Below are 57671 nucleotides of genomic sequence, written 5' to 3' on the forward strand. Positions count from 1 at the left end.
CTGCTTCGAGATCCCCCGCACCATGGTGCGTGGCATCTCGAAGCAGGGCGGCACGATCCTCGGCACCTCGCGCACGAACCCGTTCGAAAACGGCGGCGGCCCGCAGGTCATCAAGGGCCACATGGACCGCCTGGGCATCGACGCGATGATCGCGATCGGCGGCGAGGGAACGCTCGCGGCCGCGAAGCGCCTCACGGACGCCGGGATCAGGATCGTCGGCGTGCCCAAGACCATCGACAACGACCTCGACGCCACCGACTACACGTTCGGCTTCGACACAGCCGTGGAGATCGCGACCGAGGCCATAGACCGGCTCCGCACCACCGGCGAGTCCCATCACCGCTGCATGGTCGCCGAGGTCATGGGCCGCCACGTCGGCTGGATCGCCCTCCACTCGGGCATGGCTTCCGGCGCGCACGCGATCCTCATCCCTGAACAGCGCGTGAGCATCGACCAGATCGTCGAATGGGTCAAACTGGCCCACGACCGCGGCCGTGCCCCGCTCGTCGTCGTCGCCGAGGGCTTCACAACCGACACAATGGCCGAAGCCCACTCGGAGCGCGGCCTGGACACGTTCGGCCGCCCCCGCCTCGGCGGCATCGGCGAGCAGCTCGCCCCGGAGATCGAGGCCCGCACCGGCATCGAGACCCGCGCCACCGTCCTCGGCCACATCCAGCGCGGCGGCGTGCCGACTGCCTTCGACCGGGTCCTCGCGACTCGGCTTGGCATGGCAGCAATCGACTCGGTCGTCGAGGGCCGTTGGGGCACGATGGTCTCGCTCAACGGCACAGACATCGTCCACGTCGGCTTCGAGGCCGCCCTCGGTCGGCTCAAGACCGTTCCCCAGGACCGGTACGACGAGGCCCGGGTCCTCTTCGGCTAGGGCCGGCTTGAACGAGACTTTCCACGAGAGCAGCCGGGGGATCGTCCGGCTGGCTTGGGCACGTCGCCTCGGCCTGCCGGACCTTTCGTTCTCGGACGACGGCGGCCGCCTCCTGGGGTTCCGGGACAGCGCGCGCGAACTCATCGCCGTCGAACTCTTCGGGCAGCTCGCGCTCTCCGGGCCGACTGCCCTGGTCAACGAAGCTGCAGACCTGGCCGACGACGACCTGCTCGGCGGCGGCGCCCTCCTCCGAGTCGCCGGGCCGGGCGCTCACGCGCTCAGCACGGCCGTGCTCGGCTTCGCCGACGATCTCCCCCTCTTCCAGCCCGAGACCGAGCCCGAGGTCTCGCGAGGGAATCCGCAGGCCGTCGAGCTCGAGACCCGCTGCCCGCCGGACGACGTCAGCTCGGCGGGAATCGAGCGGCGGGATCACAGGTTCACGCTCATGCTCGACGGCGAACCGGTGGCGTGCGCGGCCTACTCGGTGATCGAGGGTCTCCTCGCAGACCTCGGCGTCCTCGTGGCGCCCGGCTTCCGGGGACGCGGCCTTGGTGCGTTCATGGTGCGCCTCGTCGCCCACGAAGCGCTCGCGGAGGGATTCCTCGTGCAGGTCGAGGCGCAGGCCCAGAACGCTGGAGCGTTGCGGCTGGCGGACACGGTCGGGGTCGCGCCCTCCGCCCGGGTCGCCTCGGTCAAGCTACGGACCCGCTGACTGCTCGCTACGGCATCCGACTCGGTACCTCACGGCAGAGTCTGCGAGCCTCAGTGGCCGAAGGTGTTCGGATCGGCGGCCGTTGGCCCCGTGCCATCGAGCGAGTTGAGGCTCCGGATCTCCTCCGCGCTGAGATCGAAGTCGAACACCGCGAGGTTCGCCTCGAGCCGCTCACGCGAGGCCGACTTCGGGATGGCGACAAGCCCCTGCTGGGTGTGCCACCGCAGGACGGCCTGGGCTGGCGACACCCCGTGAGCCTCGGCAACCGAGACCACCGCCGGTTCGGAGAGCAGTTCCTGGCCCCGCCCGATCGGGCTGTACGACTCGGTCACGATCGCGTGTGCTTGATGGTAGGCACGAGCGTTGTCCTGGACCCAGTACGGGCTCAACTGGATCTGGTTGACATCCGGTCCCACACCAGTCGCCTCGATAATCGCGTCGAGGTGCTCTGGCGTGAAGTTCGAGACCCCGATCGAGTGGACTTTCCCCTGATCGCGCAAGGCCACGAGGCCCTCCCAAGCCTGGACGAACGTGCCCTGATCAGGATTGGGCCAATGCACAAGGAACAAGTCGAGGTACTCGAGGCCCAGTCGCCGCACGGCGTGCTCCCACGCTTCTCGCACCCCCTCGACGCTGTGCCACGCGCGGTTGAACTTCGTGGTGACGAAAACGTCCTCGCGAGCAACGCCCGAGCGCCGGATCCCCTCGCCGACGCCTTCTTCATTGCCGTAGTTCTCCGCAGTATCGACGTGCCGGTAGCCGAGCTCGAACGCGGTGGCGACGACGTCCGCCGCCTCCGCGTTGTCGAGCGGCCAGGTCCCGAGGCCGAGCTGCGGGATGGAGTGTCCGGAAGCGAGCTGGATGCTGGGTGCCGAAGAAGTCATGGGGCCAGCCTAGGGTCGGTCGGCCTCCACAGGCGAGGGTGGCTCGGTACCCGTGCGCTGCGCGTCGGCCGGGGCGCCCCATGAAGGCTGACGGACCTTCGCGAAGAAGAACGCCACGATGAACCCGATCGCAATCACGGCCGCGGGGAGCAGGATCGACTCAGCCATCGCCGTCGTAAAGCCGCCTTGGATGAAGGACGGAAGCGGACCGGATGCCAGGCTGCTCGTGCTCGCCGCGGCACCACCCGGCCGTGCGGGGAGGTCGGCCGCGAGGCGCGACTCCATGAGCGTCGCGATCGCCGCGCTGCCGAGCACGCCGCCGATCTGCCGGGTCGTGTTGTAGATGCCTGAGCCGGCGCCGGCCAGCTGGGGAGGAAGATTCCGCGTCGCGAGTGTCGCAAGGGGACCCCAGATGCCCGCGTTGGCCACGCCGAGAATGGCACCCGGGATGAGCAGCATCCAGATCGGCTGATCCGGGGTCAGCAGGACGGAGTACAGGACGAGGGCGACGACGAACAGGAGCATCCCAGCGATATTCATCACCTTCGCATGGCCCCGGTCCACGAGCTTGCCCGCGAAGGGTGCGAGACCACCGGAGAGGACGGCCATCGGGATCATCATGAGCGCCGACTGCGTGGGGCTCATCCCACGGACGAGCTGGTAGTAGAAGATCGTCGGAAGTCCGAACGAGGTCACCGTGAAGCCCACTGTCGTGATGCCCAGATTCGCGAGCGAGAAGTTGCGGTCGCGGAAGAGTCCGAGCGGCACGAGCGGCTCCGCCTTGTTGACTGCCTGCCACACGACGAACAGCACCATGATGACGATTCCGGCAATGATCAATCCCCACACCGTGATAGGACCGGTGATCGTCCCCCACGAGTAGGTCTGGCCTTCCTGAATGCCGAACACGATGAGGAACATCGCAATACCGCTCAGCGCGACGCCCAGCCAGTCGAAGCGGTGCGCGTGCGTCTTGAGCGTCGGCACGAGGCGCCACGCGAGGATGAAGCCCACGATCCCCACGGGGACGTTGATGAAGAACACCCACTCCCAGCCGAGACCATCGACGAGAAGGCCGCCGAGGATCGGGCCGACAAGCATGGCGACGCCCGCCGTCGAACCCCACACGCTCATTGCCGCACCGCGGCGCTCCGGCGGGAAGATTCGCGTGATGACCGCCATGGTCTGCGGAGTCATGAGGCCAGCGCCGATGCCCTGTACGACTCGAGCGGTGATGAGCGATGCGATGCTGCCCGAGAGGCCGCACCAGAGCGAGGCGAGCGTGAACACCACGAGGCCCGCGAGATACACGTTCTTGGGCCCGAGTCGATCGCCGAGCCGCCCAGTGATGAGCAGAGGCACGACGTACGAGAGCAGGTAGGCGCTCGTGACCCAGATGACCTCATTGATGTCCGCACCGATGCCCCGCATGATCGCCGGGTTGGCGACCGAAACGATGGTCGTGTCGATGAGGATCATGAAGAACCCGATGACGAGGGACCACAGGGCCGCCCAGGGGCGTTCGACTTTTTCCACCGGACTAGGGTCTCACTTCCTGAGGACAGCTTCAGTCCGCAGGAGTCCGCCTCGAGGTATTAGGAGACGAACCTCACACGTTGAAGCGTTGAATGAGCTCGTCCCGGCCGAACATCTGCGCGGCCTGACGGGCGGAGGGAGTTCCGGCGTCGGGATCGGCTCCGAACTCGAGAAGGGCGTCGACGACGTCGGCATACCCCTTGAAGACCGCCCCCGCGAGCGGTGTCTGCCCGCGATCGTTGGGGGTCTGGACGTCGGCGCCGTGCTCGCCGAGGAGGCGAACGGTGCCTGCGTGGCCGTGATATGCGGCCAGCATGATGAGCGTGTCCCCCGATTGGTTGGCGAGCGACGACGGCGCCCCGGCCTCGAGATAGGCGCGCAGCGTTGGCTCGTCCCCACTCCTTGCTGCATCGAAGAGGCGCGTGGCCAGCTCGATGACGTCGGCGTCCGGCTGGCTCGGGGCCGGCCTGCTGTCGGCTGGCTGGCCTGCGTTGTCGGTCACGTTTCCTCCTGGCATCATGGCTGGCCGCGCAGCAGGCCGGCGGGCCGCTGCACGACCTGACCCGCATCCGGAGCAACGATGAGCTCCTGGGCAGCCGCATACTCCTCGCCCTCCGCCTCGCCGCGGACAACGAGCGTTGCGGAGGGGTCCGTGCTGCGCTTGACGATTGCGAGGGCGATCGGGCCCATCTCGTAGTGAAGGGCCGCCGAGGTGACGCGCCCGACCTGCTTCTCGGCGCCGTCGTCCGCCCGCTGGAGAACCGGACTCCCAACGGCAGGGAGCGTGTGCGCGGAACCGTCCAGCTGGAGCATGACGAGCCGCCGCGGGGGGTGCCCGAGGTTGTGGACTCGCGCGATCGTCTCCTGACCCTTGTAGCAGCCCTTGGACAGGTGCACCGCCGTGCGCAGCAGGTCCAGCTCGTGCGGAATGACCTTGTCGTCACTCTCGAAGCCCATGCGCGGACGCCATGCGGCAATGCGAAGCGCCTCAGCGGCCATGGAACCCGCGAGGCCCGTGCCCGCGGCATCAAGCAAGGCGGCCGCGACGCCGAGCTGGTCGGCCGGAACGAGGTGCTCGAACCACGGGCGTTCGAGGCCCGGGTGCTGTTGCTCCGGCACGGGCGCGTAGCTGTACCCGCCCGGTGCGATGTGGGGCCACGGGTCTTCCCACACGGGGCCGACGCCCACGATTTCGGCTAGCACCTCGAGGCGGCGGGTCGCGCCCAGAACGCCCCACTCGTCGCTCACGTTGGCGACCTCGACACGGAGCATGAACCGCATCGAGTCGAGCCATGCGGCGAGGCCCTCGGCCTCGGCGGCCTCCACGAGGAGCCAAGCCCTCTCGCCGTCGTCCACGATCCGCGCGTCGTACTCGATCCTGCCCTGGACGCTCAGGAGGAGCAGTTCCGCCGACTGGCCCGGGACCAGCGCCGAGACCTGCTGGGAGGAGAGGGTTGTGAGCCATGTGAGCCGGTCGGGGCCAGCAACAGTGACGACGCCCCGGAACGAGAGGTCGACGACGGCGCTCCCCTCGGCGAGCAGGCGCTGCTCGCGTACAGGGTCACCGTAGTGGGCGGCCACACCCGCGTCAGCGCCGGACGCGGCGACGGCGCCCGGCCGTCCGAGGAGGGGAGAAACGAAACTCATGACAGTCACAACGTCCAGACGTTCGGTTTCAGTCCGCGAGGACCGAAGTTCTCATTCGGTGGGCTGCTGCGGCGTCTCCGGCGTTGCCACGCGGTGAAGGATTGCCGAGGCATGCGGGCCAAGAGGCGAGCCTCCCGAGGCGACATCCCAACGCCAGAACAGGTCGCCGTTGACTAGTCCGAGGAGGCGCGTCGCGGCGGAGTAGTCATGGCTGTGAGCGCCGCGCATGACGGCGTCCGTGCTGAGATGGATCTGGGGACCCTTGATCTGGCCATAGTAGAGCTCGGCGATGCTCCCCGGGTGGAGGATCGTGACGGCGATGTCGAAGCCCCCATCCGCGTTCCGGAGCCGCTCGACCTCGTCCGCGGACTTGTAGGCCGGGACGATGTCCGGGGGCGTGAGACCGGGGCCTCCGTCGGCGTCTTGCAGCGGGCGGTCCAGCTGCCAGTAGCCGGTCTCGACGGAGAGGGGGCGCAGCTTTGCGCCGTTCTCATCGCAGAGCCAGCTCTCGGCCTTGTACTCGAGGTACGGAAAGCCGTTCTGTGCAAACGTGACGTGCTGCCCGAAGTGCTCGTCACCCGCCTCACCCGCGCCGAGACGCCCGCGACCCTCCCACTCCCCGATGAGCCACGACAGTGGGACGAGCTCGGGGGTGAGTCCGGTTGGGATCTCGATGGGCATTAGTGGTCTCCGCGAGGGTCAGCGCTGGCCGCGGAACAGCCCGAGGATCGCGTACACAGCGAACCAGGCCATCGAGATCCCGGCGATCACAAGCAGGACGAGGAAGAGGATTTCCCAGGCAAGAACAGACATAGCGCCATCGTAACGCCTCCCAAAGAGGGTGCTCGTCGCATGACGGCTCAATAGATGAGGAGCTTGTCGATGAAATAGGCGAGCGATCCGACGGCAAGCACCGGACCGAGGGCGAGCGCGACGAGGCCCGGGCGCGGCATCGGCCGCAGGCGTGTCCGGTTGAGGCGCCGTACCGCCGCGAGGACCGCTCCGATGAGGACGCCTGCAGCTGTGGCTGGAATCACGGTCACGCCCGTGAGCACGAGCGCGGCGAGGGGCGCGGCGAGCCCTGCGAAGATGATGGCGAGAGGCGCAACGATCGTGTCCGGCCAGTTGATCGCACCGACCAGAAGCGCGACCGTCGTGCTGATGCCCGCGACGAGAAGCATCGAGCCCATGCCCGTGAAGCGCGCGGTCGCGATCCAGCCTGCCCCAAGGGCGCACAGCAGGACGCCGGAGCTCGCCCCGAGTGTCGATTCCAGACGGTGGGACTGCCCGGTTCCGCGGATCAGCTGGACGACGATGACGGCCATGATCCCCAAGGCGATGACGGACGGTGTCCACGAAAGGTACTCCGGGCCGCTCGCCGCCGCGGCGGCGACTCCCGAGACTGCGCCCGAAAGCGCAAGAATGACACCGTTGGTCCGCTTGGCGGGAATGCCGAGGAAGAACGGCCATCCGAGCCCTGCTCCTGCGGAGAGGACGACGGCGACCGCAGCCTGCGTGAATGGGCCGCCGAGGCTCGACACGACGAGTGCGAGCGTGCCCGCCACGCCTATGCCCGCGGCCGCCGCGCCTCCGATCCACGTCTTCACACAGCCATCCTTCCATAGCGCTCCACGTATACTCGTTCAAATAGGAACGACCTGCCCGACGGTGTGCAGCCTGCTCTTCGGGAGGAACCATGTCGCACATCCTGCTGCTGACCAATAGCCGAGGCTCTTCGGTCGAGGTCCTCCCTGCCCTCGAGCTCCTGAACCATCAGGTGCACATCCTCGCGGCCGAGCCGACTGCCCTGCTCGACGCGGATCCGGCCGACGTGATCTTCCTCGACGCGCGCAAAGACCTTGTGGGCGCCCGCTCGCTCACCCAGCTCCTCAAGGCCACGGGACTGAGCGCCCCTCTCCTTCTCATCCTCACCGAAGGCGGGATGGCGGCCATCTCGTCGGCATGGGCGGTCGACGACATCGTCCTCGAGTCGGCCGGTCCTGCCGAGATCGAGGCACGCATTCGCCTCGCCATGTCACGCTCGGCCCGCGTCGACGAGCCCGAGACCGAGATCAGGGCGGCCGGCGTCGTCATCGACGAGGCGAGCTACACCGCCCGCGTCAACGGGGAGGCGCTCAACCTCACGTTCAAGGAGTTCGAGCTGCTCAAGTACCTCGCACAGCATCCGGGCCGCGTCTTCACCCGCCAGCAGCTCCTCACGGAGGTATGGGGATACGACTACTACGGGGGCACCCGAACGGTCGATGTGCACGTTCGGCGACTCCGCGCCAAGCTCGGGCCCGATCACGAGGGCCTCATCGGCACCGTTCGAAACGTGGGCTACCGGCTCACTCTCACGCGGCTCAACGAGGACGAGCTGAGCGACGCCTAGGCGGGCACAGCCAACCTTGCCCCCGGGACCACGAAAGGCCCTGCACGAATCCGTGCAGGGCCTTTCGGCTTGTGGAGGACATACGGGTCGAACGTATCAAGGCCACCCCACTGGTGGATCCCCCGCGACCGCCTTTCAGCGGCGAGCCACCACTCTACACAGACGCCGCGACTGGCGCCAAACGGCCCACGCCTCCCCCGCATTCGCTAGCCTTGCTGCATGACGAGCGCAAACCCCCAGGACTGGCCCGCCACCGTCGTCGAGGGACGCGTCCCCCGTGCCCTGTGGAGCGAGGTCGAGGCGCTCCTTGCCGCCGCAGAGGATTCCGACGGCACGCCGTCGCTTTCCGAGCAGACGATCGTGCTCCAGCGCTCGCCCGAGACGAGATCGGAGGAGATCCTGACTGTCGCGGTGCACGCGCTCGACGACACGTCGGAGTCAGAGGCGCCACAGGACCTTGCCGGGGTAGCTGCGATTGCGTTCCAACCCGACGGCACGGGAGTCGTCGAGCTCGCCGTCCATCCGAACTACCGCAACCAGGGTGTGGGTGTACGGCTCGTCGAAGCGATCCGGGAACTGCGGGGACCCGCTGGCCAGGAAGGCCTCACTGCCTGGTCCCATGGGAACCACGAGGCGGCTGCTGAGCTCGCGGCGCTCTACGGGTACGTTCCCCTGCGCGAGTTGTGGCGAATGGTCATGGTGCGCCACGCCGAGGGGCCGACGCCTAGCCTTCCCGAGGGCGTTGCCCTGAGGAACTTTGTGCCCGGGCAGGACGAGGAAGCGTGGCTCGAGGCCAACAGGGCTGCCTTCGCCCACCACCCCGAGCAGGGCGCGCTTCGCCGAAGCGATCTCGAGGCCCGCATGGCCGAGCCGTGGTTCGACCCTGCCGGCTTCTTCCTCGCGGTCGACGGCGATGACCGGATCCTCGGGTTCCACTGGACCAAGGTGCATCCCGCCCACGGCGAGCACAAGCCGATCGGAGAGGTCTACGTCGTCGGCGTCGACCCGTCAGCGCAAGGGCGGGGCCTGGGCCTCGCCCTGACCCGGACGGGGATCGACTACCTCCACTCCCAAGGGCTCAAGACGATCATGCTCTACGTCGACGCTGACAACGCGGCTGCCGTGGCCCTCTACCGCAAGCTGGGCTTCACGCTCTGGGACAAGGACGTGCTCTACGGGCCTCCCCAGCCTGCCCGCGCCTGAGCCGACGGCCGGTCGCGGCGGGTCGATCAGGCCACAGCCCTTGTAGGCTGGTTTCCGAACGGACAAGAGCTCCTGCGGAGGAACAGTGACTGAAGCCCAGAACGAGAGCACTGCAGCACTGGCGCCGCAGAATCCTGACCTCGCCGCCGTCGGGACGACCCGTACTGCCGTACGGCCCAGCGGCGCTGCGCCCGTCTTCGGTTCGTCAGAGGTCCCAGCCTCTCGGGCGACAGAGGACCGGATCGACATCCCCCAGTTCCAGCCAAGCCCCTCCCCCGCTGGGGAGATCGGCCCAGACCGCTTCCTGGACAGGGAACTGAGCTGGCTCGCGTTCAACGCGCGCGTCCTCGAGCTCGCAGAGGACCCCGAGCTGTTCCTGCTCGAGCGCGTGAACTTCCTCTCGATCTTCGCCTCGAATCTCGACGAGTTCTTCATGGTCCGCGTCGCCGGTCTCAAGCGACGCATCGCGACCGGCCTCGCCGTCCCCTCTGCCTCGGGGCTTAGCCCGCACGAGGTCCTCGATCAGATCTCGGTCGCAGCGCACGAACTGCAGGAGCGCCACTGCCGCGTCTTCAACGACCAGATTCGCCCCGCCCTCTCCGAAGCCGGCATCCAGCTCGTCTCGTGGGACGATCTGGGCGAGGCCGAGCACGAGCGCCTGAGCACCCTGTTCTCCGAGCAGGTCTTCCCGATCCTGACGCCCCTCGCTGTCGACCCGGCCCACCCGTTCCCCTACATTTCGGGCCTCTCGCTCAATCTCGCCGTCGTCGTCCGCAATCCTGTGAGCGACAAGGACCTCTTCGCGCGCCTCAAGGTGCCGGACCAGCTTCCGCGGCTCATCTCCATAGACGGCCCGCGGGCCGGGAGCGTCGCCGGGCGGCTCGCACGTTTCATCCCCCTCGAAGACCTCATTGCGGTTCATCTCGACCAGCTCTTCCCGGGGATGGAGGTTGTGGAGCACCACACGTTCCGCGTGACCCGCAACGAGGACCTCGAGGTCGAAGAGGACGACGCCGAGAACCTCCTCCAGGCGCTCGAGAAGGAGCTCCTGCGGCGGCGGTTCGGTCCGCCAGTTCGCCTCGAGGTCACAACGGACATCAATCCGAACATCCGGGCCCTTCTGGTCCGGGAGCTCGGCGTGGACGAGGCCGAGGTGTACTCCCTCCCGGGGCCGCTCGATCTCCGTGGCCTCTCGGTGATCAGCGCGATCGACAGGCCCGAGCTCCACTACCCGAAGCAGCTCGCCCACACCTCGCGCTTCCTCAACGAGTCCGAGACGTCGAAGGCCGCGAACGTCTTCGCGGCCATGCGCCGCCGGGATATCCTCCTGCACCACCCGTACGACTCCTTCTCGACCTCGGTCCAGGCGTTCTTGGAGCAGGCCGCGGCGGATCCGAAGGTTCAGGCCATCAAGCAGACCCTGTACCGCACCTCGGGCGACTCGCCGATCGTGGACGCGCTCATCGACGCGGCCGAGGCCGGCAAACAGGTGCTGGCCCTCGTCGAGATCAAGGCCCGGTTCGACGAGCAGGCGAACATCTCGTGGGCGCGGAAGCTCGAGCAGGCCGGAGTGCACGTGGTCTACGGCATCGTGGGGCTCAAGACCCACTGCAAGCTTTCGCTCGTGGTCCGGCAGGAGAACGACGGCCTCCGCCGCTACTGCCACATCGGCACCGGCAACTACCACCCGAGAACGGCCCGGTATTACGAGGACCTCGGGCTCCTCACGTGCGACGAGCAGGTCGGCGAGGACCTTTCCAAACTCTTCAATCAGCTTTCCGGCTACGCTCCCAAGTCCACGTTCAAGCGCCTCCTCGTCGCACCGCGCTCGGTGCGCTCGGGGCTGATCGACCGCATCGAGACGGAGATCAGGAACGCTCGGGCGGGCCTCCGGGCGCGCGTCGTCATCAAGGTCAACTCGATGGTCGACGAGGCCATCATCGACTCGCTCTACCGCGCCTCCCAGGCGGGAGTGAAGGTCGACATCATCGTTCGCGGCATCTGCTCGCTGCGGCCCGGCGTGCCGGGGCTGAGCGAGAACATCACGGTCCGCTCCATCCTCGGCCGGTTCCTCGAGCACTCGCGCGTGTTCGCGTTCGCGAATGGGGGGAGCCCCGTCGTCTACATCGGCTCGGCGGACATGATGCACCGCAACCTCGACCGGCGGGTGGAGGCCCTCGTCCAGCTCCGGAACCGCGAGGACATCAACGAGCTGATTGCCCTCTTGGACCGCTACCTCGACGACAGCACATCAAGCTGGCACCTCGACCGGACCGGCACCTGGACCCGGCACCACATCGATGCGGAGGGCCCTCCCCTTCAGGACATCCAGTCGTGGCTGCTCGCGTCCCGCGCCCGCCAGCGGTCCTCGTCCCTGCGGTGACGATGGCGGATCAACCGCGCATTGCCGACGAAGGCCAGGTCCTGGGCGAGCCCGTCTCGGTCTACGCGGCCGGAGCCCTCCCGTGGCGTATCCGCTCGGGCGAGCTGGAGGTGCTCCTGATCCACCGCCCGCGCTATGACGACTGGTCTTGGCCTAAGGGCAAGCAGGACCGCGGCGAGACGATGCCCGAGTGCGCGATCCGGGAGGTGCGCGAGGAGATCGGCCTCGAGGAACCGCTCGGCGTCCCACTCCCGGCCACGAGCTACCACGTCACGGCCGGGTTGAAGATCGTCCACTACTGGGCGCTCAAAGTGCCGCCGAGCGCCGTCATCCGCCCTGACGGCACCGAGGTCGATTCGGTGCACTGGTGCGGCGTCGAGGAGGCGGCGACGCTCCTGACGAACCCCACAGACGTCCTGCCCCTGCGCTGGCTCGCGGAATGCCACCGGCGCGGCGAGCTCGACACGTTGCCGCTCATCCTTCTTCGGCACGCCAAGGCGAAGCCGCGGGGCTCGTGGACCAAGGCCGAGGGCGATCGGACCTTGGCTGCATCAGGCGTCCGGCAGGCCGCGGCCCTTGCAAGGCTCCTCGCTGCCTGGCGGCCCAAGCGGGTCGTCACGAGCCCGTGGCGTCGCTGCGTCGACACCGTCCAGCCGTACATCGCAGCCTCGAAGGGCACCGTCAAGGTCCGCCTCAACGAGAAGCTCACCGAGGCGGCGTACAAGCGGAAGCCGGAGAAGGCCGCGGCGATCGTGGGAAAGCTCTTCGACAAGCGGTCGAGCGCCCTCATCTGCACCCACCGGCCCGTGCTGCCTGCCCTGCTCGGGGCCTTCGCCGAGCGGTGCGAGCCGGGCATCGAGAGCGAGCTCCCCGCGGAGGACCCCTACCTCGCGCCCGGCGAGATGCTCGTGTTCCACGTGACCGTCGAGGGCACGCCGCAGGTCGTGGCGGTCGAGCAGGTCAAGCCGTTCGAAGACTGATCTTCGGTATCGCGACGTTACCCTAGATGCATGCCCACCCCGACGCGCATTGCCACGCCCTACGAGGACCTCTTGCGCGACGTCCTCGATCACGGAACCCACAAGTCAGACCGCACCGGAACCGGGACCCGCAGCGTCTTCGGGCGCCAGATCCGCTTCGACCTCGCCGAAGGCTTCCCGCTCGTGACCACCAAGCGAGTCCATTTCAAGTCGATCGCCGTTGAGCTCCTCTGGTTCCTGCGCGGCGACTCGAACGTGCGTTGGCTGCAGGAGCAAGGCGTCACCATCTGGGACGAGTGGGCGGACGACGACGGCGAACTCGGCCCGGTCTATGGCGTCCAGTGGCGCTCGTGGCCCACCCCGGACGGCCAGCACATCGACCAGATCGCCTCCGTCATGGAGTCGCTGCGCAGCAACCCGGATTCGAGGCGGCACATCGTCTCGGCGTGGAACGTCGCCGAGATCTCGAAGATGGCCCTTCCGCCGTGCCACGCGTTCTTCCAGTTCTACGTAGAGCCCGGCAGCGGTGGGGAGCCGGGCAAGCTCTCGTGCCAGCTCTACCAGCGCAGCGCGGACATGTTCCTCGGCGTCCCGTTCAACATCGCCTCGTACGCCCTGCTCACCCACATGGTGGCGCATCAGCTCGGCCTCGGCGTGGGCGACTTCGTCTGGACGGGCGGCGACTGCCACATTTACGACACGCATCTCGAGCAGGTCCAGGAGCAGCTCTCCCGCGAGCCGTATCCGTACCCGAAACTGAGCCTTGTGCGGAAGCCCGAGAGCATCTTCGACTACCGATTCGAGGACTTCGAGGTCGCCGACTACCGCCACCATCCCGCGATCAAGGCCCCCGTCGCTGTATGACTCAGTCCGGAAGCACCCAGCCGCAAGGAGTCTCTCCCCCTGACGCAAACGCCACGCCGGGCGTGGGCCTCGTCTGGGCGCAGAGCCGGGATGGGGTGATCGGTCGCAACGGGACCATGCCCTGGCACGTCCCCGAGGACCTCGCGCACTTCTCCTCCCTCACAAAGGGTCACCCCGTGGTCATGGGACGGCGCACATGGGAGTCGATCCCGCCGAAGTTCCGGCCCTTCGCGGGGCGCACGAATATCGTCGTGACCCGCCAGAAGGGCTGGGAGGCGGAGGGCGCCGTCGTCGTCCACTCGCTGGGGGACGGCCTCGCCCAAGCCGCGGCCGCGCCCGGCGGCGCACGCACTTGGCTTATCGGCGGCGGGGAGCTGTTCGAACAGGCCCTCGCCCTCGATGGCGTGGACACCGCCGTCGTCACCTTCCTCGATCTCGACGTGGACGGCGACACGAAAGCACCCGCCCTCGGCCCGGAATGGCGCCCTGTGGGAGCCGATCCAGGCGAGGACGGGTGGCGTGATTCGCGGAGCGGGATCCGCTACCGGATCATCGTGTTCCGCCGCTAGCCGACGGCGGGCCCAGCGGCGCGACGGCCGCCCGGCTCGCCTTCCAGCGCGTCGATTTCCTCGAACTCGAACTCGTCCTCGCCCACGGCAGCCTCGATGTCCTCGGTCTTCATCGCGAGGCCCACGGCGTAGTAGAAGATCACGAGGGCGTAGCCGATGACGAAGGCGATGTCGACCCACTCGGGGAGGATGTTCAGCGCGCCGGTCCCGTAGCGACCGAGGAGCCCGAGCACGAGCAGGCCGATGAGCCACGGCCAGATCCACGAAGCCGCGCGCCAGTCGAGGTCGCGGCGCTCGCGGAGGGACTTCGAGCGCCGCAAGGCGATCTCGAAGATGATCCGGCCGATGAGGATCGCGGTCAGGAGCTTCCAGATGGCCTCGAAGCCAGACCAGTAGATGATGAGGTTGGCCGCAACGAAGCCGAACGGGGTGAGGACCTTCGGCCACGGCACGCGGTACGGGTGCCTCCGGCTCTCATGCTGGCGGATGAGGGCTTCGAGCGAGACCGGGGCGAAGGCGTACATGATTGCCGTCGCATCGGTGACGAGGCCCACGAGGGACTGCCAGCTCGGGAACGGGAGCAGTGCGATGAGGCCGATGATGAACGCGATGACGAGCGACGCCCAGGGCACGCCGCGGCGGCTGACCCGCGTGAGGGCTGAGGGCAACGCGTCGTCCTCGCCGAGGGCGTAGGAGATGCGGGCCGACGTGCCCACGTAGACAAGGCCGGTACCGGCAGGCGAGACGACGGCGTCGATCAGGAGGATTGTCGCCAGCCATCCTGCTCCCGCGGCTATCGCAAGGTCGTAGTACGGCCCGTAGGCTCCAGCACCGAGCGGGTTGGCCCAGCCCTTGGCGATGTTCGCCGGATCCAGCGCCCCGATGAACGCGACCTCGAGCAGGATGTAGATCGCCGCTCCGATGAACATCGCGATGATGATGGCCCGCGCGACGTCCTTCTTCGGGTTGCGAGCCTCACCGGCCATCTGGGCGGCCTGCTCGAAGCCTTGGAGGGCGAAGACGACGCCGAGCGGCAGCGCCGCGAAGATGCCGTGGACGCCGTTGGGGGCAAAGCCGCCCCCGCCCTGCGTGAAGTTCCCGGGATGGAACCGCAGGAAGATGATCACGATGATCGTCAGGATCGGCACGGCCGTCTTCCAGATCACCACAACGACGTTGCTGTCCGAGAGCCACTTCGCGCCCATGAGGTTGATGACCAGGAAGAGGGCCAGCGCGAGCGCCGCGATGAGCAGGCCGATCGGCGTGAGCGTCGAATCCGGGTTCACCATCTTGAGGCCCGATGCCCACGGAGCGCTCTCGAGATAGGTAATGCTGCCTTCCACCTCGATCGGCGCGATCGTGACCGCCTGCAGGTAGCCTGCCCAACCCGCAGTGAACCCGGCAAGAGCGCCGAACGCGTAGTGCGGATAGCGGGCGGTGCCGCCCGCGACGGGATACGCCGCACCGAGATCGGCGTGGATGAGCGCCAGAACCACGAGGAGCACGGCCGCGAGGAGCCACGAGATGAGAGATGCGGGGCCCGCCGACTTGGCGGCCCCGAGCGCACCCAGCAGCCAGCCCGAACCGATGATGGATCCGAGGGAGACGAACATGAGCCCCCAGAATCCGACCACCCGTTTGAGGGCGTGGCCACGGTGGCTCTGGACGACTTCTTGGGTCATGTAGTCCACTCCTTGTCGCTTGCACTGCACTTGGATGCCGGGGCTGAGGACAGCCCCGCGCCTCGGGTGCGGGGCGGAGCGACCTCCGTCCACGTGCTCCAGATCACGACCTGCCCCCAGCGACCCTTTGAACGATAACGGTGCAACCCGAATGTGGAAAGGGTTTCCGTCTGCCGTGTCTTGGCTCGTCAGCGCTGATCCAGGGGCGCGGTCCGGGTGGCCGGCGGCGTGTAGGGTGGCGAGCGTGCATGCCGAGGCAGAAAAGGACGCAGAAGAGACCGCCACCCAGGGCACAGCCGAGGAGATCGGGCTCGGATTCGCCGAGCTGCTCGCGCTCCTCGCTTTGCAGGGCGGACCGAGCGCTCAGGCTACCGCGGAGCTTCTCGGCGTCATCGACTACGCCGACATCCCGGAGGTACTCTCCTCGGGCGCCTCTGCCCTCGTCGCGCGCCGGTTCGCCGAGGTCGGAAGCACGGGCGAGCTCCTGGTCGAGGGGCCTGTAGCGGGCATCGCCGCCGCGCTCGGCGACGCAGAACGCAGGATGGACCTCACCCTCGAGTCCCGCGAGTGGTCGGACCGGATCGTCCTGCTTGAGGCGCCCGGAATCGCCATCCTCCTGAGGCCCCGTGCCTACGGCACGTGGTGGGCGCTGCCCCAGCGAGCCGACCTCCCGCCGGCTGAGGCGACGTTCCAGCTCATAGCCGGCCACCTCGGCGAGCACCCGGACGGGCGGGTCCTGGTGGAGCGGCACGGCGTGGGCCAAGGCTATGCGCTCTCGGTTCGGGCGGCGCACGACGGCGGCTGGCTGCTCGGTGTGAAGATGCCCGATTCGGCGGATATCGCCGAGGACCCCGGCGACGACGCCATCCTCCTGACAGCCCTGCGCGCGGTCCGCAACGACTGACCGCCCCCGCCCGCTTGACCGCCCTCCTCGGTGTGAAGTAACGCGCAGCGGGAGCACCGCCGTCGCCCGTAAAATGGAAGGCATGACTTCTTCGGTGGGCTTTGTCGGCTGGCGCGGCATGGTGGGCTCCGTGCTCATGGAGCGGATGCAGGACGAAGGCGACTTCGCCTCGATCGACCCCGTGTTCTTCTCCACGTCGAACGCCGGCGGCGCCGCTCCCGCGTTCGCTGAGGGCGCGGGGCCGCTGCTGGATGCGTACGACGTCGAGGCCCTCGCCAAGCTGCCGATCATCGTGACCGCGCAGGGCGGGGACTACACGAAGAAGGTGCACCCCCAGCTGCGCGGCGCTGGCTGGGACGGCCTCTGGATTGACGCGGCGTCGACGCTGCGGATGAACGACGACTCGATCATCGTGCTGGATCCTGTCAACCGGAAGGTCATCGACGAAGGCCTCGCGACCGGCGTGAAGGACTTCATCGGTGGCAACTGCACGGTCTCGTGCATGCTCATGGGCCTCGGTGGGCTGTTCCGCAACAACCTCGTCGAGTGGGGCACGTCCATGACGTACCAGGCCGCCTCGGGCGGCGGTGCGCGGCACATGCGCGAGCTGCTCACCCAGTTCGGAACCCTGCACGGTGCCGTCGCATCCGAACTCGAAGACCCCGCGTCAGCGATCCTCGAGATTGACCGCAAGGTTCTCGCGGCCCAGCGCGGCGGTGTCGACGCGACGCAGTTCGGCGTTCCGCTCGCAGGCTCCCTCATCCCGTGGATCGATGCCGACCTCGGCAATGGCCAGTCCAAGGAAGAGTGGAAGGCCGGGGTCGAAACCAACAAGATCCTCGGGACGCGCGCCGGCGGTGCTATCGATCCGGTCATCATGGACGGCCTCTGCGTCCGGATCGGCGCCATGCGCTCGCACTCCCAAGCCCTCACCCTGAAGCTGCGGGAGGACCTCCCGGTCGCTGAGATCGAGCGGATCATCGATGCCGACAACGAGTGGGCGCACGTGGTGCCGAACGAGAAGCAGGCGTCCATGGACGAGCTGACCCCCGTGGCGGCGTCCGGAACGCTCGACATCCCTGTGGGCCGTATCCGGAAGCTCGAGATGGGGCCGGAGTACATCTCCGCGTTCACCGTCGGAGATCAGCTCCTGTGGGGAGCCGCGGAGCCGCTGCGCCGCATGCTCAAGATCGCGACCGGCACGCTCTGACACGAGCTGCTTCAACCGGCGCAGCACCTTCTTCAGCCGGCCCAGTACTTTTCGATCCGAGCCACGGCTCGGGCCATAGCGTCGGCCGCCGCGGGCGGGAGCTCCTCGAACAGCTCCGGCCGGACGCGGGGAGCGGCCGGGGTGCCCTCCTTGAGCCACGTTCCGACCGCTCGGCCGCCGAACGAAAGCATGGCCTTGAAGACACCGTTCACGCCCGGGATCAGCCGCTCGAGATACGGCGCCGGAATGGCCACGGATCGGTCCGGGTAACCGAGGGCAAGCTCGTCGTAGCCCGGCAGCGCGACAGCCGTGCGCGCACCCGCCCGCGAGTCGAGCAGCGACGCGACCTCGGGCGTGCAGAACAGCACCCGGCCCTCATTTTCGACCGCGACCACCTTCGCGGCGGCCGCGCGAAAAGGTCCTCTCACGCTTCCGAGCGGCTGGCCGATCCACCAGGCGAAGTCACGCTCGTCAACGGGTCCGTGTGAGGCCACATACCGGCCCGCGAGATATTCGAGGGCATCGTCCCCCGCGAGCCCCTCGCCCGGCGGCAACCACTCCTCGGCGAGCCTGAACTCCTGCTGCCGCCCTCGAAGCGGCCCCTGCACCAGAACCAACCTGTGGCTCAGGATCGACAGCAGATGGATCCCCCGCTGGCCGCCTGTGGGCTGGCCCGCCGCCTGAAACGCGTCGAACAGCTCCGCCCGAGTTAAGCCGTTTCCCCCACCAAGCCGTTCCTCGGCGACCTTCCGCACGACCGCCACGTCTTCCTCCGCGATCCCGAGCCCCCGGTGCCGAGAAGCGGCCGACCGCATGACGCGCGCCGAGGCGAGTTTCACATACGTGCGGACATCCTCGGCGAGGACGAGGAACAGCGTCCCCCGCATGGTCCAGGTGCGGACGACGGCGCCACTCGCCAAAGCTGCCGCGACGCCGCTCGCTGTGGCCCCGTCCGCCCGCACGCCGACGGCGAGCATTCCGGCCGGGAGGTCCTGACTCTGAAGCGCCGTCATCCGTCGCACTGCCGAGACGGGATCCGGCGACATCCGCAACGGCGGGGGAAGCGAGTCACCGGGCACGAGTCCCTGGGCGACAAGGCGGAGGCGAGCCAGCGCCGTCGTGCTTATCGGCGAACCTGTGCTTATCGGCGAACCTGTGCTTATCGGCGAACCTGTGCTTATCGGCGAACCTGTGGGCGAAACGGAATCCGTCGGCATCCCTTCATCATCGCGCGTTCACAGCGCGAGCCCGATGAGAAGCGGCTCGTTCGTCAGCTCGATGCCGAAGCGCGCTCGCACCCCGTCGCGCACCTCTCGGGCGAGAGCGAGCAGGTCCTTCGCACTCGCTCCCCCGCGGTTGGTGATCGCGAGTGTGTGCTTGGTCGAGAGCGATGCGCGGCCGCCGGTGACGCTGTCGTCCTCAAGGCCGTAGCCCTTGTGGAAACCGGCCTGCTCGATCAGCCAGGCCGCCGACGTCTTCACGAGACCCTCCCCAGCCGGGTACCGCGGCGCCTCGGAAGGCAGCGACCTAGCCGCTTCGAGGGAGAGGATGGGGTTGGTGAAGAAGGAGCCGGTCGAGTAGGTGTCCCGGTCGTCGGCATCGAGCACCATGCCCTTGGACCCTCGGAGCCGGAGGACCTCGCGGCGCACGTCGAGGGCTGAGGCCCGCTGCCCGGGCTCGACGCCGAGCGCCCTCGCGAGCTCCGCGTAGCGGACCGGGGAGCTCATCCGGCCGAGCGCGAGCTGGAAGTCCACCCGAAGCACCACGTAGCGGGGCGAGCCCTCCCTCGTCGTCTGCTTGAGGAGGGAATCCCGGTAGCCGAACTTGAGCTCAGACGGGACAAAAGTCTTGACGGCGCCCGCCTCGCGGTCCCACGTGCGCACCTGCCAGATGGTCTGGGAGACGTCCGAACCGTACGCCCCCACGTTCTGCACTGGCGTGGCACCCGTCGATCCGGGGATGCCTGAGAGCGCCTCGACGCCACTCCACGCGTGGTGCACGGCGTGGTCCACGAAGTCGTCCCACGGATGTCCCGCCTGTACCCCGACGGAGACGCCCCCGCATGCGTCTGCGGAGTCAACCTCAAGGCCCTCAGACGCGACCTTGAGCACCGTTCCTGGGTAGCCCTCGTCCGCGACGAGCAGGTTCGAACCGCCGCTGACAATCAGAAGGGGCTCGCCGGCGTCGTCCGCGGTCCGAACGGCGTCGACGATCTCCGCCTCCGTGCGGGCCTCCTCGAAGCGGGCCGCGGGGCCGCCCACGGCGGAGGTGGTCAGGGAGGAAAGGAGGGTCTCGCTCACCGTCCCAGCTTAGTCGGACCGTCTCACGCGAGGCGGACGACCGCTTGGGCCTTGGTCAGGACGCGCTGGCCCGCGCAGGTGACGGCCAGATCGACGCGTGCGGTGCGCGCGTCGGCGTCGAGCGCCCCGATGGTTCCCACAATCTCGAGGACGGCGCCGGGCTCGTCGGTTCCCGTGGTGTCGGAGACTGGCACAGGCTTGGTGAAGCGGGTCTGGTAGTCGACGACGGCCCCCGGGTCGCCCGCCCAGTCCACGACGAGCTGGACGGCGGCGCCCATCGTGAACATGCCGTGGGCGATCACGCCGGGAAGCTCAACGCCGACTGCGAAGTCGTTGTTCCAATGGATGGGGTTGAAGTCGCCGGAAGCGCCGGCGTATCTGACGAGGTCTGCGCGTGTCACGGCAATCTCGCGCCGCCCGATCTCGAGCCCGGTCTCCAGCTGTTCGAACACCGGCGCTGCGGCGAATCCTGCAGTGGTCACTGGCCCTCCCCCCGGACAAGGATGGACGAGGTCGTGGTGGCGACCTTCTCCCCCGACTCGGACGCGATCTCGGCGCGAGTCGTGATCATCGCACCACCCCCCATGGCGCGCACGTTGTCGACGTGCAGCTCGGCCGTGAGGCGATCGCCCGCCACGATCGGTCGGTGATGCGTGAAGCGCTGCTCGGCGTGGACGACGCGCGAGAAGTCGATGCCCGAATCGGGATCCGCGATGAGCTGGGCATCGGCGCGCTGGGCGACGATGATCGCGAACGACGGCGGCGCGACCAGGTCCGCATAGCCGAGCGACTTCGCGGCCTCGACGTCGAAATGCGCCGGATTCCCGGCTTTGACGGCACGGGCGAATTCGCGGATCTTCTCGCGGGCGACGTCGTACGCCTCGGCAGGCGGGTAGACGCGACCCTGCAGGTCGGGGTTTATGGCCATGGAAGAAGCCTATCCTCGGAGGCGACGGCGCATCTCGCGCGCCCGGATGCCGATGCCAAAAAGGTGCGCGACGATGCCGACGGCGATGATCGCCAGTGACACGAAGAGGAGCCAGACGACGTTGGCGAGGTTCGCGACAATATTGCAGATGATTCCCACGCCCAGGAAGGCCATGCCCGAGAGCACGACCTTCCTGTAGAGCGGAGGGGCCGTCTCCCAGAAGTCGTTCACGCGTTCCCTCGTTCAGGCCGGCTGAACGCCGAAGGCAGTTGCGAGCTTCATGATCTTCTCGGCGCGACCGAGGCGCGGGAGATCGGAGCCGTCGCGGATGACGCGGCCGTTCGCCTCGAAGTCCCGCATGAAGTCGGAAGCCCACGCGACGTCGCTCGGCGTCGGGCTGATGACCTCGTTGATCACCGTAGTCTGATCGATCGCGAGGCACAGCTTGCCCGTCATGCCCATCATGACGGTAATGGCGCTCTGCTCCCGCAGGATCGGGTGGTTGGTGCCCACAGTCGGCCCGTCGATGGGTCCAGGAAGGCCGCCCACGCGGCTCGCGACGACGAGTTTCGCTCGCGGGTACGCCATGGCTTCCGGGGTGGCCGCCATGCCCGTATCGCGGCGGAAATCGCCCGAACCGAATGCGAGGCGGAACGCTCCTTGAGCCTTGGCGATGTGATTCGCCTCCTCGATCCCCACGGCCGACTCGACCAACGGGATCACGGGAGTCTTGCCGTCCATGCGGTGGTAGCTCTCCGTGACCTGATCCGAGGACTCGGTCTTGGCGAGCATGACGCCGAGCAGTCCAGTCGTTCCGCGCAGGCCCGCGAGGTCATCGGCCCAGAAGGGACTCGTCGCATCGTTGATGCGGACCCAAGCCTGGCCGCCGTCGCGCATCCAGCGGATCACGTTCTCGCGGGCCTCGCCCTTGTGCGAGGGATCGACGGCGTCCTCGATGTCAAGGATGACCGCATCCGCCCGCGAGGACGAGGCCTCGGAGAAGATCTCCGGCCGCATCGCGTTGACCAGCAGCCATGAGCGAGCAATCTCGGGATTCACGCTGCGGGCTGGGCGGGAGGAATCGGCGCCGGTGGGGCGGGAGAGATCAGCCCCGGTGGGGCGCGGCGATTCGGCGGCGGTCGTTGAGGTCATGGGTCAACGGTATCCCCCGCGCGCGCCCGTGGCACATCGAGCAGCCTCCGGGGGCACGCGGCGCGGGTTTCGTGCCGCCCGCGCCTGCCCCCGTCCTTATGCTGATCACCCTAAATGCTGAGCGCATACCTCGAATTCCACCCGCCGCAGGCCTCCCACCAAGTGATTCCCGATCGCATGCCCGGGGCATGCACTGTGGACAGCGTCCGCAGCGAGGGACCGCCTTTTTCAGGGCCGGAGGTTGCATCTTCCGCGACGGTAGATTCGGCAATCTGGGGCTCGACATCAGCCATGGCTGTTCTCCTGATACTTCTCGGGATGGTCGAAGAATCGCTCCCCAGCGCTACGATCCAGTACCAGTGGACTACGGCCAAATTATTATGTCAAGCGATTTGATAAATTGCTCAGACCTCTGCCCTGAATGGACTCGGCCTAGAGAAAATCCCTAGGCCAGGAACACCTGACGGCCGGTCAACTGCCGAGGAACGAGCCTCACAAAGCGGTCACGAATGCCCCCAGCCCATGGCTCCTCGACGGCCAGTCCGAACAGCTCGGTGAGGAGGCCAGAATCCTCGACGGCGCTCGCAGTGCCCGAGACGAGCACTGACCAGCCGGCCTGCGCATCGGGTCGTGCGGAGTCGATTTCGAAGGCTGCGCCTTCTTGTGGGAGGGCGGCAGCGATCACTCCTTCGGCGGAGGTGCGGAAGTAGACGCTGCCCCTGTGGACTGCGTAATGCACAGGGAAGACCTGGATACGCCCTCCATGGGTGAATGCGAATCTTCCAATGCCAGACGATCCGAGCAGCGCCCAGCACTTCTCCTCGTCGAGCTCGAAGTCCTCGTGCCGGACACCGGGTCCGTAGTCCCCAACCGTGGGCATGGCCGCCTCCTCGCGCGTCACGCCCCAGCCTGCCATGAGTGAGGCGACGAGTGGAAGGACCTTAGTCCCTTCCACTCGTCGCCTCAAAGAACACGACCGGCAGACCCGCGGGCAGCCGGCGGAGTCGCAGCTGTCAGCCGGCTACGCGGACCCACGCGGTCGCCTCGCCGGGGAGCTTGCCGCCCTCGACGTCGGCGCTCGCGAGGAGAACCTCGCCCTCGGGCAGAACGACGGGGGCCGTCCCGAAGTTCGCCACAACGTGCCAGCCGCCGGGCCGCACGAAGTGCAGCACGTCGCCGTCGGCGGAATCCTGCCAGCCGAGCGACCCAGCGGCCTGCAGCTCGTGGCGGAGCTTGAGTGCGCGCCGATAGAAGGAAAGGGTCGAGCCGGCGTCGGCTGCCTGGACGTTCGCCGCGTAGTCCGCGAACCACGCGGGCTGCGGGAGGTGCGAGCCGTTCGAACCGAAGCCGAACGAGGAGCCTTCCGCTGGCGCTGCCTCCCACGGGAGCGGCACGCGGCACCCGTCGCGGCCCACCTCGACGCCCTTGTTCCGGAAGAAGGTGGGATCCTGACGGTCCGCATCCGGAATCTGGCCGACCTCTTGGAGGCCGAGCTCCTCGCCCTGGTACAGGTAAGCCGAGCCCGGAAGCCCGAGCATGAGCAGCGTCGCAGCCTTCGCGCGGCGCAGGCCCCGCTCGGCGTCGACCTCCGCCGGGTCGCCGCCCTCGAGCAGCCAGTCCTTGCCGTCGGCCCCGGAGCCCTCCTCGCGCCCACTGCCCTTGGGGAGGCCGTAGCGCGTCGCGTGGCGGACGACGTCATGGTTTGAGAACACCCAAGTCGAGGAGGCACCCGTGGCGGCTGCTTCCGCGAGGTTCTTGCTGATGATCGTCCGGAACTGCCCGGCGTCGAAATCGGCCTTGAGCAGGTCGAAGTTGAACGCCTGGCCGAGGCCCTCCGGCGATGCGTAGCGCGCGCGGCGGTCTGCGTGCACCCAAGCCTCGGCGACTGCCGTGCGCGGCGGGTTGTACTCGTTGAACACCTTGCGCCACTCGGCGTAGATGCTGTGCACCTCGTCGCGGTCCCAGAGGGGATGCTCGCCCTTGCTGAACAGGTCTGCGCGGTGCAGCAGTTCGAGGCTCGGAAGCTCCGCATCCATGTCCTTCTTGAGGGCATGTGCAACGTCGACCCGGAATCCGTCGGCCCCGCGGTCGGACCAGAACCGGAGGGTCTTGAGGAAGTCCTCATGGACCTCGGGGTTGTCCCAATCGAGGTCCGGCTGCTCCTTCGCGAACAGGTGAAGGTACCACTGTCCCGGCGTCCCATCCGGTTCGGTCACGCGCTCCCACGCGCTCCCGCCGAACATCGAGGTCCACTCATTCGGGGGCAGTTCGCCGTTCTCGCCGAGGCCTTCGCGGAAGATGTACCGGCCACGGGCGGCGGAACCTCTCGGAGAGGCCAGGGCCTCCTTGAACCACTCATGCCGGTTCGAGGTGTGGTTGGGGACGATGTCCACGATCACCTTGATGCCGGCGCCGTGGAGAGCGGCAGCCATTTCATCGAAGTCCTCAAGGGTGCCGAGGCGCGGGTCGACGTTGCGGTAGTCGTCGACGTCGTAGCCGCCGTCCGCGAGGGCCGAGGGGTAGAACGGGCTGAGCCAGACGGCGTCGACCCCCAGCTCCTTGAGGTATTGGACCTTCGACGTGATGCCCTTGAGGTCACCGAGGCCGTCCCCATTCGAATCGGAGAAGCTGCGGGGGTAGATCTGGTAGACGGTCGCCTGCCGCCACCAGTGGGCGTCTTGGGCGGTGGTGTCCGGTGCGGACTCAGCAGGGGTGGACACGAGGTCTCCTTGTCATGGAAGAACGTTGTGATGAAACGCGGACGAGAGATGGCCCGGAGAGGAGTGACCTTCAAAGCCGAAGGGAGATAATTTAGAATCTAAATATAGCTCGCGTCACCATTATTGTGTCGCGGCAGGAGGAGGTCAAGCGGTGGAGGGACGAGCCGGGGATCGGCACGAACGGAGCGGGCGCGAGCGCTCCGAGCCAGCATCCGTCGGGCCGCACGTCGTGCGCTTCGTCACTGCCCGCACCGTGCTTGCAGCCCTTCGCGGCGGTGGCCCCTACACCGTGACCGAGCTCGTCGAGCGGACCGGCCTCACGCGGGCGACCGTCATCGCAGTCTGCGAGGACCTCGTGAGCCGCGGCTGGGCAGAGGAGCAGGACCCCGAGCGGGCCGGCCCTCAGCGCGGCCGCCCGCCGCGGAGCTTCGGCTTCCGAGCCGACGCGGGCGTCGTCGTCGGACTCGACATCGGTGCCCACAAGACGACGGCGCTCGTCGCCGACCTGCGTGGGAAGATCCTCGCGACCGCGTCCGGGGGGCTCCCCCGCGGGCGCCAGTCAGCCGCGGCGCGCCTCGACGTCGTGAGCTCAGTAGCCCTCGCGGCCCTCCAGAACGCCGGCCGCGGGCCGCGCGACGTCGTCTCCGTCGGCGCGGGCGTCGCGGCACCCGTGGACCGCAACGGGCACGTCGCGGAGGGCTCGGGGTTCTGGGAGATGTTCGACGTCGGGCTCGCGGCCGCGCTCTTCGATCGGCACGGGTGGCACGTGCTGCTCGAGAACGACGCCAACCTCGCGGCCCTCGCCGAGCAGTGGCGGGGCGCGGCTCAGGGCCTCGACGATGTCGCCGTCCTGCTCGCCGGCGAGCGCCTCGGCGGCGGGATCATCGAGTCCGGTCGCCTTCTGCGCGGGCGGAACGGCGCCGCCGGAGAGCTCGCGTTCCTCCGGCTCGTCGACGGCGCCGTGGGACCGCACGGCATCGCGCAGCTGGCCCGTGAATGGGGCGCGGACGCCGCGGCGCAGCCGAAAGGACTGGGCGGCCTGGCTCCAGCCGACGTCACCGCCGAGGCAGTCTTCGCGGCGGCCGACGACGGCGACCCTGCCGCGGCGGCCGTCCTCCACCGTCTCGAGGACCGGATGGCACGCGTCGTCGCCGTGCTCAGCACGCTCCTGAACCCCGAGCTCGTCGTCCTGGGGGGCGCGATCGCCCCAGCCGCCGCGCGACTGCTGCCGGGGATTCGCGCCGCGCTCCCCGAGCTGACCGAGACGCCCGCCGAGATCGAGGTCTCGGAACTTGGAGGCGAGGCGGTGGCGCTCGGCGCCGTCAGGCGGGCGCTCGACGACGTGGCCGAGCGATCGCTCGAGATTGCCTTGCCGGCCGCGAACAACCAGGCGCGATAGTCAGGCCAAGGACTTGCGCAGCCGGGCGATGAGCGGTTGCGTCACGCGATGGGCGACGACGGCGAGCACCAGCGAGATCGGCAGCGCGAGCCACCCGACTTCAAGCCAGTCAGAGTGGTTCAGGACGCCGAGGATGCACAGCACCGGGTAGTGCCACAGGTAGATCTCGTAGCTGACACGGCCGAGGGAGGCGAACGGTCCCACCGAAAGGATCTTGTGAAGGAGCCCCTGGGGACCCCGCATGATGCCCAAGACAAGCAGCAGGGCACCGAGGTCCGCGGTCAGGACGTCGAGGGTCGAGAAGGGTGCCATGGAGGACCGCAGCACGCTGAGCGCGAGGAACGCGAGGCCAGCCAGCCCAACCCATCGGCCGACGGAGAAGGCCCTGCGCTGCAGCACAAGGGCGAGAACGCAGCCAGCCATGAGCCCGCAGGCACGCAGGATGAAGGAGACTTCGGCGGACTCGGCCTCAGCGACGAACGCGCCGACGGCGAGTCCCGCTGCGGCGACGGCCGCAGCCACAACTGCCCAGCGCCGTCGTCCGCGCAGCAGCAGGAGGAGCGCCGGGGGCCAGAGGAAGTAGAACCACTCCTCCACCCCGAGCGACCACGTGTGCTCATAGGGAGAGAGCATGGTCGAGCCGGACTCGGCGCCGACGGGCATGAGATAGAACAGCGATAGCCCAGAGCCGCTGAGGGCGGTCTTCACACCCATCGTCACCGCGATCGGCACGAAGACGACGGCGAGCATGAGCAGGAGAGGCGGGTACAGGCGGACGAGGCGTCGAGTGTAGAAGCGGCGGAACGAAACCGTACCTGTGGCCCTTCGCTCCTGCACGAGAAGCGTGGTGATGAGGAAGCCCGAAAGCACGAAGAAGACGTCGACACCGCCTGCCCCGCCGAAGTGGGCAGGCATGACGGCGTGGTAGACCGCGACCAACACGATTGCCAGGGCGCGCAGCCCGTCGAGCGCCGGAATGTAGCCGAGGCGGGGAGGGCGCACGCCTTGGGCAGAGGACTGGACGGGTAACGTTTGAGTAACGGTCATCATTGCCAGTCTAACGGGAGATGGCGGCGTCCAGCGCGCGCCCCAGCGCCTCAGCTCCCGCTTCCGTGGGATGAATTCCGTCGAGGGACATTCCCGCTGCGTACTGCTCCCCGTCACGGACCGCTGCAGGAGCATCGACCCATTCCCACTTGTGGGCCAGCACGAATGCCTTGAGCGAGGCGTTGTACGCTGCCGTCGCCGCGGGGGCGGAGTTGCGGGGCGGGATCGCCGAGACGACCACGCGCGGCGCACCGACGGTCTCAACGATGCGCGCGATGTTGGACTCCGTCACGGCGAACGGCACACCCTGAGCGAGGTCGTTGGTTCCCGCGATGATGACGAGGACATCCGCCTTGACGGGTTGCACATTCGCCGCCATGCGCGCCGTCGTCGCCCCGCCCGCGGCCCAGCCGCCCGCGAAGAGGTCGAGCGGGGAGCGCGCGTACGTCACCCACGAGAGGCTGCCGGTGAGACCGACGCTGAAGTCAGGACTGTTGCCCTGGGTGATGGAGTCCCCGACCGCTGCAAACCTGACAACCTTGGGTTCCGATGAGGGCCACGTCGGCCCCGCACTGTCCGGGAGGCTGCGGATGGCACCCACGCCTACGACCACGCCCGTGAGGACGGCGAGCGCCGCCCACGCCATGAGCCTTCTGCGGCCGAGCCTGTTGGTCCCCTGCGGCATGTGCCCCCTGCCAGTCGAGCGCCCTGGACTGCGCCAAGAATACTCCGGAAACACGACAAAGGCCCCGGTCTCCCGGGGCCTTTGGGCCGTAGCGGTGGGGAGGCTCGATCTCCCGACCTCACGATTATGAGTCGTGCGCTCTAACCAACTGAGCTACACCGCCAGAGAGCCCCCCACGGGAATCGATCCCGTGACCTCCATCTTACCAAGATGGCGCTCTACCACTGAGCTAGGGGGGCAACAGACAGATACTTTACCGGAAGCGGGGAGCCCCCGACAAATCGCAGGCAGGCGGCACGGGGGACGCCCTGCGAGGGCATCCGAAGGGTCCGAAACGAAGGCCTAGCGACCCCTCAGATACGACGAGGTCCGGCTGCATCCCCCCAGCAGGTTGCAGCCGGACCTCGGTCGCGGCAGCGCGGGAGTCCGCGCTTCCGCTGCCCACCCCCGACTATCTTGACACGATAAGACCTATCTTGTCACTAGCTTTGACTAGATATGACAAGCTAGTGAACTAGTCGAGAGCAACGTCTCAGAAGCTCAGCCTCGGCTGCCGCCGAAGCGGCGGGCCCCGCCCGACGCCCCGCTGCGGCCGCTGAAGCCACCTCGGCCGCTGAAGCCCTCACGGCCTCCACGGTCGCGGCGGTCGCGGCGGTCGCCCCAGTCGTCCCGGCGATCGCGGCTGAAGCCGCCATGGCCGCCGCGCGAGCCCCAGTCACCGTCACGGGGACCGCGGTCACGGTCGCGACCGCCGCGGCTTCCTCGTGAGCCCCAGTCGTCGCCGTCACGCGCCGGGCGGCGGCCCGAGTCAAGCTCGAGCTTGATGAGCTCACCGCCGATACGGGTCTTCGAGAGCGCCCTCCACTGCTCGCTCGAGAGCTCGGAAGGAAGTTCGACGAGGGAGAAGTCGGAGCGGATGTCGATCCCACCGATCTGGCTCGAGTGGAAACCGCCCTCGTTCGCGAGTGCACCGACGATTGAGCCGGGCTGCACCCGCTGACGGCGACCCACTGCGATGCGGTACGTCGCGCTTCCCTCAGACGAGCCGCGCGGCGCGCGCCCTTGGCCGCGACCGCCGTCGCGCCCGTCGCGATCCCGCCCGCGCTTGGCGAACTCCGGAGCGCTCGGCAGTTCCTCGACGAAGAACGGGGCGTCGCCCTGGACCATCACCGCGAGCGCTGCCGCGATCTCGGCCGCGGGCACATTGTGCTCGGTCTCGTAGGAAGCGATGAGGTCGCGGAACAGCGAGACGTCCTCGGACTCGAGCGTCTCCGTGATCTGGTCGGCGAACTTGCTCATGCGCAGCGAGTTGACGGTCTCCGCCGTCGGCAGCGACATCTGCTCGACGGCCTGGTGCGTAGCCTTCTCGATCGCGCGAAGGAGGTACTTCTCGCGCGGGGTCATGAACAGGATCGCATCGCCCTTGCGGCCGGCGCGGCCCGTCCGGCCGATTCGGTGCACGTAGCTCTCGGTGTCATGCGGGATGTCGTAGTTCACGACGTGGCTGATGCGCTCCACGTCGAGGCCACGCGCCGCGACGTCCGTCGCGACGAGGATGTCGATCTTGCCCTCACGCAGCGCCTCGACGGTGCGCTCGCGCTGCGCCTGGGCGATGTCGCCGTTGATCGCGGCGGCCTGGAAGCCACGCGCCTTGAGCTTGTCCGCAAGATCCTCGGTGGCCATCTTCGTCCGGACGAACGCGATGACGCCGTCGAACTCCTCGACCTCGAGGATGCGGGTGAGCGCATCCAGCTTGTGCGAGCCCACGACCTGCACGTACCGCTGGCGGATGTTCTGCCCGGTCGTGGTCTTGGACTTGACCGTGACCTCTTCCGGGTTGTTGAGGTACTGCTTCGACATCCGGCGGATCTGCGACGGCATGGTCGCGGAGAACAGGGCAACCTGGCGACCGTCCGGGGTCTCCTGGAAGATGCGCTCGACGTCGTCCGCGAAGCCCATGCGGAGCATTTCGTCGGCCTCGTCGAGCACGAGGTACTGGAGCTCGGAGAGATCCAGCGAGCCCTTCTCGAGGTGGTCGATCACGCGGCCAGGCGTGCCGACGACGACCTGCGCGCCCCGGCGGAGACCAGCAAGCTGCGGACCGTATGCGGAGCCGCCGTAGACCGGGAGGACAGTGAAGTCCTCGAGGTGCTTCGCGTAGGACGTGAATGCCTCCGCAACCTGGAGCGCGAGCTCGCGGGTCGGTGCGAGGACGAGCGCCTGGGTCGAACGGGAGGGCCCGTTCTGGTCGTGGAGTTCCGCGAGGCGCGAGAGCGCCGGAACGGCGAACGCCGCAGTCTTGCCCGTTCCCGTCTGGGCGAGGCCGACGACGTCGCGCCCCTCAAGCAGGAGCGGAATGGTTGCCGCCTGGATGGGCGAGGGCTTCTCGTAGCCGACCTCGGTCAGCGCTGCGAGAATGCGGGCGTCGATGCCGAGGTCGGTGAAGAGCACACCGCGCTCCTCCTCGCTCTGCTGCTCGGCGGGGGCAGTAGTCTCGGTCTCGGGGGCAGTGGTCTCGGAAGCCTCTTCATTGGTGGCGAAGGGGGCATCGAGGGTTTCAGACATAGAGGTGTCCTCCGGTTTGGGGAGCCTGAATGTTGGCTCGTCGGTCAATACCGAAGCCCGGCGCTGTCTCAATCCCATGGCAGGACTTCTCGCTGCACTCGGCGCCACACGCGCACCAACAGCGTTTTCTTCAGCCGGCTCCCCTATGAAACTGCCCGCCTCGCGGGCCCCAACACGCACTACTCCTGCCTCAAGAATTGGGCAGGAAGAGGGAATACCGGCGCAGTGGGGGATACATCTATCTTACAGGACGGACGACGCCGACTTGTCGCCGTCGTCGCATAGGCGCCGTGAGCTTGGGCACAGGGCGCTTTCCGGCAGGCCGGCGGTTGGCTGCACGTCGGTGTGTTGGCGACACATCCAGCTGGTTGGTTGCACCACCGGCCGATGGGGGCACGAGCGTCCCTCGGCCGGTCAGGCCCCTCGGCCGGTCGTGTCCCTCCGCCGCACCACCGCCCCTCGGCCGGTCGTGTCCCTCGGCCGCACCACCGCCCCTCAGCCGCACCACCCTTCTTCAGCCGCACGACCGTCCCTCGGAGGCACGAACGTCCCGCACGCGCGACGGTTATGCCGTTCCCAGCCGTACGACCGTTCCTCGGAAGCACGCGCGTCCCCTGGCCCCACGACCGTCCCTCGTCCTCACGACCGTCCCTCGGAGGCACGAGCGTCCCGCACACGCGGCGGTTATGCCGTTCCGCGACGGTTATGCCGTTCGGCGACGGTTATGCCGTTCGGCGACGGTTATGCCGTTCCGCGACGGTTAAGCCGCCCCCAGCCGCACGACCGTCCCTCGGAGGCACGAGCGTCCCGCACGCGCGGCGGTTATGCCGTTCCGCGACGTTTATGCCGTTCGGCGACGGCTATGCCGCTGTGGGACGGTTATGGTTCGGGGTGTCTAGGCCTCGAGGCCGAGTACGCGGTCGATATAGGGCCGGATCTCAGCCGCGAGACGGATGGTGCCCTCGGCCTCGGCGTCGAGGAGTGCCTCTGCCCGCTCGCGGGTGGGGTCAGCGAGCCACTCCCCCACACGGACGCCATGGTCAGGGACGTGTTCGACGCCGAACTGTTCGCCCGCCTCGACGTCGCCGGGAGTGATCACCCGGAGATACGCGCCGGACAGACCCGAAGCTTTGAACCGCTTGACCCAGCCGTCCTCGCCGACCCGCCGTGCGAACGTCGCACACGGGACCCTGGGCATCGTGACTTCAAGGACGGTGCCGCCCGGGAAGCGCCAGCGTTCCCCGATGACGGCGTTGCTCGCGGTGAGGCCAGCCACCCGGAAGTTCTCCCCGAAGTAGCCCGGCGGAACCTCGCGGCCGAGGACTCCGGCCCACAGCCCGGCGTCGTCCTCTGAGTACGCGTAAACGGCCTTGTTCTCACCGCCGTGGTTCGCACGGTCAGCCTGGACGTCTCCATGGAGCCCTAGCCTGCGGATACGGACCGGCCCCACGACTGGCCGCTTGTCGATCGCGGTCACGCCCACGGGGCCCGAATCGGGCAGGAGCTGCTGGACGCGACAGACGGCTACGAGGCGTGCGGACTTCATGGCGGACAGAATAACCGAGACGGAGCCCGGAGGAGCCTACGACTTCAGGGATCGAAGCGGTATCCGATCCCCGCCTCGGTCTTGAGATGCCGGGGATTGGAAGGGTCCTGCTCGAGCTTGCGGCGCAGCTGTGCCATATAGACGCGGAGGTACTGCGCCTCCTTCGCGTAGGCGGGCCCCCAGACTTGGGTGAGGAGCTCGCGCTGCGTCACGAGCGTGCCGGGCTGCCGCACGAGGAGGGCGAGAATGCTCCACTCCGTGGGCGTGAGCCGAACATCGTTGCCCTCCCGCACCACCCGGCGCGCAGCAAGATCGACGCTGAAGTCTGCGGTCTGCACACGCGGAACCTCGGTACGGGCCGTGCTGCGCCGGGCGGCGGCCCGAAGTCGGGCGAGGAGTTCCTCGAGGCCGAACGGCTTCGTGACGTAATCGTCGGCGCCTGCATCGAGCGCCTCCACCTTGTCCTCGGCCGCGTGCCTCGCGGAGAGCACGATGATCGGCACGCTCGTCCACTCGCGCAGGCGGCGAATGACGGCGACGCCGTCCATCCCCGGCAGCCCCAGGTCGAGGACCACGATATCGGGAGGCGACGACGCCGCGGCCTCGAGGGCGGCCTCGCCCGATTGCGCGGTCACCGCTTCATAGCCATGGACACGCAGGTTGATCTGGAGCGCCCGCGCAATCTGCGCCTCGTCCTCGACCACCAGCACGCGGGTCACCCCTTGCCCCCTCGCGCCGCGGGGGTTGGGCCGCCCGTTGCGCTGCCCGTTGCGCTACCCGACGCGGTGCCGCCCGTTGCGCTGCCCGTTGCGCTACCCGACGCGGTGCCGGACACGGTACCCCCCGACGCGGTGCCGCCCGGCGCCCTCGCGAGCGGAACAGCGCGTGGGGCCTCATGGCCGTCGTGCGCGGCGAGCGGAAGGATGATGCGCATCGTCAGCCCCCCGCCTTGCGTCTGCCCGGCGGAGATACGCCCGCCCATCGCCTCGACGAAACCCTTCGCCACGGCAAGGCCGAGGCCGATCCCGGCACCGTGCCGGCTCGCGTCGCCCACGCGCTGGAACGGATCGAACACGGCCAAGAGCTGCTCGGGTGGGATGCCTCCGCCATGGTCGACGACGCGCAGCTCCCCCATCGCGCGCCCCGACGGATCGGCTTCGCCAGGGCCGGCCTCAAGCTCGAGCGGGAGGCCCGGGGCGTACTTGAGGGCGTTCTCGACGAGGTTCGCCACGACTCGTTCGAGCAGCACAGGGTCCGCCTCCACGGGCGGGCAGCCGGGCGAGACCCTGTCCTCGACGACGGCGTCCTCCGGCCACGGCGGAAGCACCTCGCGCCACCGGACCGGCCGCAGGAGCGGCGTCACGCTGTCCGCGGAGATGCGGGACATGTCGAGCAGGTTCCCGACAAGCGCGGAGAGCCTGTCCGTGTAGTCCTCGATGGTCTCAAGGAGCTCCGCCTGCTCCTCCCGCGTGAAGTCGACGTCGGGCTGGCGGAGGCTGCTCACACTCAGCTTGATGCCGGAAAGGGGCGTGCGCAGGTCATGCGAGACAGCGCGGAGAATGGACGTCCGGATCGTGTTGCCTTCCTCAAGGCGCCGGTTCGCCTCGCGGCTCGAGGCCAGCTGGCGCCCCTGCCGGATTGCGACGAGGTAGGCGCCGAAGGCCTCCATCATGCGCCGCTCGGCCGGCTCGAGGGCCCGTCCGCCGGCGAGGAGCGTGTAGTGCTCGTCGGCCACGACAAGATCGTCCGACGCAGCAGGCGTCACGGGAGGAGCCTCCCCCGCGCTCGCGACGACCTCCCAGCCAGGGCTCACCGCCCGGGGCGTGCCTGGCTCGCGCCGTTCCAGGAGGGTCACCGCCCTCAGACCGAGGGCTGCCCGAACACGCTCGAGGAAGTCCTGCACGCGGCCGCCCGAACCCAGGATGCCCCGCGCGAGCTCTGCCATCGCTCGCGCGTCCGCCTGCGCTCGCGTCGCCTGCTCGAACCGACGGGTCGCGGCCCCGACCGCGAGGCCCACGGCGCATGCGACTGCAAGGAAGATGAGAAGCTCGACCACGACCTGTGGGTCAGCGATCTGGAAAGTCCCGACCGGCGCGACGGAGAAGTAGCTGAGCAGGAGGGAGCCCTCCACCGCGGCCACGGCGGCCGGCCAGAGGCCGCCGACGACGGCGACGGCGACCGCCGCTGCGAGCTGCAGGAGCATCGTCATGGCAACGTTGTGGTAGCCGATGGCAAGAAGGGCCGCCTCCACCGCGGCTGGCAGGATGATCGCGAGGGCGAGGCCCCACAGCGTCCGACGGCGGTCCAGCACACCCAGCTCAGCAAGCCGGAGGCGATGCTCTCGGGCAGGCAGGAGCGGAACACGCTGCGGCATGTGACCATGCTGTCACATCGCGCAACGAGGGGATTGCTTTCGCGTCATGGAGCCATGGATCATTGCTCTCTCCTAGGCGGAGGCGCAGAACGCTGCCTCATCACGCGGAAGGATCAGGATGCCCGTAAGCTCGCTCGACGCCTTGTTCTCGGCCTTGGAAAGCGCCCTCGAGTCCGGCGACGAAGAGGCATTGCGAGCGCTCTATCTCCCGACAGCCGTCATCGGCCACGACCTCGGTCGCGAACGCTTCGAAAGCACCCCCGAGGAGGCGGCGGCCGACCGGGTGCGGCTCGGCATCCCGATCCGTGCATCCCTGCGGCGCCTCGACGTCGACGGCGACTCCGTCCGCGGCGAACTCGTCTGGGCCGTCGAAGGGGTAACTCCCGACGGCACGGAGCTCACACTCGACGGCGCGGCGGTCCTCACTTGCAGCGACGTCGGCTCAGCCTGGTACATCGCGTCCGAGACGGTCACGTGCACCCAGGCGGCGCCGTTCAGTTCCGCGTCACCGAGCCCATCAGCGAGGCGATAGGCCGCAGGAACAGCGGGCGCGCGAGGAACCACGCCGCGACGATGACGACCACGGCGGCGGCGAAGAACCCGAACCCAAGCCAGCCCTCGCCGTCGTTCGCGGCGAAAATGTGGTTGAGGTTCCGGAGAACACCCGTGGTGAGCACGAGCGTGACGTGCACGATCACGAAGGCGACGAAGTAGATCGCGACCGGGAAGTGCACGCTGCGGGCAAGCTCGATCGGGTAGGCCTTGTTGAGGCGAGGCGCCTTCGAGGGCCATGCACCGGACATCCGCAGCCCCGTGAGGATCGCGAGAGGCGCCGCGATGAAGCTCGTGATGAAGTAGAAGAGCAGCTGGAGGGCGTTGTAGTTCGTCCACCCGTTCTCGAGGGGCCAGTTGAGCGAGGCGTACTGGATCGCGACCGAGACGGCGTGCGGGAAGACGTCCCAGCTCGTGGGGATGACGCGCTTCCACTGGCCTGTCGAGAACAGCAGGATCCAGTAGATGAGCCCGTTGAGCACCCACAAGGCGTCGAGCGAGAGGTGGAACCACAGGTCGAGGCTGATCTTCTTGGGCTGGCCTTTGGTCTTGATCAGGCCCTTGTTGTTCCGCTTCCAGTAGCCCTGGGGCCGGGTCGTGTACCGGACCTGCAGGCCCGAGCGGATGATCAGCACGATGAAGAACATGTTGAGGAAGTGGCTCCAGTTGAGCCACACCGGCAGGCCCACCGGCGTTCCCGCCGGCTGCGACGCGTAGCCCGGGTACGTCGCGATGAACGAGGAGACGGCTTCCGTGCTGCGGAGCCACTTGGCGAGCAGGACGAGGATCCCCAGGACGACGACCGCACCGACGGCGATCACGGCGGGCTTGAACCAGGCCGCCTTGGTCCAGGCGGGAGCAGTCGACGGCGACGTCGGCATCGTGGGGTGGTCCTCTCGGTCAGTTGAGACGGGTCAGAGTTGGCTTATCGCGTTGTCGAGGTCCCCGATGAGATCGTCCGCATCCTCGATGCCGACGGAGAGCCGGATGAGGTTTTCAGGGACGGCCAGTTCAGTGCCCTTGACAGAGGCATGGGTCATCTCGGACGGGTAGTTCATGAGCGATTCGATGCCGCCGAGCGATTCGGCGAGCGTGAACAGCCTCGTGGCCTCGGCGACCTTGCGAGCGGCCGCTTCCCCGCCGGTGAACTGGACCGAGATCATGCCGCCGAAGCGCCGCATCTGCCGCGCGGCGAGGTCATGCCCCGGGTGCTCCGGCAGCCCTGGGTACAGAACCTTCTCGACGCCCGGCCGCCCCACGAGCCACTCCGCGATCTTCTGGGCGTTGTCCGAGTGACGCTCCATGCGCACGCCGAGCGTCTTGAGGCCGCGGGTCGTGAGGAAGGCATCCATCGGGCCGGAGACCGCGCCGACCGCGAACTGGACGAACCCGATCTTCTCCGCCAATTCGCTGTCCTTGACGACGACGGCGCCGCCAACGACGTCGGAGTGCCCACCGATGTACTTGGTCGTGGAGTGGACGACGACGTCGGCACCCAAGGCTAGCGGGTTCTGGAGGTAGGGCGACGCGAAGGTGTTGTCGACGACGAGGAGGGCCCCGGCGTCGTGCGCGATCTCGGCGACCGCGGAAATGTCGGTGACCTTCATCAACGGGTTGGACGGCGTCTCGACCCACACGAGCCGCGCACCCTCGCCCTCGGCAACCGCAGCCCGGACGTCGTCGAGCGCCGCCATGTCGACGGGCTTGTTCTGGATGCCCCAACCGCCCAGCACCCGGCTGATGAGCCGGTACGTGCCGCCGTACGCGTCGTTGCCGAGGACGATCCGGTCCCCGGGAGTGCACAGGGCGCGGATGAGTGCGTCTTCGGCGGCGAGGCCCGAGCCGAACGAGAACGCGTGCGCCCCTCTTTCAAGGGCCGCGAGCTGCTCCTGGAGCGCGTCCCGCGTCGGGTTGCCACCGCGGCCGTACTCGTAGCCCGAGCGCAGGCCGCCGATGCCGTCCTGCGCGTAGGTGGTGCTGAAGTGGAGTGGTGGAACAACCGCGCCCGTGCGCGGCTCGAATTCCTGGCCGGCATGGACAGCGCGGGTGTTGAAGCCCTGGTTGGTCTCGCTCACGTGCAGCTCCTTGTCTGAGACTTGCATCTATTTGTTCAGGTTCGCGAGCAGGTCGTGCCGCGTGACAATGCCGATCGGGGCCCCCACGAACGTCACCATGAGCGCGTCCGCCTCGGTGAGCATCTCGCGCGCCGTGCCTTGGCTCTCGAGCGAGCCGATGACGGGCAGGCGTGCGCCCATGTGTTCCGAGATCTTGTCCGTGAGCTTCGCCTCGCCCTTGAACAGCTTCGCCGAAAGAGCCCGCTCATCGACCGCGCCGAGCACCTCGCCCATGACGACCGGCGGTTCATTGGAGAGGACCGGGAGGTGGCTCACGCCATACTCGGTCATGATGTCGATGACCTCGCGGACGGTCTCGTTCGGGTGCGTATGGACGAGATCGGGGAGCTTCCCGTCCTTGCCCTTGAGCACGTCCCCGACCGTTGCCTCAGAAGCGCCGGGGAGGAAGCCGAAGGAACGCATCCAGTCGTCGTTGAAGATCTTGGCGAGGTAGCCGCGGCCGCTGTCCGGGAGGACGACGACGACGATCGCCGACTCGGGCAGGTCCCGCGCCGCGCGGAGGGCAGCTACGACCGCCATGCCGGACGAGCCTCCCACGAGGAGGCCCTCCTCACGCGCGAGCCTGCGGGTCATCGCGAACGACTCCGCATCGCTCACCGCAAGCACGTCGTCGGGAACGGCCTTGTCGTAGTTCGCGGGCCACATGTCCTCGCCCACGCCCTCGACAAAGTAGGGGCGGCCTGTGCCTCCGGAGTAGACAGAACCCTCGGGATCCGCGCCGATGACCGTGACCTGGCCGCCTTCGGACTCCGGGCGGTCCTTCGAGACGTCCTTGAGGAAGCGGCCCGTTCCGGAGATGGTGCCGCCTGTCCCGGCACCGATGACCACATGGGTCACCTTGCCGTCGGTGTCGGCCCAGATCTCGGGCCCTGTGGTCTCGTAGTGGCTCGCGGGGGCGCCGGGGTTGGAGAACTGGTCAGGCTTGAACGCGCCCGGAATCTCGCGGACGAGACGGTCGGAGACCCCGTAGTAGGACTGTGGCGAATCCGGCGGGACTGCCGTCGGCGTGACGACGACCTCGGCCCCATAGGCCTCGAGGACCGACCGCTTCTCCTGGCCGACCTTGTCCGGCACCACGAAGATGCACTTGTAGCCCTTCTGCTGGCCCACGAGCGCGAGGCCTACGCCGGTATTGCCGCTCGTCGGCTCGACGATCGTGCCTCCCGGCTGAAGCTTGCCGCTGCGTTCCGCCTCCTCGATCATCTTGAGGGCGATACGGTCCTTGATGGAGCCGCCCGGATTGAGGTACTCGAGCTTCACAAGAACGGTGGCCTTGATCCCCTCGGTGACCTTCTGGAGCTTGACCAGAGGTGTATGGCCAATGAGCTCGACGATGGAGTTGGCGTATTTCACGCCCCAACTCTATCCGCTGGGCCCGACAGGCCAGAGATTGCATGTACTCCCTTGACGTGGCCAATGCGACGGCAGGGAAGCCTTCGAAAACGACACGCCCGCGATTGACTTAATCGAACACAGTTTCGAAAATGGGGAGTATGTCGCTTCCCGCCAGCTCCACGTCCGCAGCCTCGGCTGGGGAACAGCTGCGCGAGCTCCAGGAGCGAATCCACCTCCTTCAAGGGCGCCGGAACCGCGAAGCGACGTACGCCCTCCTGCCCGCTTTCTCGCCCCTGCTCCCCTATGGCCTTCGCGCAGGTGCGGTCTACTCACTCGAAGCGCCCCTCTCCGTCGCGATGGCCCTCCTCGCTGGCCCGTCCGCACAGGGCCACTGGTGCGGTGTCACCGGCATCCCGGACTTCGGCACCGAAGCGGCCGCAGGCTTCGGAATCTCGCTTGAGCGGACGGTCCTCGTCCCAGACCCGGGCGAACGCTGGCTCGTGACCGTCTCGGCCCTTGCGGACGTCCTCCCACTGTTGCTCGTCCGGCCTCCAGCCCTAGCCAGTGCAGGCCACGCCTCCCGACTCTCGTCCAGGCTGCGGGAGCGCGGATGCACCCTCCTCATCCTCGGCCCATGGCCTCAGGCAGAGGGAATCCTGAGCGTCGAGGCTTCCCGTTGGGAGGGCCTCGGAGATGGACACGGACACCTACGCAGCCATCGCGTTGACCTGGCCTGGTCCCAGCGCGGGAAGCGGCGGAAGGTGATGGTGGACCTCGCAACGCTTCACGCCGATCCGACACAGGCGGGCGGATTGACCCAGCCGGGCGGAGTGACACAGCCGGGCGGAGCGGGGCTCCTAGGGGCGCGGCCTTGAGCGCGCGCGCTGCGGCGGGCACGACCGTGCCGGTCCGGGCCGTGCCGGTAGGAGCCTCAGCGCTCCCGAGAGCGCTTGTCGTGTGGTTCCCTGACTGGCCACTCGTCGCAGCCCAGCTTGCAGGCGAGCTGGGCGAGCGGGTACCGGCCGCCGTGATCGACAAGGGGCTCGTTTCCGTGTGCTCGGCGGAGGCGCGTGCCGCCGGGGTCGTCCGTGGCCTCCGGGTGCGGGAGGCCCAGTCTCGTTGCCCCGACCTCACGGCCATTCGAGCCGACCCGGCACGCGATGCGAGGGAATTCGATGAGGTGCTCGCCGCCGTCGAACGCGACCTGCCCGGGGTCCATGTGCTGCGGCCCGGCTTGTGCGCTTGGCGAGCGCGTGGGGCAGCCAGGTTCTTCGGAAGCGAGCAGGAAGCCGGCGGAACCGCCCTTGAGGCAGTTGCCAAACTCGGGCTTGAGGCGCGTGTGGGGGTGGCTGACTCGGTCTTCGCCGCGGAACAGGCAGCGCGCCGCGCGAGCGAACTCGCAGCGCTCTTCGTGGTCCCGGCAGGAGGTTCCCGCGACTTCCTCGCTCCTCTTCCGATCGCGACCCTCGACGATCCCAGACTCGCCTCGCTCCTCGTGCGGCTGGGCATCCGCACACTCGGCGCATTCGCGGCGCTGCCGGAAGCCGAAATCCGCTCCCGATTCGGGCCTGACGGCACCCTCGCCCATGCGCGGGCCTCCGGGCTCGATCCCCAGGCCATCGTGCCTCGCGTTCCGCCCACACCGCTCGAGCGTGCGACGGACTTCGAGCCTGGACTCGACCGCATCGATCAGATCGCTTTCGCCTTGCGGCCGCTTGCCGAGGATTTCGTAGAGGGCCTGCGCCGCGCGGGTCTCGCGTGCACGGAACTGCGGGTGCAGATCATGGACGACGCCGGGCGGCGATCCGAGCGCTGTTGGGGCCACCCGCGCCAGTTCGGGGCAAGCGACGTCTTGGACAGGGTGCGCTGGCAACTTCAGTCGGGGGACGAGACCTCGGGGGGTCGCAGGGGTGGGCGGCCAGCCACGTGGCGTTCAACGGGTGATTCCCTCACAGCGCCTGTCGTGCAGGTCCGCCTGCTGCCTGAGCGGACCGATCAGATCGGACTGCGAGGCCAAGCACTGTTCGGCGGCGTTGACGAGCGGCTCGACCATGGGCTCAGGCGCCTGCAGAGCATGCTCGGACACGGTTCGGTGCTGCATCCGGTCAGCGCCGGGGGGCGGCTCCTCGCGGAGCGCTGCCTCATGGTGCCGTGGGGTGAGGACGCTCCGCCCGAAACGTCCGCCTTGGCCCAACGTCCGTGGCCGGGATCCCTCCCTGCTCCCCTGCCCACGACGGTGTTCGCCGAGCCCATACCGGTCGAGCTCCTCGACGCGGAGGCGCGGCCGCTTCGCGTGGACGAGCGAGGGGCGGCAGCTTCGCCTGCCTGGTTCAGGCCCGGATCTGGCCAAGACCGGCGCCCGGTTCTTGGCTGGGCGGGGCCGTGGCCTCTGCGACAGCGATGGTGGGACCCCGACGATCGCCGGAGCGTAGAGCGCTACCAGGTCATCGACGACCATGGCGAGGCGTGGCTCCTCATTGGGGCCGAGGGCCAATGGTGGGCCGAGGCCCGCTACGACTGAGGTGACGTCCGGGACGAGGCACGACCGTCCGAGAGGGGCACAACCGTCTGGACGGGCACGACCGTCCGGCAGTAACAACGATCTTGCCGTTCAGGGACGATCTTGCCGTTCAGGGACGGCCCGGCGTTCGAATACGGCCTTGGCGTTCAGAGAGGAGGAACGAATGGGCTTCAACAATCCGTCCATACGGTGGCAGGACCTCCACGACATTCTGGTCGGCAAAGAGGTCCACCTCGACCGCACCGGAGCCGGACGAGCACCCGAACAGCACGACGGCGGCGACAGCCCCGCGTGGTCGCGCAAGCGCGGGCCGTATATCCCCCTGCCGCAGCTCACAAGCGCTGCCCAGACAAGCGCTGCTCAGGCGCACGCTGCCCAAGCAGACGCTGCCCAGACAAGCGCTGCCCAGGGTGACTCGAGACGGGAAGCCGGGACGCCGCCGTCGTGCTTCGCCCTCCCGCACGTCCCCTACGCCGAGCTGCACGCCCACTCGCATTACAGCTTCCTCGACGGCGTCTCCTCTCCGGAGGAACTCGTGGAAGAGGCCGTGAAGCTTGGCCTGCACGCCTTGGCGATCACGGACCATGACGGCTTCTACGGGGTCGTGCGGCTCGCCGAAGCCGCGGAGGCTTACGGCCTCAAGACGGTGTTCGGCGCCGAGCTCTCGCTCGCGTTGTCCGCACCGCAGAACGGGGTGCCCGACCCGGAGGGCGAGCACCTCGTGGTCCTTGCCCGGGGTGAGGAGGGCTACCATCGCCTGGCCGGCGCCATCACCGCAGCACAGCTCGCGGAGGGAGCGGAGAAGGGCCGCCCCGTGTACCGGCTCGAGGACCTCGCCGAGCGTCTCCGCGGCCATGTGCTCGTCCTCACCGGCTGCCGCAAAGGTGCGGTCCGGCAGGCGCTGGCGAACGACGGCGAGCTGGCCGCCGAGCGCGAAATGCGGCGCCTCGTGCGCCTCTTCGGCGAGGACGGGGTGTCGGTCGAGCTCTTCGACCACGGCAATCCTCTCGACAGCGCCCACAACGACGCCCTTGCGGCCATCGCGGCCCGGCTCGCGCTACCGCTCGTGGCTACCAACGCGGTTCACTATGCAGACCCTGCCCGCCATCCCCTCGCAACCGCCGTCGCTGCTGTCCGAGCGCGGCGAAGCCTCGACGAGGCGGACGGCTGGCTCCCCGCGAGCGACGGCGCGCACCTGCGCAGCGGGGCCGAGATGGCCCGGAAGTTCTCCCGCTATCCGGGCGCCCTCGAGAACACAGTGCGTTTCGCCGACGAGCTCGCGTTCCCACTGCGCTCCGCCCGCCCCAAGCTCCCGAAGCAAGAGGTCCCGGAGGGGCACACGCCCATGACCTACCTCCGGGTGCTCGTCGAGCGCGGGCTCGTGGATCGGTACGGCACGCCGGGAGTGGATTGGCGGGGGCCCGCCCCGGTCGAGGACGTGAGACGTCGCGTGGAGCAGGAGCTCGACGTGATCGAGCGGAAGGACTTTCCCGGCTACTTCCTCATCGTGCACGAGCTCGTCCAGTTCGCACGGAGTCGCGGCATCCTGTGCCAGGGCAGGGGCTCGGCCGCCAACTCGGCCGTGTGCTACCTGCTCGGCATCACCGCCGTCGACAGCATCCGCTACCGCCTCCCATTCGAACGGTTCCTCTCGAGCCTCCGAGAGGAGGAGCCGGACATCGACGTCGACTTCGATTCCGACCGGCGCGAAGAAGTGATCCAGCACGCCTACGAAAAGTACGGACGGGCCAACGCCGCGCAGGTCGCGAACGTCGTGAGCTACCGCCCCAAGAACGCTGTTCGGGACGTCGCCAAGGCTCTCGGGTACAGCCAAGGGCAGCAGGACGCATGGTCCAAGCGACTCGAGCGCTGGGACGCGCTCTCCGAGGCGCGCCGCCCCGAAAGCGAGCACGGCGAGCGCGGTTCAGACGACGACGGCATCCCCCCGCGTGTTCTGGCGCTCGCCGAGCAGCTGCTGGGCGCCCCACGCCATTTGGGCATCCATTCGGGCGGGATGGTGCTCACCGAACGGCCTGTGGGCGAGGTCGTCCCCATCGAGCATGCACGGATGGAGGGCCGCACAGTTCTGCAGTGGGACAAGGACGACTGCGAATGGATGGGACTCGTCAAGTTCGATCTGCTGGGACTCGGAATGCTCGCGGCGTTGCAGTACTGCTTCGACCTCGTCGATGAGCACTTCGGCGAGCGCTGGCGGATCGAGGACATCCCCAAGGAGGAACCAGCGGTCTACGACATGCTGTGCCGGGCTGATTCGGTGGGCGTGTTCCAAGTGGAGTCGCGGGCTCAGATGAGCACTCTTCCCCGGCTCCGGCCGCGGCGCTTCTACGACCTCGTCGTCGAGATCGCGCTCATCCGGCCGGGGCCCATTCAGGGCGGGGCCGTCCATCCGTACATCCGTCGACGGGCGGGCGAGGAGGATGTCACCTACCCGCATCCCCTGCTCGTGCCCGTCCTCGAGCGGACACTGGGAGTGCCGCTCTTCCAAGAGCAGCTCATGCAGATGGCTATGGCGATCGGCAACTGCACGGCCGAGGATGCCGACCTCCTGCGCCGTGCCATGGGATCAAAGCGCGGCGTCGAGCGGATCGGGAGCCTCCACGACAAGCTGTTCGCGGGCATGGCCGCCAACGGCCTCTCGCCTGAGGAGTCCAAGGCGATCTACACCCAGATCGCAGCGTTCGCCGATTTCGGCTTCGCGGAATCGCACTCGATCAGCTTCGCGGTTCTCGTCTATGCGAGTTCATGGCTCAAGCTCCACTATCCCGGGGCCTTTCTCGCCGCGCTCCTGCGGGCCCAGCCCATGGGGTTCTACTCGCCACAGACCCTCGTCGCCGACGCCCGGCGGCACGGGGTCACGGTGCTGCGCCCGTGCATCCTCCGCTCGCAGGCGGAGGCGTGCCTCGAGCCGCTCGAGGAGCCGGAGCCTCATCAGGGTATGGGCTCGTGCCTCGAGTTCGACCAACCGGAGCCGGGGCCGTTCGATCCGGAAGCCCCAGACCGCAGCGCGGAGCACCGGCGTGATGCCTCGTGCGCGGTGCGGATGGGCCTCTCGAGCGTCACTGGAATCGGAAAGGACCTCGCCGAGCGGATCGTCGCAGAGCGTGTGGCGAACGGCCCGTACGGAGACCTGGCTGAGCTCTCTCGGCGAGTCGGTGTCTCGTCAGAGCAACTCGAAGCCCTCTCCTCCGCGGGAGCATTCGAGGTGCTCGGCCTCACGCGGCGCGAGGCCCTCTGGCGGTCGGGAGCTGCGGCGCTCGAACGGCCTGGGCAGCTGCCCGGGAGCCAGCCGTTCGTGCAGCCGCCCCTCCTGCCCGAGCTCGGCCCCGAGGAAGCCGTCGCTAGCGACCTCTGGGCCACCGGGGTCGCCCCGGACGATCACCCCGTTCGGCACGCGCGGGCTGGGCTCGACGCCCGAGGCGTGCTTCGGATCGACCAGCTACGGCGTGCGGAGCCGGGGAGCCGCATCGAGGCCGCCGGTGTCGTGACGCACCGCCAGCGTCCGGGGACCGCTCAAGGCATCACGTTCATGAACCTCGAGGACGAGACGGGGATCCTCAACGTGGTCTGCAGTCGGGGCGTGTGGACGCGATACCGCCGCGTAGCTCAGGGGGCCGGGGCCATGGTGGTGCGCGGAATCCTCGAGCGCTCGAAGGAGGGCGTGACCAATCTGGTCGCGGACCGCCTCGAGCCGCTCAGGCTTTCCGCGAAGACGTCATCCCGCAACTTCCGCTGACATGACCGCCGGTTGTGACATGACCGCCGGTTGATCGACTGACCGCCTGATTTAATCGACAGCCCTTCACTGTCCAGCTGGCGGACGGCCGGCCTCCCACAGCCCCAGCACGTTGCCCTCGGAGTCCTCGAAATAAGCCGCGAAGCCCATCTGGCCCACGGGCATCTTGGGCACGACGGTCTTGCCGCCAAGCGACTCGACCTTCGCCAACGCCGTGTCGATGTCCTCGACGTCAACGGTGATCACGGGAGTCCGGGGGAACTGCTCATTCCGGGTGTACATGCCTCCGTTGATGCTGCCTGGCTCGAGTGGCGAACCCGATTCGTCCGAAGGTGTGGTTCCGACCATCGTGTAGTCCATCTCGGGAACCGGCATGATGTTCCAGCCGAAGGCCTCGGTGTAGAACGTCTTCGCGCGGGCCGAATCGTCCGCGGGGATCTCGAAGTGCACAACTTTTCCAGACATGGTGGCGCCTTCCTGTCTTCTCTGCCCGCCCTCCCCGAGTCGGCTCATAGCCGACACCGCGATTCTCAGCGGGTCCCATCGGGCCGTCAACGGTCGGATCGGCGAGGTGTCGGAAGCGCCGCCGGGGACCGTGACATGATGCTCCGGTGACACTCGCGGCCCCGCTCCCCCGAACCGGCTTCGGTGACGCAGGGGACGAGTGGGAGGCGCCCGAGCACTATTCGCTCGCAGCGACGTGCTTCCCTCTGCAACGCGGCGACGGCGACCCGACATTTGCTGCCCATCCCGGCGGACTCTGGACGGCCTTCCGCACGCCGCATGGCCCCGCATCCGTACTCCTCACCCAAGCCCCGGGTGAGGTGCGCGCGCGTGCGTGGGGCGAGGGGGCGGCGTCGGCCATCGCCTCAGTGCCAGCGCTCCTGGGGCTCACGGATTCGTGGGAGGCGTTCGACGGCGAAGGGTTCCTCGCGTCGCTGCCGCCCCTCGTGCGGGAGGCACGACGGCGGAATCCCGGACTGCGGCTCCCCGCGACCGGAAGGGTGATCGATGCGCTCGTGCCGACCATCCTCGAGCAGAAGGTAACGACGTTCGAGGCTCGGCGCGCCTACCGCTATCTACTGCGCCGGTTCGGTTCGCCTGCGCCGGGCGCCGGCCGGGTTGCGCCCGCGAGCCTTGTGCTCGCTCCGACCGTGGCTGAGTGGCTCCGTGTGCCGTCGTGGGAATGGCATCGCGCGGGCGTCGGGCCCCAGCGCTCGGCGACGGTCATGCGCACGCTGCGCTCGGCGTCGGGCCTCGAGCGACTAGCCGCAAAACCCGCAGCCGAGGCCACGACAGCGCTGCAGACGATCCCGGGCATCGGGGTCTGGACGGCCGCGGAGGTCACGCAGCGGACGCATGCCGACCCAGACTCCATTTCGGTGGGCGACTTCCACCTCGCCAAATTCGTCGGCCACGCCCTGACGGGGCAGCGGACCGACGATGCGGGGATGCTCCGTCTCCTCGAGCCATGGCGCGGCCAGCGGCAGCGAATCGTGCGACTGCTCCTGCTCTCGGGAGTGCGCGCCCCACGGTTCGGGCCGAAGCTGACCATTCAAGACCATCGGGCGCACTGATGCCCCTGGCCATCACTGGAGCCGCCCTGCTCATTCTCGGGGCCATCGCGGTGGCCACAGGGCTCCTGCCGTGGCCGGCGCTGGGAGCACTGGCTGACCGCGTCGTCCCAATTCTCGCCTTCGTCGTGGCGATCACCGTCGTCACAGAGCTGCTCAACGCCTCCGGCCTGTTCGAATGGATCGCACGGCACTTCCGGCGCTGGGGACGCGGCCGGGCCTTCTACCTGTGGATCCTGGTCGCGGGACTCTCGCTCGCCGCGACCATCTTCCTTTCGCTCGACACTACTGCTGTCCTGCTCACGCCAATCGTGGTTGTCCTCGCGCGCCGCTGCGGGCTCCCGCCGCTCCCGTTCGCCCTCACGACGGTGTGGCTCGCGAACACCGCCTCGCTGCTCCTGCCTGTCTCCAACCTGACGAACCTGCTGGCGCTGCACACGTTCGGGGACATTTCCCCCGCGTCCTTCGCAGGCCGGATGGCCCTGCCCGCGGTGTGGTGCGCGCTCGTGCCGCTCGGAGCTATCGTCGTCCTCTTCGGCAAGGACTTGCTGGTGCGGTACGAGCTGAAACAGGCGGTTCCGGTCGTCGCTGACGACCCCTCGGCAGCTGATCCACCGCCGAGCCAGCCTGAGTCCAACCAACCAAGGTCGAGCCACCCCGTGTCAGCGGACCAGGTGCTGCTGTGGATCGGTGCTGGCGTGCTCGCTGCCCTGCTGCCTGCGCTTGTGTCGGGGATCCCGGTGTGGATTCCGGCCAGTGGAGCGGCGGCCGTGCTCGTAGCGGCTTTCGGTGTTCGGCGCCCGAGGGCGCTCCGTTGGGCACTCGTTCCGTGGCAGCTCATCGTGTTCGCGGCGGGCCTCTTCGTGGTCATGGAGGCGCTCCAACACGTCGGGGCGAGAGAGTTCGCGTCCGGGCTGCTGGGGACGGGCAATGGCCCGTTCGACCTCGTCAGGGTCTCGGCCGCAGGCGCGGCCGTGGCCAACGTTGTCAACAACCTGCCCGCCTATCTCGCGCTCGAGCAGGCAGCGGGAGCCCCCGCAAGGCTGGCAGCGCTGCTCGTCGGCGTCAACGCGGGGCCCCTCATCACGCCGTGGGCCTCGCTCGCGACGCTCATCTGGCACGAGCAGCTGCGGCGGCTCGGCGTCAAGATCTCGTGGTGGGGCTATGCGGCTGCTGGCACGGTGCTCGTGCCCCTCATGATCGTGCCGGCGGCGCTTCTCGCCTCGCTCGCGTAGCTCGCCTTCACCCGTATAAGGGCGCCGCGGCTCCTTCCCGCCCGGTTGTGTTTCCTCAATCACTCGGAACTCGGCGCGCCGCGCGCGACACGGCGAAACCCTAGCCCAGAAACGGGCCGGAGCGCGGCGCTGTCAGCCTGCGAGGCCCAGCCGCTCGATGGCCTCGTCACGCATCTCGACCTTCCGGACCTTGCCGGAGACGGTCATGGGGAAGCTCGAGCGGAGGTCGATGTATCGGGGAATCTTGTAGTGCGCGAGGCGCCCCCGGCAGAATTCCGCGACGGCGTCGGCGTCAAGCGGCTCAGCTCCAGGCTTCAAGATGATGCAGGCCATGAGCTCCTCGCCATACTTCTCGTCGGGGACTCCGATCACCTGCACGTCCTGGATGCTCGGGTGCTCGTAGAGGAATTCCTCGATCTCGCGAGGGTAGATGTTCTCGCCGCCCCGGATCACGAGGTCTTTGATACGGCCCTCGATCACGATGTACCCGTCGTCGTCCATGCGTGCGAGGTCTCCTGTGTGCATCCAGCCCTCGGTGTCGATGGCCTCTGCCGTCTTGTCCGGCTGGTCCCAGTATCCCGCCATGACGGCGTAGCCCCGCGTGCAGAGCTCCCCGATCTCGCCCCGTTCCACGAGATCCCCGCCCGGATCGATGATCTTGCTCTCGAGGTGCGGCATGGTCCGTCCCACCGTCTCGGTCCGGTGCGCAATGGAGTCGCCGAGTCGGGTCATTGTAGATACCGGCGACGTTTCGGTCATGCCGTAGCAAATGGCCACGTCCTCCATATGCATGTCGGAGATGACTCGCTTCATGACTTCGATCGGGCAGGTGGACCCCGCCATGACCCCGGTTCGGAGGGTGTCCAGACGATACGAGTCGAAGTCGGGCAACGCGAGCTCCGCGATGAACATGGTCGGCACCCCGTACAGCGAAGTTCCGGCGAAGTCCTGCACTGCCTTGAGCGTGGCGGCGGGATTGAAGCCTCGGCCGGGCAGGATGGTGGCACAGCCGTGCGAGAACGCGTTGAGGTTCCCGATGACCATGCCGAAGCAGTGGTAGAAGGGCACGGGGATGACGATCCGGTCCTCCTCCGTGTACCCGAGCAGCTCTCCAATCGAGAAGCCGTTGTTGAGGATGTTCCGGTGCGTCAGGGTCGCGCCCTTCGGGAACCCCGTGGTGCCGGAGGTGTATTGGATGTTGATGGGATCGTCGGGGCTGAGGGCCGCTGCTCGCTCCTCGATTGAGGCAGGGACCTCCTCGGCGCGCGCCGCAAGGGCCTCCCACGTCGACTCGTCACCTGACTCTGGCTCCCCGGCGGTGAAGGCCGCATCTCCCGCGTTCGTCGGGGCCGGGAGGAACACGAGTTCGCGCAGCTCCGGGCATTGGGCGAGCGCCCCGCGGGCCATCGCGACGTAGTCGCTCGTGCGGTCGGACGGCGCGACCACGAGCATTCGCATACCGTTCTGCTTTACGACGAAGACAAGTTCGTGGGTCCGGTACGCGGGGTTGACATTGACCAGGATCGCTCCGATCTTCGCGATCGCGTACTGGAGGATTGTCCATTCCGCGCAGTTCGGGCTCCAGATCCCGATCCGGTCACCCGCAGATACACCGGCAGCTAGAAGCCCGCGGGCCGTCCGGTCGATGTCGTGGTCGAGCTCCCGGAAGGTCCAGCGCCGAGCGGCAGCCGGGTCGCCATCGGCCGCCGCCTCGACGAGCGCCTCGCGGTCCCCGAAGCGCTCTACGATCCTGGCGAAGTTCTCCCCTATGGTCTCCTCGAGCAGGGGCACGTCGGTCTCTCCGGCGGTGGATGACAGCATGGCTTCTGATCCTCCTCGATCGCGGCACCGCCAGCTGCGGCTGCCAGCAGGCTAGCAAGCGCGTGCCCGGCCGGGAATGGCCCCGAGGCGGGAAGTGCCTGACAGCCCCGAAGGCACCGGAGAACGACGACGGCGCCGCTCCCCGAAGGGGAACGGCGCCGTGGCGTCGGAGGGCTTCAGTTCTCGCCGCGGGCTGCCTGAGCCTCAGCGACCTTGCGGTGGACGTCCTCCATGTCGAGGCCCTTGACCGCTGTGATGACCTGCTCGAGCGCCTCGGGCGGAAGCGCTCCCGGCTGCGAGAACACGAGGACCTTCTCACGGAAGGCCATGAGAGTCGGGATCGACGTGATGTTGGCCTGAGCGGCGAGGACTTGTTCGGCCTCGGTGTCGACCTTGGCGAACACGACATCCTGGTGCTTCTCCGAGGCGGCCTCGTACGTCGGGGCGAACTGGCGGCAGGGCCCGCACCACGAGGCCCAGAAGTCGACGAGAACGATGTCGTTCTTCTCGATGGTGTCAGCGAAATCTTCGCCTGTGATGTTCTTGGTGGCCATTGACGCTCTCCTCACGATTGCGGTCGTCTAAGGAATCAACGACCCGTTCCGGAGGAACATTCCCCCGACCCGCAGCCTCAAACGGCCGCCGGCTCATGCTCGGAGAGGTAGGCCCGCCCCGCGAGGGCGATCCCGATGGCGATCACGAGGGCCACGGCGGCCACGAAGAACGGGATCGGGGCACCGAAGGTTTCGCCCAGCTTCGTCGCGACATACGGTGCAAGCGCGCCGCCCATCCAGCGGACGAAGTTGTAACCCGCACTCGCGACGGGGCGAGGCGAGTCGGAGACGCCCATGGCGAGTTCGGTGTAGACGGTGTTGTTGACCCCGAGCAGGGCGCCCGCGACGATCACGAGAACGACGATGCCCGGCACCGAGTGGACAGCAGCGGCGATGCCGATTCCTGCGAGGTCCAGCGCAAGGCCTGCGAGGGTGCCTGTGAGGACCTTGACGTCACCGAAGCGCGCCTGAAGCTGCGGGGCCACGAACACTGAGCACAGGGCGAGGGCAACGCCCCACCCGAAGAACACTGCACCGATCCCGTAGGCGCTCATGCCGAGGATGAACGGCACGAAGGCCAGCACGGTGAAGAAGCCGAAGTTGTAGAAGAAGGCGCTGCCCGCCGTCGTGCGCAGGCCCGGGTGGGCGAGCGCCCGAATCGGCGCGCTGAGTCGCGTCTTCTGGGCTGGGGCGGGCGTCTTGGGGAGCATCACGATGAGGGCGATGAAGGCGATTGCCATGAGCGTCGCGGTGCCGAAGAACGGAGCGCGCCACTTCCAGCCGCCGAGCAGGGCCCCGGCGAGCGGGCCGAGCGAGATGCCGAGGCCGAGGGCGGCTTCGTAGAGGATGATCGCCGTCGATGTCCCGCCGGTCGCGACGCTGACGATCACCGCAAGCGCCGTCGCCACGAACAATGCGTTGCCGAGACCCCAGCCGGCGCGGAAGCCGACGAGCTGCCAGACCGAATTGCTCGTGCCGGAGAGCGAGGCGAAGACGACGATGAGGGCCAGGCCGATGAGGAGCGTCTTCTTCCCACCAATGCGCGACGAGACGAAGCCCGTCACAAGCATCGCGACAGCCGTGACGAGGAAGTAGCTCGTGAAGAGGAGCGACACCTCGCTCGGGGTCGCCTTCAGGTTCACCGCAATGGACGGGAGGATCGGGTCCACCAGACCGATGCCCATGAATGCGAAGACGGCCGCGATGGCCGTCGCCCAGACGGCCTTCGGCTGGCGGAAGAACGAGGCCTTTTCGGCCTCGAGGGTGGTTTCCGCGCTTGAGGTCTTTCCAGAAGTGTGGACTGCTGACTCGGCAGTCATTCGATGTGCTCCTTGGGGTTCGAGATAGTGTGAAGCCGCTCGTTGATCTTGTCCATGACGGGCAGGGCCGTGCGGAGGGCCTCGAGTTCGGCGGGTTCGAGGGTTTCGAGGACATCGACCATGCGGGCGGTCCGGCGTCGGTTGGCGTCGGCCGCGGCTCGGTCACCGGCGTCGGTCCGGCGGACGACGACGGCGCGCGCGTCCCTGGGGTCAGCGCGCCTTTCGAGGAGGCCGGCCCGCTCGAGGCGGCTGACCTGTTCCGTGGCGGAGGGGACCCTGACGCCGAGATTCTCCGCGATGACGCCCATCCGCAACCCATCCCCACCACACATGGTGAGGATGCTTACTTGGGTCGTGGAGAGCTCAAGGTCGCCGTCGAGACGACGCGAGACGAACACAGCGAGGCGCAGCATCCCGCGGAAGCGATCGGCGAGGTCCGCGAGCTCCTTTTCCTTCATAGTTAGGAAGCCTAAATGTTAGGGAGCCTAAATTCAAGAGGTTGAGACGGACTTCACGTCTCTGACGGAGTCCCGGCCTCTGCCTTCGGGAAGGGGGTTAACCGGAACGGCGGGGGTTGAAACCGGCGCCTGCAAGGGGGACCGGCACTCTTTCCGGCAACCGGCGCCTTTGTCCGGGGCTTCGATCCCCCGGGCCCCACCAGAACCGAGCCCAATCGGATACGACGAAACCCCAGTCCGCAGACCGGGGTTTCGGTGGGTGGCAGATGAGGGATTCGAACCCCCGTAGGCAATGCCAGCTGATTTACAGTCAGCCCCCTTTGGCCGCTCGGGTAATCTGCCGAGAACGCGTCAGAACTGGCCGGAGCCACATTCCGCTGAGCGAGCAAGACAACCTTACAGAACATCGTGGCCTCAGTCGAATCGGCGCCGTCAGGCGCGGGTGTCAGGCTACGGAGCCGTCGTCGGCCGTGCTGCCCAGGATCTCTCGCTGCAGCTTGACCTCGAAGAGAGCGGCCTGCTCGGCCGTGATCTGGTGGAGCGCTACCGCCCGCTGAAGGTCCTGGTGGATCCCACCCAGACGTGCCTCCGGTGCCTGAGCGGGAGACATGACGATGCCAGCCGCAACGGTCGCCGCGACGACGCCGCCCGCAGCCGCTGCGACACCGTCCGCAACAACGCGGACTGCGGAACGCCTCGCTGCGGGTTCCGAGTTGGACTTCCGTGCCACGATTTGCTCCTTCCGGATCTTCCGTCCACTCAACGTTCTCGTGCGAACATCCGCTCCCGCTGGACTTCGGCTAAGAGTGAACTGTGACCGCGAGCGCCCTCGCACAGGGAGCAACTAGGCTGGGCGCAGACAACCCGATCCGCCGCGCGAAGCGGCGCGCCACGTGCAGGAGGCAGCAATGGCTGATTCGACATTCGACGTCGTGAGCAAGGTCGACAAGCAGGAGGTCGCCAACGCGCTCAACCAGTCGCAAAAGGAGATCGCGCAGCGCTACGACTTCAAAGGAGTCGGAGCGGATATCGACCACAGCGGCGAGAAGATCCTCATGAAGGCCAACTCGGAAGAGCGGGTGAAGGCAGTCCTCGACGTGTTCCAGTCGAAGCTCGTCAAGCGGGGCATCTCCCTCAAGTCCCTCGACGCAGGCGAGCCGTTCGCCTCGGGCAAGGAGTACCGCATCGAGGCCTCGATCAAGGAGGGCATCTCCCAGGAGCACGCGAAGAAGATCTCCAAGCTCATCCGGGACGAGGCCCCGAAGAGCGTCAAGGCCCAGATCCAGGGCGACGAACTGCGCGTCTCGTCGAAGTCACGCGACGACCTGCAGGCCACGATCGCCCTCCTCAAGGGCTTCGAAGAAGCGGACCTGCAGTTCGTCAACTTCCGCTGATCCGAAGACTTCTCACGGAATTCGCAGGGCAAGAGGACCGCGGCCATACGGCTGCGGTCCTCTTGCACGCCCGGCCCCACGAGCACGAGTCAGCAAAGCGGGATTACCGTCTGCAGCATGACTCTCGAACGATGGCAGCGGATCTCCGAATGGCCCATGGTCGCCGCCGCCCTCCTGCTTCTCGCCGCCTATTCCGTGCAGGTGATCGGCGACCTTCGCGGTTCTGCCGGCCTCTGGGCGGACGACGTCATCTGGATTGCCTGGGCCATGTTCGTCCTCGACTTTGCGGCGAGGCTCTGGCTCGCATCGAACAGACGCCGTTGGTTCCTACGGAACTCCTACGAATTGGTGATCCTGGCGTTGCCGGCCTTGCGGCCCTTGAGATTGCTGCGCCTCGTGGTCTTCCTCAAGGTGTTCCAGAACCGGGCGGGGGCCGCGTTGCGCGGACGCCTGCTCACATTCGTTCTGGGCTCGGCGGCCGTGCTCGTGTACTGCGGTTGGCTCGCCGTCCTAGACGCCGAACAGAATGACCCCCAGGCGAACATCCGATCGTTCGGCGACGCGCTCTGGTGGGCGCTCACGACGATAACGACGGTGGGGTACGGCGACCGCTACCCCGTGACCCCCGTGGGCCGCTTCGCCGCAGCGGGGTTGATGCTCTCAGGAATTGCCGTCCTCGGCGTCGTCACCGCTTCCATCGCCTCGTGGCTCGTCGAGAACGTCTCGAAGGAAGCAGCGGCGAAGACCGCGGAAGCGATCGAAGAAGCGGTCGAGGCCATGGATGATCCGCTCGAGGACCAGATCCGCTCGCTCACCGAGCAGGTAGCGAAGCTCACCGCTGCCGTCGAATCCAGGAACCGACGACAAATCAGGCCGACGGAACCATGACGCCGAACGGCGTCCTCAGCGGCGCTTGCCCATCCGCCAAGTAAGGCCGGGTGCGAGCCTCAGCGTGACGCCTCGGCGACTGTTGAACGTCACAGGGCCCACGCGCTCGCTGACCGAGACGCCCGACTTCGAGACGTTCACGCTTGTGTTCCTCCCAAGCGTGAAGCGCTTGCGATAGATGAGGCCCACTTCTCCCCCTTGCCTGCCGGCGCTTTGGATACCTCATGCTTGGGATAACTCATAGCGCTGTCGAATGGTAGCTCGGATGCTAGCAGTTCGGCCTCGTTCCATTCTGAGGGCGGCTTCACTGCCGCGACATAGCTGTAGCACAGTCTCGCTAGATAGCTTTTTCAAAGCGGCGCACCCGGTGCGGTGCGAGGGCCTCAGGACCGGGGGCCCTGTAGCGGGAGCGTCGCCAGAACTGCCCTTCGCATGGGTGAGGCCCCGGACTTCAGTCCGGGGCCTCGTGCGTTGTACGGGCGGAGCGACGGCGCTCAGCGGCAAGGCCGCAGGCCCTTACGCGGACGCCCGCCTACTTGTACCAGACCGCGACGCCTCCGTGATGCGAGCACGTCCCGCTGTGGGTCGCGGAGTACGAGAGGGTTCCGTCGTTGCACTTGGCGGTTGCGCCGGCTGGCGCAGGCGCCACCGGAGCAGGCGCAGGCGCCACCGGAGCAGGCGCAGGCGCCACCGGAGCAGGCGCAGGCGCCACCGGAGCAGGCGCAGGCGCCGCTGGCGCGGGAGCAGCGGGGGCCGGCGCCGGAGCCGCCGCGGCGACATAGGTCTCGTACGCGTCCCACCAGTCGGTGGCGATGGCCTGTTGCGCGGTTGCCAGCGCGAGCTGGCCCGAGCAGACCAGCGTATGGAGCTTGTTCTCGAGATCGTCCTTGGCCTTGGACCCACCGGTCGAGGCAGTCGACGGTTCGGGCCAGAGGTTGTGCACGTCCGAGGGCGCGCCGCCCAACTCGAGCGGGATGAGGTGATCCTCCTCGTAGTCGGCCGGGTTGAGGTCGCCCTGGTAGGCGTACCCGGCCCGCAGCTGGTCGAGCTTGAGCTGGGAGGTGTACGAGGACGGCGGACGAACCGTCGTCGTCCATCCCGAAACGCAGATGGTGCTCGCGATGTCGCCTTGCGACACTGAGGGGTTCGTCGCGCCGGGCGTCGCAGCCCGGTCGGGCAGGATCGCCCCGCTCGCCACAGCTTCCGTCCCGCCCAACGTGGCCCCAGCGTAGGCCGGGGCGGACGACGACGGCGCCTCCGCCGTCGTCGGCGTCGCCGAGGCGCTGATCACCGGTGTGGCGCTCGCGGACGGAGAGCTGCTCGGCGAGCTGGCTACGGAGGCCGCGCCCGACGACGGTGCGAACGACGACGCTCCCCCGGCTGTCGAAGCCTGCGTTCCCCCGCACCCTGCCAAGGCAACCGCGAGCGCGGCCGACGTGAAACCCAGCAAGTACGAAGCTCCCCTGACCCGCACTATTCCCCCCAAAACTCGGTTGTCAAAGACCATAAATCCAGATCCCGGATGCAGCTTTTCATTGCGAGCCGCCGTGCGCAAGCATTTCCTCATCGCCCCTGCGCGTCCTAGCGTGATCCCCATGGAAACCGTGACCTCACACGATGGAACAGTCATCGCCTTCGACCGGCTCGGCGCAGGCGATCCGCTCATTCTCGTCTCCGGCGCCTCGTGCGACCGTCAGGCCGACGCGGCCCTCGCCAACGCGCTCGCCGAACGCTTCGACGTCGTCAACTACGATCGGCGCGGCCGCGGTGAGAGCACCGACACACTCCCGTTCGCCGTCGACCGCGAGATCGAGGACATCAGCGCCCTCCTCGACGTGGTCGGGGGCGCCGCGATCCTCGTCGGGCTCTCCTCAGGCGCTGCGCTCGCGGCGCGCGCGGCCGAGAAGCTGCCCGTTCGCGCACTCGTCATGTGGGAGCCGCCGTACCCGACTGACGAACAGGGCCTCGCCGCAGCCACGGCTTACACGGCCGCGCTCAAAGACCGCCTCGAGGCGGGCGACCAAGACGGTGCGTTCGCCCTGTTCCTCCAACGAGTCGGCCTGCCCGAGGAGGCGATCGCGGGGATGCGGCACTCGCCGTACTGGCCGCAGGGCGTGCGTCTCGCCCCTACCCTCGCATACGACGACGCCGCCCTCGGCGGCTCCATCCCCGCCGACGTCTTCGGCGCGATCAGCGTCCCGGCACTCGTCCTGGCCGGCGGGGCCAGCCCGAAGATGCTGCAGGACGGTGCGAGGGCGACAGCCGAGGCGATTCGGGGATCCGTCTTCGACACGCTCGAAGGCCAAACCCACGACGCCGCAGCGGACGTGCTCGCAGCCGCAGTCGTGGACTTCACGGCGCAGCTCCCGGCAGGCTAGCGCGGGAACTCACGGGGTCGGGTTCAGTGCGTCGTAGTGCGCGAACTTCGGCTGCGCGAGGCGGAGCACGCCCACGAGCGCGATGCACACGAGCGCACCGACGACGACGGCGAGCCCCTCCCCGAGCCAGCTTCCCATGCCTCCGGCGAACACGTCGCCGAGACGGGGCCCACCGGCGACGACGACCGTGAACACTCCTTGGAGGCGTCCCCGCATCGAGTCCGGCGTCGCCGCCAAAAGGATGGTGGAGCGCAGCGAGGAACTCACGGAGTCCGCTGCGCCCGCGGCCACCATGCACACGAGCGCGGGAAGGAGCCACCACGTGGCCGCCCCCGGCGAGCTTCGACCGGCGCCGAGGACCACAAGCCCAAAAGCGAGGATGCTCGCGCCCCACCCGATGACGGCCAGTTGGACGCCGCGGCCCTGCCAGCGCAGCCTGCCGACGGGGCCGGAGAACAGGCCGCCGAGGAAGGTGCCGGCCGCGATGCCGCCGAGCAGAGCTCCCGCTGTCGCGGCGCCGCCGCCGATCGAGACGGCCGCGACGGCGGGCAGGAGCGAGCGCGGCATGGCGAAGACCATCGCGCAGAGGTCGATCAAGAACGTCATGCGGATGTTCGGGCGGGTGCCGAGGAACTTGAAGCCTTCCGCGACCGATCGCAGTCCCGCGCGCCGCACCTCACCCTCGGGCGGGAGCGACGGAAGACGGAACAGCGCCCACATGGCGACCGTGAAGCTGAGCACGTCGAGCGTGTAGGTCCAGCCGTACCCCACGCTCGCGACGAGAGCGCCGGCCAGGAGCGGCCCGACCGCGCCACCAAGGCCGAACGTGATCATGTTGAGGGAGTTGGCCGCGACGAGGAGCTCGGGCCGGATGAGCCGGGCGATGATGCTGCTCCGCGCGGGCATGTTGATGCCCGAGCCGAGGGCTTGGAGCGCGACGAGCACGTAGATGAGCGCCACGCTCCCTACGTGCAGCCACGCCTGCAGCGCGATGAGGGCGCTCGTTCCCCACAGGAGCGCGGACGAGGCGATCGCGACGATCCTGCGATCGTGCGCATCCACAATCGCCCCGCCATACAGACCTGCGGCGATCAGTGGGACGAGCGCGACAAGTCCGAGCAGACCCACGTCGAAGCTCGAGCGCGTGAGGTCATAGACCTGAAGGCTCACCGCCGTAAGGGTGAGCTG

Annotated in this window: 53 protein-coding genes and 3 tRNA genes (1 of these 56 running past the window's edge); 20 read left to right on the forward strand and 36 right to left on the reverse strand. The window is 68.1% G+C overall.

Annotation, left to right across the window (positions count from 1 at the left end):
* Both LK10_RS14345 and LK10_RS14350 read left to right on the forward strand, forming a co-directional pair.
* Nucleotides 1–883: ATP-dependent 6-phosphofructokinase (locus LK10_RS14345; RefSeq protein WP_043125039.1), on the forward strand; the 883-nt coding region annotated here is incomplete at its 5' end.
* Between the two features lie 7 nt (nt 884–890).
* On the forward strand, nt 891–1595 hold the full coding sequence (locus tag LK10_RS14350; RefSeq protein WP_043125040.1) for a GNAT family N-acetyltransferase: 705 nt from the start codon (nt 891–893) through the stop codon (nt 1593–1595).
* Between the two features lie 50 nt (nt 1596–1645).
* Here the strand turns inward: LK10_RS14350 and LK10_RS14355 are convergent, their stop codons facing one another.
* The 6 genes from LK10_RS14355 to LK10_RS14380 form a co-directional block, all read right to left on the reverse strand.
* Nucleotides 1646–2479, reverse strand: a complete 834-nt coding sequence (locus LK10_RS14355) for an aldo/keto reductase (protein ID WP_043125042.1) — start codon at nt 2477–2479, stop codon at nt 1646–1648.
* Between the two features lie 9 nt (nt 2480–2488).
* Nucleotides 2489–4015, reverse strand: a complete 1527-nt coding sequence (locus tag LK10_RS14360; protein WP_043125044.1) for a DHA2 family efflux MFS transporter permease subunit — start codon at nt 4013–4015, stop codon at nt 2489–2491.
* 73 nt (nt 4016–4088) lie between these two features.
* A complete protein-coding gene (locus LK10_RS14365; RefSeq protein WP_043125047.1) occupies nt 4089–4517 on the reverse strand; it encodes an ankyrin repeat domain-containing protein in 429 nt (142 codons plus the stop codon).
* Between the two features lie 14 nt (nt 4518–4531).
* Nucleotides 4532–5662: a CAF17-like 4Fe-4S cluster assembly/insertion protein YgfZ gene (gene ygfZ / locus LK10_RS14370; RefSeq protein WP_043125050.1), complete on the reverse strand. Its 1131-nt coding sequence runs from the start codon at nt 5660–5662 to the stop codon at nt 4532–4534.
* A gap of 51 nt (nt 5663–5713) precedes the next feature.
* A complete protein-coding gene (locus tag LK10_RS14375) occupies nt 5714–6343 on the reverse strand; it encodes a nitrobindin family protein (RefSeq protein ID WP_043125054.1) in 630 nt (209 codons plus the stop codon).
* A 179-nt stretch (nt 6344–6522) separates the two neighbouring features.
* Nucleotides 6523–7269 carry a permease gene (locus LK10_RS14380; RefSeq protein WP_156144188.1) on the reverse strand — a complete coding sequence of 249 codons (747 nt, stop codon included), beginning with the start codon at nt 7267–7269 and terminating at the stop codon, nt 6523–6525.
* Between the two features lie 89 nt (nt 7270–7358).
* Here LK10_RS14380 and LK10_RS14385 point away from each other — a divergent pair, with 89 nt between their 5' ends.
* The 6 genes from LK10_RS14385 to LK10_RS14410 all read left to right on the forward strand — a co-directional run bounded on the left by LK10_RS14385 (nt 7359) and on the right by LK10_RS14410 (nt 14053).
* Entirely contained in the window at nt 7359–8054 is a 696-nt protein-coding gene (locus tag LK10_RS14385; RefSeq protein ID WP_043125058.1) for a winged helix-turn-helix transcriptional regulator, read from the forward strand.
* 219 nt (nt 8055–8273) lie between these two features.
* Nucleotides 8274–9257: a mycothiol synthase gene (gene mshD, locus LK10_RS14390; protein WP_043125060.1), complete on the forward strand. Its 984-nt coding sequence runs from the start codon at nt 8274–8276 to the stop codon at nt 9255–9257.
* Between the two features lie 241 nt (nt 9258–9498).
* Complete coding sequence (locus LK10_RS14395) at nt 9499–11640, forward strand: RNA degradosome polyphosphate kinase (protein WP_231567787.1); 2142 nt, start codon at nt 9499–9501, stop codon at nt 11638–11640.
* Nucleotides 11641–11642: 2 nt separating this feature from the next.
* Nucleotides 11643–12620, forward strand: coding sequence for an NUDIX hydrolase (locus LK10_RS14400; protein ID WP_043125136.1), 978 nt, complete (start codon nt 11643–11645; stop codon nt 12618–12620).
* A gap of 30 nt (nt 12621–12650) precedes the next feature.
* A complete protein-coding gene (locus LK10_RS14405) occupies nt 12651–13484 on the forward strand; it encodes a thymidylate synthase (RefSeq protein ID WP_043125062.1) in 834 nt (277 codons plus the stop codon).
* Nucleotides 13481–14053 (forward strand): dihydrofolate reductase, encoded by a 573-nt coding sequence (locus LK10_RS14410; protein WP_043125064.1) that lies wholly within the window; start codon nt 13481–13483, stop codon nt 14051–14053. The genes LK10_RS14405 and LK10_RS14410 overlap by 4 nt, the downstream gene beginning before the upstream one ends.
* Here the strand turns inward: LK10_RS14410 and LK10_RS14415 are convergent.
* A complete protein-coding gene (locus LK10_RS14415) occupies nt 14050–15735 on the reverse strand; it encodes an APC family permease (RefSeq protein ID WP_052207385.1) in 1686 nt (561 codons plus the stop codon). The genes LK10_RS14410 and LK10_RS14415 overlap by 4 nt on opposite strands.
* A gap of 244 nt (nt 15736–15979) precedes the next feature.
* Here LK10_RS14415 and LK10_RS14420 point away from each other — a divergent pair, with 244 nt between their 5' ends.
* Both LK10_RS14420 and asd read left to right on the forward strand, forming a co-directional pair.
* Complete coding sequence (locus LK10_RS14420) at nt 15980–16639, forward strand: hypothetical protein (RefSeq protein ID WP_043125067.1); 660 nt, start codon at nt 15980–15982, stop codon at nt 16637–16639.
* A gap of 82 nt (nt 16640–16721) precedes the next feature.
* Entirely contained in the window at nt 16722–17849 is a 1128-nt protein-coding gene (gene asd, locus LK10_RS14425; RefSeq protein ID WP_081998563.1) for an aspartate-semialdehyde dehydrogenase, read from the forward strand.
* 32 nt (nt 17850–17881) lie between these two features.
* Here the strand turns inward: asd and LK10_RS14430 are convergent, their stop codons facing one another.
* The 8 genes from LK10_RS14430 to LK10_RS14465 all read right to left on the reverse strand — a co-directional run bounded on the left by LK10_RS14430 (nt 17882) and on the right by LK10_RS14465 (nt 24949).
* Nucleotides 17882–19066 carry a winged helix DNA-binding domain-containing protein gene (locus tag LK10_RS14430; protein ID WP_081998564.1) on the reverse strand — a complete coding sequence of 395 codons (1185 nt, stop codon included), beginning with the start codon at nt 19064–19066 and terminating at the stop codon, nt 17882–17884.
* Between the two features lie 18 nt (nt 19067–19084).
* Nucleotides 19085–20149 carry a UDP-N-acetylmuramate dehydrogenase gene (locus LK10_RS14435; RefSeq protein WP_043125070.1) on the reverse strand — a complete coding sequence of 355 codons (1065 nt, stop codon included), beginning with the start codon at nt 20147–20149 and terminating at the stop codon, nt 19085–19087.
* A 23-nt stretch (nt 20150–20172) separates the two neighbouring features.
* Nucleotides 20173–20631, reverse strand: a complete 459-nt coding sequence (locus LK10_RS14440; RefSeq protein WP_043125073.1) for a MaoC family dehydratase — start codon at nt 20629–20631, stop codon at nt 20173–20175.
* Complete coding sequence (locus LK10_RS14445) at nt 20628–21077, reverse strand: MaoC family dehydratase N-terminal domain-containing protein (protein WP_043125075.1); 450 nt, start codon at nt 21075–21077, stop codon at nt 20628–20630. The genes LK10_RS14440 and LK10_RS14445 overlap by 4 nt, the downstream gene beginning before the upstream one ends.
* A gap of 9 nt (nt 21078–21086) precedes the next feature.
* Nucleotides 21087–21308 (reverse strand): hypothetical protein, encoded by a 222-nt coding sequence (locus LK10_RS14450; protein WP_043125077.1) that lies wholly within the window; start codon nt 21306–21308, stop codon nt 21087–21089.
* A gap of 12 nt (nt 21309–21320) precedes the next feature.
* Nucleotides 21321–22229, reverse strand: coding sequence for an HpcH/HpaI aldolase/citrate lyase family protein (locus LK10_RS14455; RefSeq protein ID WP_081998565.1), 909 nt, complete (start codon nt 22227–22229; stop codon nt 21321–21323).
* 445 nt (nt 22230–22674) lie between these two features.
* A complete protein-coding gene (locus tag LK10_RS14460; protein ID WP_231567784.1) occupies nt 22675–23184 on the reverse strand; it encodes a pyridoxamine 5'-phosphate oxidase family protein in 510 nt (169 codons plus the stop codon).
* A 58-nt stretch (nt 23185–23242) separates the two neighbouring features.
* A complete protein-coding gene (locus LK10_RS14465; RefSeq protein ID WP_043125080.1) occupies nt 23243–24949 on the reverse strand; it encodes a glycoside hydrolase family 13 protein in 1707 nt (568 codons plus the stop codon).
* A 151-nt stretch (nt 24950–25100) separates the two neighbouring features.
* On the opposite strand from LK10_RS14465, the gene LK10_RS14470 reads away from it, so the two are divergent.
* Nucleotides 25101–26348: an ROK family transcriptional regulator gene (locus LK10_RS14470; protein ID WP_081998566.1), complete on the forward strand. Its 1248-nt coding sequence runs from the start codon at nt 25101–25103 to the stop codon at nt 26346–26348.
* Here LK10_RS14470 and LK10_RS14475 read toward each other — a convergent pair whose 3' ends face one another.
* The 8 genes from LK10_RS14475 to LK10_RS14510 form a co-directional block, all read right to left on the reverse strand.
* Nucleotides 26349–27395 (reverse strand): acyltransferase family protein, encoded by a 1047-nt coding sequence (locus LK10_RS14475; protein ID WP_197061950.1) that lies wholly within the window; start codon nt 27393–27395, stop codon nt 26349–26351.
* Between the two features lie 10 nt (nt 27396–27405).
* Nucleotides 27406–28080, reverse strand: coding sequence for an SGNH/GDSL hydrolase family protein (locus LK10_RS14480; protein ID WP_081998568.1), 675 nt, complete (start codon nt 28078–28080; stop codon nt 27406–27408).
* Between the two features lie 89 nt (nt 28081–28169).
* A tRNA-Met gene (locus LK10_RS14485) sits at nt 28170–28243 on the reverse strand.
* Nucleotides 28244–28247: 4 nt separating this feature from the next.
* Nucleotides 28248–28319 (reverse strand) — tRNA-Thr (locus LK10_RS14490).
* 301 nt (nt 28320–28620) lie between these two features.
* Entirely contained in the window at nt 28621–30645 is a 2025-nt protein-coding gene (locus LK10_RS14495; protein ID WP_197061951.1) for a DEAD/DEAH box helicase, read from the reverse strand.
* Nucleotides 30646–31540: 895 nt separating this feature from the next.
* Entirely contained in the window at nt 31541–32191 is a 651-nt protein-coding gene (locus tag LK10_RS14500; RefSeq protein ID WP_043125088.1) for an MOSC domain-containing protein, read from the reverse strand.
* 44 nt (nt 32192–32235) lie between these two features.
* Nucleotides 32236–32910 carry a response regulator gene (locus LK10_RS14505; protein ID WP_043125091.1) on the reverse strand — a complete coding sequence of 225 codons (675 nt, stop codon included), beginning with the start codon at nt 32908–32910 and terminating at the stop codon, nt 32236–32238.
* Nucleotides 32907–34565, reverse strand: a complete 1659-nt coding sequence (locus tag LK10_RS14510; protein WP_081998570.1) for a sensor histidine kinase — start codon at nt 34563–34565, stop codon at nt 32907–32909. Before LK10_RS14510 ends, LK10_RS14505 begins: the two co-directional genes overlap by 4 nt.
* 118 nt (nt 34566–34683) lie before the next feature.
* Between LK10_RS14510 and LK10_RS14515 the strand changes: the two genes are divergently transcribed.
* On the forward strand, nt 34684–35097 hold the full coding sequence (locus tag LK10_RS14515) for a hypothetical protein (RefSeq protein ID WP_043125092.1): 414 nt from the start codon (nt 34684–34686) through the stop codon (nt 35095–35097).
* Here LK10_RS14515 and LK10_RS14520 read toward each other — a convergent pair.
* From LK10_RS14520 to LK10_RS14530, 3 genes are read right to left on the reverse strand one after another with little or no spacing between them, the layout of a single operon-like run.
* Nucleotides 35060–35998, reverse strand: coding sequence for a cytochrome b/b6 domain-containing protein (locus LK10_RS14520; RefSeq protein WP_043125095.1), 939 nt, complete (start codon nt 35996–35998; stop codon nt 35060–35062). The genes LK10_RS14515 and LK10_RS14520 overlap by 38 nt on opposite strands.
* A gap of 33 nt (nt 35999–36031) precedes the next feature.
* On the reverse strand, nt 36032–37219 hold the full coding sequence (locus tag LK10_RS14525) for a cystathionine gamma-synthase (RefSeq protein WP_052207387.1): 1188 nt from the start codon (nt 37217–37219) through the stop codon (nt 36032–36034).
* Nucleotides 37220–38605: a cystathionine beta-synthase gene (locus tag LK10_RS14530; RefSeq protein WP_043125098.1), complete on the reverse strand. Its 1386-nt coding sequence runs from the start codon at nt 38603–38605 to the stop codon at nt 37220–37222. It lies immediately after the preceding gene.
* Between the two features lie 140 nt (nt 38606–38745).
* Here LK10_RS14530 and LK10_RS14535 point away from each other — a divergent pair, with 140 nt between their 5' ends.
* The 3 genes from LK10_RS14535 to LK10_RS14545 all read left to right on the forward strand — a co-directional run bounded on the left by LK10_RS14535 (nt 38746) and on the right by LK10_RS14545 (nt 44862).
* Nucleotides 38746–39462: a hypothetical protein gene (locus tag LK10_RS14535; RefSeq protein ID WP_052207388.1), complete on the forward strand. Its 717-nt coding sequence runs from the start codon at nt 38746–38748 to the stop codon at nt 39460–39462.
* The gene (locus LK10_RS14540) at nt 39459–41108 is read left to right on the forward strand and encodes a DNA polymerase Y family protein (protein WP_052207389.1); all 1650 of its coding nucleotides are present in this window, start codon (nt 39459–39461) and stop codon (nt 41106–41108) included. Before LK10_RS14535 ends, LK10_RS14540 begins: the two co-directional genes overlap by 4 nt.
* Before the next feature lie 163 nt (nt 41109–41271).
* Nucleotides 41272–44862 carry an error-prone DNA polymerase gene (locus LK10_RS14545; protein ID WP_043125099.1) on the forward strand — a complete coding sequence of 1197 codons (3591 nt, stop codon included), beginning with the start codon at nt 41272–41274 and terminating at the stop codon, nt 44860–44862.
* A gap of 66 nt (nt 44863–44928) precedes the next feature.
* Here the strand turns inward: LK10_RS14545 and LK10_RS14550 are convergent, their stop codons facing one another.
* Complete coding sequence (locus LK10_RS14550; protein ID WP_043125102.1) at nt 44929–45327, reverse strand: VOC family protein; 399 nt, start codon at nt 45325–45327, stop codon at nt 44929–44931.
* A gap of 146 nt (nt 45328–45473) precedes the next feature.
* Between LK10_RS14550 and LK10_RS14555 the strand changes: the two genes are divergently transcribed.
* Both LK10_RS14555 and LK10_RS14560 read left to right on the forward strand, forming a co-directional pair.
* The gene (locus tag LK10_RS14555) at nt 45474–46439 is read left to right on the forward strand and encodes a DNA-3-methyladenine glycosylase family protein (protein ID WP_408021462.1); all 966 of its coding nucleotides are present in this window, start codon (nt 45474–45476) and stop codon (nt 46437–46439) included.
* A complete protein-coding gene (locus tag LK10_RS14560; protein WP_043125106.1) occupies nt 46439–47671 on the forward strand; it encodes an ArsB/NhaD family transporter in 1233 nt (410 codons plus the stop codon). The genes LK10_RS14555 and LK10_RS14560 overlap by 1 nt, the downstream gene beginning before the upstream one ends.
* Nucleotides 47672–47803: 132 nt before the next feature.
* On the opposite strand, the gene LK10_RS14565 is transcribed toward LK10_RS14560, so the two are convergent.
* From LK10_RS14565 to LK10_RS14590, 6 genes are all read right to left on the reverse strand, one after another.
* On the reverse strand, nt 47804–49492 hold the full coding sequence (locus tag LK10_RS14565) for an AMP-binding protein (RefSeq protein WP_043125108.1): 1689 nt from the start codon (nt 49490–49492) through the stop codon (nt 47804–47806).
* Between the two features lie 176 nt (nt 49493–49668).
* A complete protein-coding gene (gene trxA / locus LK10_RS14570) occupies nt 49669–50046 on the reverse strand; it encodes a thioredoxin (RefSeq protein WP_043125111.1) in 378 nt (125 codons plus the stop codon).
* Between the two features lie 77 nt (nt 50047–50123).
* Nucleotides 50124–51365, reverse strand: a complete 1242-nt coding sequence (locus LK10_RS14575; protein ID WP_043125113.1) for an MFS transporter — start codon at nt 51363–51365, stop codon at nt 50124–50126.
* On the reverse strand, nt 51362–51823 hold the full coding sequence (locus LK10_RS14580) for a MarR family winged helix-turn-helix transcriptional regulator (RefSeq protein WP_043125116.1): 462 nt from the start codon (nt 51821–51823) through the stop codon (nt 51362–51364). The genes LK10_RS14575 and LK10_RS14580 overlap by 4 nt, the downstream gene beginning before the upstream one ends.
* Before the next feature lie 260 nt (nt 51824–52083).
* Nucleotides 52084–52165, reverse strand: a tRNA-Tyr gene (locus LK10_RS14585).
* A gap of 103 nt (nt 52166–52268) precedes the next feature.
* Nucleotides 52269–52553, reverse strand: a complete 285-nt coding sequence (locus tag LK10_RS14590) for a hypothetical protein (protein ID WP_052207390.1) — start codon at nt 52551–52553, stop codon at nt 52269–52271.
* Between the two features lie 178 nt (nt 52554–52731).
* On the opposite strand from LK10_RS14590, the gene LK10_RS14595 reads away from it, so the two are divergent.
* Nucleotides 52732–53217: a YajQ family cyclic di-GMP-binding protein gene (locus LK10_RS14595; RefSeq protein ID WP_043125118.1), complete on the forward strand. Its 486-nt coding sequence runs from the start codon at nt 52732–52734 to the stop codon at nt 53215–53217.
* A 117-nt stretch (nt 53218–53334) separates the two neighbouring features.
* Nucleotides 53335–54105: a potassium channel family protein gene (locus LK10_RS14600; protein WP_043125121.1), complete on the forward strand. Its 771-nt coding sequence runs from the start codon at nt 53335–53337 to the stop codon at nt 54103–54105.
* A gap of 15 nt (nt 54106–54120) precedes the next feature.
* Here the strand turns inward: LK10_RS14600 and LK10_RS21480 are convergent, their stop codons facing one another.
* Both LK10_RS21480 and LK10_RS22675 read right to left on the reverse strand, forming a co-directional pair.
* Entirely contained in the window at nt 54121–54294 is a 174-nt protein-coding gene (locus tag LK10_RS21480; protein WP_081998571.1) for a DUF4236 domain-containing protein, read from the reverse strand.
* 343 nt (nt 54295–54637) lie between these two features.
* A complete protein-coding gene (locus LK10_RS22675; RefSeq protein ID WP_231567786.1) occupies nt 54638–55555 on the reverse strand; it encodes a DUF3761 domain-containing protein in 918 nt (305 codons plus the stop codon).
* A 145-nt stretch (nt 55556–55700) separates the two neighbouring features.
* On the opposite strand from LK10_RS22675, the gene LK10_RS14610 reads away from it, so the two are divergent.
* On the forward strand, nt 55701–56483 hold the full coding sequence (locus tag LK10_RS14610; RefSeq protein WP_043125167.1) for an alpha/beta fold hydrolase: 783 nt from the start codon (nt 55701–55703) through the stop codon (nt 56481–56483).
* A gap of 9 nt (nt 56484–56492) precedes the next feature.
* Here the strand turns inward: LK10_RS14610 and LK10_RS14615 are convergent, their stop codons facing one another.
* On the reverse strand, nt 56493–57671 hold the 3' portion of the coding sequence (locus LK10_RS14615; protein ID WP_043125123.1) for an MFS transporter. Its footprint extends 93 nt past the window's final position; the window shows 1179 of its 1272 coding nt (coding positions 94–1272); its start codon lies off the right edge, out of view; its stop codon occupies nt 56493–56495.

Source organism: Sinomonas humi (assembly GCF_000802235.1).
Taxonomy (GTDB): domain Bacteria; phylum Actinomycetota; class Actinomycetes; order Actinomycetales; family Micrococcaceae; genus Sinomonas; species Sinomonas humi.

Bases quoted from the DNA above. Each gene is read 5' to 3' on its own strand.
- LK10_RS14415 (WP_052207385.1), bottom strand. From the start codon at position 15,735: ATGACCCAAGAAGTCGTCCAGAGCCACCGTGGCCACGCCCTCAAACGG.
- LK10_RS14375 (WP_043125054.1), bottom strand. From the start codon at position 6,343: ATGCCCATCGAGATCCCAACCGGACTCACCCCCGAGCTCGTCCCACTG.
- LK10_RS14355 (WP_043125042.1), bottom strand. From the start codon at position 2,479: ATGACTTCTTCGGCACCCAGCATCCAGCTCGCTTCCGGACACTCCATC.
- ygfZ (WP_043125050.1), bottom strand. From the start codon at position 5,662: ATGAGTTTCGTTTCTCCCCTCCTCGGACGGCCGGGCGCCGTCGCCGCG.
- LK10_RS14550 (WP_043125102.1), bottom strand. From the start codon at position 45,327: ATGTCTGGAAAAGTTGTGCACTTCGAGATCCCCGCGGACGATTCGGCC.
- asd (WP_081998563.1), top strand. From the start codon at position 16,722: ATGACTTCTTCGGTGGGCTTTGTCGGCTGGCGCGGCATGGTGGGCTCC.
- mshD (WP_043125060.1), top strand. From the start codon at position 8,274: ATGACGAGCGCAAACCCCCAGGACTGGCCCGCCACCGTCGTCGAGGGA.
- LK10_RS14565 (WP_043125108.1), bottom strand. From the start codon at position 49,492: ATGCTGTCATCCACCGCCGGAGAGACCGACGTGCCCCTGCTCGAGGAG.
- LK10_RS14455 (WP_081998565.1), bottom strand. From the start codon at position 22,229: ATGACCTCAACGACCGCCGCCGAATCGCCGCGCCCCACCGGGGCTGAT.
- LK10_RS14385 (WP_043125058.1), top strand. From the start codon at position 7,359: ATGTCGCACATCCTGCTGCTGACCAATAGCCGAGGCTCTTCGGTCGAG.
- LK10_RS14610 (WP_043125167.1), top strand. From the start codon at position 55,701: ATGGAAACCGTGACCTCACACGATGGAACAGTCATCGCCTTCGACCGG.
- LK10_RS14535 (WP_052207388.1), top strand. From the start codon at position 38,746: ATGTCGCTTCCCGCCAGCTCCACGTCCGCAGCCTCGGCTGGGGAACAG.
- LK10_RS14510 (WP_081998570.1), bottom strand. From the start codon at position 34,565: ATGCCGCAGCGTGTTCCGCTCCTGCCTGCCCGAGAGCATCGCCTCCGG.
- LK10_RS14580 (WP_043125116.1), bottom strand. From the start codon at position 51,823: ATGAAGGAAAAGGAGCTCGCGGACCTCGCCGATCGCTTCCGCGGGATG.
- LK10_RS14525 (WP_052207387.1), bottom strand. From the start codon at position 37,219: ATGCAAGTCTCAGACAAGGAGCTGCACGTGAGCGAGACCAACCAGGGC.
- LK10_RS14480 (WP_081998568.1), bottom strand. From the start codon at position 28,080: ATGCCGCAGGGGACCAACAGGCTCGGCCGCAGAAGGCTCATGGCGTGG.
- LK10_RS14400 (WP_043125136.1), top strand. From the start codon at position 11,643: ATGGCGGATCAACCGCGCATTGCCGACGAAGGCCAGGTCCTGGGCGAG.
- LK10_RS14520 (WP_043125095.1), bottom strand. From the start codon at position 35,998: ATGCCGACGTCGCCGTCGACTGCTCCCGCCTGGACCAAGGCGGCCTGG.
- LK10_RS14495 (WP_197061951.1), bottom strand. From the start codon at position 30,645: ATGTCTGAAACCCTCGATGCCCCCTTCGCCACCAATGAAGAGGCTTCC.
- LK10_RS14600 (WP_043125121.1), top strand. From the start codon at position 53,335: ATGACTCTCGAACGATGGCAGCGGATCTCCGAATGGCCCATGGTCGCC.
- LK10_RS14560 (WP_043125106.1), top strand. From the start codon at position 46,439: ATGCCCCTGGCCATCACTGGAGCCGCCCTGCTCATTCTCGGGGCCATC.
- LK10_RS14430 (WP_081998564.1), bottom strand. From the start codon at position 19,066: ATGCCGACGGATTCCGTTTCGCCCACAGGTTCGCCGATAAGCACAGGT.
- LK10_RS14410 (WP_043125064.1), top strand. From the start codon at position 13,481: ATGACTCAGTCCGGAAGCACCCAGCCGCAAGGAGTCTCTCCCCCTGAC.
- trxA (WP_043125111.1), bottom strand. From the start codon at position 50,046: ATGGCCACCAAGAACATCACAGGCGAAGATTTCGCTGACACCATCGAG.
- LK10_RS14595 (WP_043125118.1), top strand. From the start codon at position 52,732: ATGGCTGATTCGACATTCGACGTCGTGAGCAAGGTCGACAAGCAGGAG.
- LK10_RS14500 (WP_043125088.1), bottom strand. From the start codon at position 32,191: ATGAAGTCCGCACGCCTCGTAGCCGTCTGTCGCGTCCAGCAGCTCCTG.
- LK10_RS14475 (WP_197061950.1), bottom strand. From the start codon at position 27,395: ATGACCGTTACTCAAACGTTACCCGTCCAGTCCTCTGCCCAAGGCGTG.
- LK10_RS14445 (WP_043125075.1), bottom strand. From the start codon at position 21,077: ATGGCCATAAACCCCGACCTGCAGGGTCGCGTCTACCCGCCTGCCGAG.
- LK10_RS14405 (WP_043125062.1), top strand. From the start codon at position 12,651: ATGCCCACCCCGACGCGCATTGCCACGCCCTACGAGGACCTCTTGCGC.
- LK10_RS14515 (WP_043125092.1), top strand. From the start codon at position 34,684: ATGCCCGTAAGCTCGCTCGACGCCTTGTTCTCGGCCTTGGAAAGCGCC.
- LK10_RS14575 (WP_043125113.1), bottom strand. From the start codon at position 51,365: ATGACTGCCGAGTCAGCAGTCCACACTTCTGGAAAGACCTCAAGCGCG.
- LK10_RS14545 (WP_043125099.1), top strand. From the start codon at position 41,272: ATGGGCTTCAACAATCCGTCCATACGGTGGCAGGACCTCCACGACATT.